The sequence below is a fragment of the Methanoculleus chikugoensis genome (genome assembly GCF_900095385.1).
Classification (GTDB): Archaea; Halobacteriota; Methanomicrobia; order Methanomicrobiales; family Methanoculleaceae; genus Methanoculleus; species Methanoculleus chikugoensis_A.
Window position 1 is genome coordinate 1 of record NZ_FMID01000045.1, and the last position, 42,508, is coordinate 42,508.

Genomic DNA, 42,508 nt, shown 5'->3' on the forward strand with positions numbered 1-42,508 from the left:
TAATGAGGTTCAAAAGACTCACGTGTATAAAATCGGTTTTGATAGTTGCTGTGTTTCAGGTTTAGCGAATTATACAGAAATACCTCCACTATTTTTTGAAGGGTGCGACGCCGGGCGATTCTCAATGTTCATCTCTGAGGATTTACAGGCATACCCCTGTTCATTTATGATTCAAACCCATCAGGGATATGACTTGAAAACTGGCACGGTGTTAGATGCTTGGAAAAATGGTCCAGAATTTAGAAAGATCCGAAATAGAGAATGGAACATTAAATGTAATAGTTGTTCAAAGAGAGACATTTGCTTGGGTGGATGTCCATGCTGGGAAGATATAAACCTTTGTTAGGGCGGCCTCACGTGACTAACACCTGCAAGACACCCCAAAAAGGAGAGACCAACTCCCGCCAGCACGACAACGACATTCCCCTACCCCGACGTAATGCCCGACGCCATAAACCTGACCATAAGAAGGGGAACGCCGTGCAACGGACAAAGTTGTGCCTAGACCTAAACAAAACTTAAACTATCAAAACCCCTCTCCCTTCCTCAGTTTAACCAGAACCCCGCCCCCGCGCTCTAAAACGACAATCCTCTCCATGATCTCCTCCCGCAGCCCCCCCGGGAGCCTTGCCGCCTGCCACTCCCGCTCCGCAGCAACACCAGCCACGGCGTTCGCCGGGTCCGCCGCCGCGACGGCTTTAAGGGCATAGTACGCCGCCCCGTAGGCGTGCTGGGGGACGTGAGCGGTCGCCACCGCCTGGCCCGCGGCCCGGGCGGCAAACTGGGCCGCGCTCCCCCCATCTGCATCGCGGGCGGCGGCATGAGCACCGAGAGAGGCCCCCCGGATCTCGGCCATCCGGAATACGCCCGTCCGGACCCAGGTGCGACATACCTCGATGGCTCTGCGCGGCCGGTCGTCCTCCGGGCGGGCCTCCTCAAAGAGCGGGAGGACCCGCTCGGCGCAGTCCGCGGCCCAGGTGGCCATTATTATCTGGTCATGTCTGCTGTATTTTTTCATGGTACATCAACCAGAGAAGGCCTCTCTCCCGGGGAGAGGCTGCACTATATCCGCGTGCCTTCCTCGATAATCCTGACGTAGTCCACAAACATATACTGTTTATATCGCTCTTTTCCGGTGATCTCTTCGAGGATACCGATACTCTCGAATCGCCCTACGAGTTTGGTTGCGGCCTGGCGGCTGATTCGTAACTCCTCCATCGCCTGCCCTATCGTGATGATGGGGCGATCAAAGAGCGTATCGATCAGTTTTACCGCATAAACGCCGCCGATATTGTTCTCCAGTAACTTCTCGATCAGTGTCTCCTTGAGCTGGATAATTCTCTTCGCCGTCTCGATGGAGTTGTTGGAGACAGATATGACACCCCGGAGGAAGAACTCAAACCACGCCTCCCAGTTCCCCTCGTATCGGATACCGTTGAGGAGTATATAATACTCCTCGCGATTCTTCTTCAGGTAATAACTGAGATAGAGCAGCGGCCTCGCCAGAACACCCCTGGAACAGAGATAAAACGTGATCATCAACCTGCCCATTCTTCCGTTGCCGTCCAGATACGGATGGATCGTCTCCAGTTGAGCGTGGATGAGAGCGGCCTTTATCAGTGTCGGCGTCTTATCGCTGCTCTGGATAAACCGTTCCAGATCCTGCATGAGCCCCGGAACCTGCTCCGGCGGCGGCGGGACAAACACCGCGTCCTGAATTGTCCCTCCCGGCAGACCGATCCAGTTCTGAACGTGCCGCAACCGGCCCGGAAGTGTATGCGAGCCTCGTATCCCCTGGATCAGAAAACGGTGAATCTCGTTCATCAGATCGAGAGAAAGTGGTGAAAAATCCAGTTTCTCTATGCCGTGGTGGAGTGCCTTTATGTAATTCAGCACTTCCTGTATCTCGTTGATGTCGTCTCTGGGCCGGATGTGCGCCTCGAACTCAAGAATACCCTGGAGAGAGGCCTGCGTGCCCTCGATCTGAGAACTCAGCAGGGCCTCTTTCCTGATATACATCGCTACGAAGAGATCCGGATTTGGAAGCACCTGAGTAACCCCGTCAAGGCGAGCCAGGGCGCTGTTGGCTTTCGATAACAGATACAGGAGCCCCTCATCGAGGAAGAGATCTTCCGGGGGTAAGGGATGCGGAATGAACGCATCGTATCCGCCTTCCTGACGCATGAAAACCCCTGCCCTATTATCGGGATACCGCTCCATACAGCATAATTCGATTTACGACAATATGAGTTGCCCTGTAAGTCAACTTATGTTGACTTACACGAGGTTGCCGTCTCTAAGTCAACCGGGCGGAACTTACCGATCACACGGGAGCGTAAGTCAACCTGTGTTGACATGGCGGCGGTGCCCTCCTTCTAAGTCAACTTTTGTTGACTTAGAGCGAACCCCGGATCCGGCATCTCCACCATACCGGCAAAAACCCTGACACAAACGATCGACGGCATGCACCGCCGTGAACCACCCCGCGCTCCCGGGCGGGGCCTTCCCTCTCCTCCCCACCCCGGAGGATTAAACTGCTTCCGGTGCTGTCCTCATCGGATTAATGCCTGGGGAGAGCCAACACCATACAGGGACAGGAGAGCATGAGCAAGACTATCATTACCGTCGTCGGGAAGGATACCGTCGGCATTATTGCGAAGGTCTGCACGTATCTTGCCGAGAACCAGGTCAACGTCGAGGATATCTCGCAGACGATCGTCCAGGGCTACTTCAATATGATGATGATCGTCGATACCGGCGGATCGACAAAACCGTATGCCGAGATGGTGACCGAACTCGATGAACTCGGCGAGGAGATCGGTGTCCGGATCCGGTGCCAGCGAGAGGACATCTTCACGAAGATGCACCGTATCTGAGGGATTCCATGATCAATATTCTCGAGGTGAACGAGACCAACAAGATGATCGAGCAGGAGAAGCTCGACGTGCGGACCATCACGCTCGGCATCAGCCTTCTCGACTGCTGCGACGCCGATCTCGACACCCTGAACCGGAACATCTACGAAAAGATCACGGGGCTCGCAAAAGACCTCGTCTCGACCGGGAGGGAGATCGAGCTCGAGTACGGGATCCCGATCGTGAACAAGCGAATTGCCGTGACCCCCATCGCGCTGGTTGCCGGGCGGGCCTGCAGATCCCTGGAGGATTTTGTAGAGGTTGCAAAGACGCTTGACCGGGCCGCACGGGATACGGGGGTCAACTTCATCGGGGGATATTCAGCCATCGTCTCAAAGGGGATGACCCCGAACGAAGAAGCCCTCATCCGCTCGATCCCGGCGGCTCTCGCCGCGACCGAGAGGGTCTGCAGCTCGGTGAACGTCGGCTCGACGAAGACCGGGATCAACATGGATGCCGTCAAACTGATGGGTGAGATCGTGCGAGAGACGGCCGAGGCGACGAAGGAGAAAAACTCCATCGGCTGTACGAAACTCGTCGTCCTCTGCAACGCCCCCGACGACAACCCGTTCATGGCCGGGGCGTTCCACGGCGTCTCCGAGGCGGACGCGGTCATCAACGTGGGCGTGAGCGGCCCGGGGGTCATCAAGCACGCGCTCGAGGGAGTCCGGGGAGCAAACTTCGAGGTCCTCTGCGAGACGGTCAAGCGGACGGCCTTCAAGGTCACCCGTGCAGGGCAGCTTGTCGCCCAGGAGGCCTCGGAGAGACTCGGAATCCCGTTCGGGATCGTCGACCTCTCTCTCGCGCCCACGCCCTCCGTCGGGGACAGCGTCGCCGGGATCCTGGAGGAGATGGGGCTCGAGTCGGTCGGTGCGCCGGGGACGACGGCCGCACTCGCCCTCCTAAACGACCAGGTGAAGAAAGGCGGGATCATGGCGAGTTCGTTTGTCGGCGGGCTCTCGGGCGCATTCATCCCCGTCAGCGAGGACCAGGGGATGATCGATGCGGTGAACCGCGGCGCCCTTACCATCGAGAAACTCGAGGCGATGACCTGCGTATGCTCGGTCGGGCTCGATATGATCGCGATCCCGGGCGACACCCCCGCGTCGACGATATCGGGTATCATCGCGGACGAGGCCGCGATCGGGATGATCAACCACAAAACGACCGCCGTTCGGCTGATCCCGGTGATAGGAAAGGATGTCGGCGAGACCGTCGAGTTCGGCGGCCTCCTGGGCCACGCACCGGTTCAGAGCATAAACCGGTTCGGCTGCGCCGACTTCATCAACCGCGGCGGCCGGATCCCCGCACCGATCCACAGTTTCAAGAACTGAGCCGGCGGGGAGTTCGTCTTTTTTTTGATCCCGGCGGTCTGGGGTTCCCCTCAGGTCCCGGAGAGCGCCGCCGCAAGGTCCCGGTCGCACCGGTACGCCTGCTCGAGCACCTCCCTCTTCTTCCCGACGATCCCCGGCTCGAGACAGTTGAGGACCGGGAGCCGGGCAACCACCTCATAGCCGAGCGGCCGGAGAGGCAGGGAGAGCGCCTCCAGCGCGACGCCGAGGTCGGCGGGGTCCGCCTGCTCGCCCACCGCAAAGACCACGGCCTTGCGCTCCCGATCCGCAAGGCGACTGGAGTAGCCCCGGGGACGCTCGTCGGTGAAGTCGTAGAAGGCGTAGAGCCGGTCGATGAAGGCCTTCATCTGGCTGGTGACGTTGTAGTGGTAGACGGGCGAGCCGAGAACGAGTGCATCCGCGTCCACGATCCGGGGATAAAGCAGTGTCATGCCGTCGTTGAACCGGGTGCAGGTCTGGTCGCGCCTGCACCGCTCGCAGCCGACGCAGCCTGCAATAACATACTCGGAGAGACTGACCGCGCTCGCCTCGCCGCCCGCATCGGAGACTCCGCGGAGAACCTCCGCGAGGAGCCGGGCGGTGTTCCCCCGCGCCCTCGGACTCCCGCTGATCCCGAGCACCTTCATGATCGTATCTCTTTTGGGCGGGTGAATAAGGGTTCCGGATACGGTTCAGCAGGTATACCCGCTCCCACCACCAGAAGGATTCATATGCATCCCGCCGTATCATGGGCGCCATGACCCGGGATTACCCGCGCCCCCGCCTCGTCGTCAGCCGCTGCATCGAGTTCGACCCGTGCCGCTACGACGGCTCGAAGATACCCTCCCCCACGGTGGCACGCCTGCGGGAGTATGCCGACTGCATCCCGGTCTGCCCGGAAGTCGAGATCGGGCTCGGGATCCCCCGCTCAACCGTCAGGATCGTCCGGACAGGCGGCTCGGATCGCCTCGTGCAGCCGGCCACCGCGCGGGATGTTACAGAGGAGATGTCTGCCTTCGCAGCCGCGTTCCTCGACGCACTCCCCGCTGTCGACGGGTTTATCCTCAAAGGAGGCTCGCCCACCTCCGGAACCCGGAACGTGCGGGTGTACCCGTCGACGGAGAAGTCCGCGGCGATAGCAAAGACCGCGGGCTTCTTCGCCCGCGAGGTGCTGAAGCGGTACCCGGAACTCCCCGTGGAAGACGAACTGCGCCTGAACAATCAACGGATCCGCGACCACTTCCTCTCCGCGGTCTTTACCCTGGCGGCGTTCCGGGGCGTCGAGGAGACCCGGAACCCCCATGCCCTCGTGCAGTTCCACGCGGAGAACAAACTCCTTCTGCTCGCCTGCAGCCAGAAAGTGTTGCAGGAGATGGGCCGTCTTGTCGCAAACCGGGCAGCGGTTGAGCCGGGAGCGCTGTATGAACAATACCGCCGGATGCTCTCTATCGCGCTCGCACGGGCTCCCCGGTATACCGGCAACGTCAACGTCCTCCAGCACGCCCTGGGATACTTCAGCGACCGCATCTCAGACGAGGAGAAGGCATACGGCATCGGACTGATCGAGCGCTACAGGCACGGCCGCGCCACGCTGGCCGAACCCCGCGGCCTGCTCCGGTCGTGGGCGATCCGGTTCCGGGAGCCGTACCTGATGGACCAGTCGTTCTTCGCCCCGTACCCCGTCGAACTCGTGGATCTGCCGGGAGACGCCACCGATCGCGGACGGGATCTCTGGGATGCCGGAGAAGACCCGCCACCGTAACCGCATCCCCGCTGCCGCGAGCGAGCGCTTATAATATTCCGGGCGAGAGGAACAGTTATGCATCGGATCATCGACTGGAACGAGCTCTGGAAGGCGATATACGCAAGTTCTCCCGAACGCGTCGAGAAAGGCCACGATCCAGCCGCTCACTGGAACAAACGCGCCGCCGCCTACCGCCGGGCCACCCGTGACGAGAAACGGGCGACCGAGCAGGAACTCGCGATCCTGGATGTGCGGCCGGGCGAGACCGTGCTCGATGTAGGTGCCGGAACGGGGAGGCTGGCCGTGCCGATTGCCCGGACCGCCGCCCACGTCACCGCCCTCGACCCCTCGGAGGGCATGCTCGCCGTCCTCCGGGAGCAGATGGCCGCCACGGGGCGCACGAACTACTCCACGGTTACGATGCGCTGGGAAGACACGGTGATCGGCAGAGATGTTGAACCCCATGACGTCGTCGTCGCGGCGTTCTCGCTCGGGTTCTACGACCTCGCCGCCGCCCTCGAAAAACTCGACGCCGCGGCCCGCCGGGCGGTCTACCTCTTCTGGCACGTGGGCGAGTGGCGGGATCCCGACGAGATGGCGCTCTACCGGGCGGTATTCGGGGAAGAAGCGACCATGCGGAAGGGCTACCCGGACTACATCTACCCCGTCAACATCCTCCACGACGCCGGGATCTACCCGAACGTCCGGATCTATCACGCCGCCTGGGACGCGGTCTACGACTCCGTCGAAGAGGCCGCCCGGGCCTGGGCGGCGATGCACAACCCCGGGATGGAGGATCTCTCACCGGTCAGGGACTACTTCGCCCGGGTGCTCCGCGCGACCGGGTCCGGGAAGTACGTCGAGACGACGGTGCGGCCGACCGCAGCGGTCTGGTGGGAGAAGACGGACGGTTAGGGGTACAACCCCTCCACCGCAGCCGCACGGCAGGCGCCTCTCAAGAAAAACAATACCCCTATTGTGATTATGGAGTTCCCTGTACCTGACGTCGAGAACCAATATACCCCATGGTAATCTCGTTCATACCATGACAGGAAAGAGTCTGTCTGGTACGACCACGGTTGCCGTCGCCGGCATCCTCGTGGTTCTTCTAATGATGGCAGGGTGTCTCGGCAACGATCAAACGGCCGCACCGGAGCGGATCACGGTAACGGGGTCGACCACCGTCCTGCCCATCGCCGAACAGGCGAGAGAAGCGTTCGAGGCAAAAGAAGCCTCCGCGGAGATCATGGTGAGCGGAGGAGGCTCGAGCGTCGGGGTCAAGGCCGCCGGCGAGGGCACTGCAGATATCGGCATGTCCTCACGGGACCTCAAACCCGAAGAGACCGCAGGTTACCCGGACCTCGTCAAGCACCACATTGCCGATGACGCGATCCTCCTCATCGTCAACCCGGAAAACAGTGTCGAGAGCCTCACGCTTGATGAGGTGCGGGGCATCTACAACGGCACCTACACGAACTGGAACCAGGTCGGCGGATCTGAGGCGCAGATCGTCGTTGTGGGAAGAGACAGTGCATCGGGGACACGGGAGTTCTTCTCCGAGTTCGTCATGGATGCGGAGGACTTCACCAGGACCCAGGAGGAGTTCAACTCGAACGGCGGGATCCAGCAGAAAGTCTCCCAGACTCCGGGCGCGTTCGGCTACGTCGGCCTCGGCTACACCGAAGGCGTGAAGCCGCTCGCGCTGGATGTCGGCGGGACCAGCGTTCGCCCCACGCTCCAGAACATCAAGGACGGGACGTATCCCATCAGCCGGCCGCTCTACATGCTGACGAACGGAGAGCCCGAGGGGCTTGCGCAGCGGTACATCGAGTTCATCCTGAGCGCCGAGGGGCAGGAGATCGTAGCGAGCGAGGATTACATCCCGGTGCGGGGATGAACGGGGCAGCGTCCCCATTTTTTTGAGTGCTACGGCGGAGTGCTGATGGCAAAAGGTTTCAGTATACGGGCCCGGTGCCGGAACTTCGGGTGGCCGCGAGATCGCGGAACGAGCGAGATCGGCAGGCCGGTCATTGGAGCGGAGAGGCGTTTTGTCGATAGGGCCGTCGGAAAACTGCTCTTTTGTGCCGCGCTGGCCGCGATCGTTGCAGTCTTCTTCATCATCGTCTTCTTGCTCCGCGACGGCTACCAGATCGTTCTCGAGACGGGTCTCTGGGACTTCCTCGCCGGTGCGGAATGGAACCCGACCGGCCGGAACCCGGCCTACGGGGTGTTTCCGCTCATCACCGGCACGCTCCAGGTGATGGCGCTCGCGATGGTCATCGCCGTCCCGCTCAGCATCGGGAGCGCCGTCTTCATCGCAGAGATCGCCTCTCCGGGGATGAAATCGATCATAAAACCCGCTATCGAGCTGCTGGCCGGCATTCCCTCCGTCGTCTACGGGTTCTTCGGCCTGATCCTTCTGACCGACTGGATACGCGTTGCATTCGACCAGCCGTCAGGGTCGAGCTGGCTTGCGGGCTCGATCCTCCTCGCGATCATGGCCATACCGACGATCACGAGCGTCGCCGAGGACGCCATCAGTTCGGTCCCGAGAGAGTTCAAAGAGGGCAGCCTTGCTCTCGGGGCAACACACTGGCAGACGATCCGGAGGGTGATCGTGCCCGGTGCGCTCTCCGGTATCAGCGCAGCGATCATCCTCGGGATGGGGCGCGCCATCGGCGAGACGATGGCGGTGCTCATGGTCACGGGGAACGCCGCCGTCATCCCGGACCCGATCTACGACGTCTTCTCCCCCGTGCGGACGCTGACCGGGACGCTGGGCATCGAGATGGGCGAGGTCGCGTTCGGAAGCACGCATTACCATGCGCTCTTCGGTGTTGCGGTGGTCCTGCTCTTCATCACGCTCGCGATCAACAGCGCGGCACGGGTCATCACCACCCGGATACAGGGAACACAGGGTACGGCACGGCCCATCCCGTCCGGGCGGGTGACGGCCGCGATCCGGCGCTCCACGCCATATCGGGCGCTTACCGCGGCGGCCTCACGCATAACCCACGCCGCATCGGCGCCGTTCGGAAGGCTTCTCCCCCCGAGGACCTCGCAGCGATGCGCGTTCCTCCTGATATCGCTCTCGGTCGCGATCGTGATCGCGGCTCTCGGGGTGATCCTCTTCGAGATCGTCGTCAACGGGGCCGGAGCGATCTCCTGGGAGTTCCTGACCGGGTCGCCGAGAGATCTCGGGAGAGCGGGGGGGATATTCCCCGCGATCGTCGGGACGTTCTACCTCGTGGGAGGAGCCCTCGCCGTCGCCCTTCCGCTCGGGATCGCGACGGCCGTCTATCTCGTCGAGTACACGGCCGAGACCCCGCTGACGCGGAGCATCCGGGCCGCGGTGGACCTGCTGAACGGAACGCCGTCCATCGTCTTCGGGCTCTTCGGGTTCGCGTTCCTGGTGCTCTTCATGGGTTTCGGGGTCTCGCTGATCGCCGGACAGATCACCCTCGGCCTGATGATTCTTCCCACGATCATCCGGACGACCGAAGAGGCGCTCCGGTCGATCCCCGGCTCCCTCCGGGAGGGAAGTTACGCTCTCGGAGCGACGAAGTGGCAGACGATCTCGCGGGTGGTCCTGCCCCCGGCACTCCCCGGGATCCTCACCGGAGCGATCCTCTCCATCGGGCGCGCTGCAGGCGAGACGGCACCCATCATGTTCACGGCAGCGATCTTCAGCAGCAGATTCCTGCCGTCGTCGCTCACAGAACCGGTGATGGCGCTTCCATACCACCTCTTCGTCCTCACCACGACCGTTCCGGGGGCGGCCACGCAGAGTTACGGGACCGCGTTCGTGCTCCTGCTGCTGGTCCTCACGATCTATCTCGCCGCGATCCTCGTTCGGCGGCGATACCGTCGGGAAACGGTGATGTAAATGACTGGATCCACGATCCTCGAGACAACGAACCTCAACCTCTGGTACGGGCAGAAGCAGGCCCTCATCGATATCTCGCTCCATGTCCCGAAGAACAGGGTCACGGCGCTGATCGGGCCGTCGGGATGCGGGAAATCGACCCTGCTCCGGTGCTTCAACCGGATGAACGACCTCATCGACTCCTCCAGGATCACCGGAGAGATCCTCTTCAACGGGAGCGATATCCACGACCCCCGTGCGGACGTATATGCGATCCGCGAGAAGATCGGCATGGTTTTCCAGAAGCCCAACCCGTTCCCGAAGAGCATCTACGAGAACGTCGCTTACGGCTCCCGCATTCATGGGGTGGGCGATAAGAAGGAACTCGACCGCATCGTCGAGGAGAGCCTGAAAGGGGCCGCGCTCTGGGACGAAGTGAAGGACCGCCTCCACGAACCCGCGCACTCCCTCTCGGGCGGGCAGCAGCAGAGACTCTGCATCGCGCGATCCCTTGCGGTCGGGCCGGAGGTGATCCTGATGGACGAGCCCTGCTCCGCCCTCGACCCCATCGCCACGGCGAAGATCGAGGACCTCATCATCCGGCTTGCCCGGGACTACACCGTCGTCATCGTCACGCACAACATGCAGCAGGCGGCGCGGGCCAGCGACTACACCGGGTTCATGTACCTGGGAAGACTGGTGGAGTTCGACAAAACCACGAAGATCTTCGAAGATCCCGGTGAAGAACTGACGGAGAACTACATCACCGGGCGGTTCGGGTAGGGAGAGCCAATGGTAACGAAATTTCATACAGAAATTGCGTCCCTGAAAGGGGACGTCCTCGCGATGGGCCGCCTCGCACAGGGTATGCTCCGGCAGTCGATGGTAGCGTTAAAGGCGCAGGACGTGACGCTCGCCGAGACGATCGGCGAGGAGAAGCAGAAACTCGCGGATTACGATGATGAGATCGAGCAGAAATGCCTGCGACTCATCGCCCTCAACCAGCCGATGGCAAAAGACCTCCGGACGATCGCAGCCTCGATGAAGGTGATCGCGAACCTCTACCGCATCGGCCGCTACGGGAAAGACATCACCATCGTTGTACCCGATCTCGCCGGGGCGCCGCACGTGGGAAACCTCGTCAGCCTCCCCCACATGGGAGAGGTCGTCGACGGGATGATAACGGATGTGATGGTCGCGTTCGAGCGTGAAGACCTCAGTGTGATAGCCGATATCCAGAGCCGGGAGGAGGTCGTCGACGCCCTCAGGTACTCCATATTCCGCGAGTGCCTCACCTACATGATGGAGGACCCGAAGAACATCACGAGGTGCACGAACTACGTCATGATTGCCCGGTACCTCGAACGTTGCGGGGACCACGCGTGCAAGATCGCGGAGAAGGTGCACTACATGGTGACGGGCGACCGGATTGAGATCCGGTGATACGGCAACGTCCCCTTTACCCCCCGAGGATAGAGATGCAGCACGGGCGGGTGAACGACCGGTGACCGCCGGAGATTCCCAAGTGGTTTTATACCCGCAAACGAATCTCTCAGAGAGATGCAGAACGAGCAGCCCGTGAACCTGAAGGGCATCGCGTGGACGGCGATGCAGCAGTACGGCTTCATCCCGGCCTTCCGGCCGGCCGTCCTCCGGGAGGTCGACGCTCTCGCCGAAGGCGCCTTCCCGGATACCCCCGGCGACCCCCTTGATCTCCGGTCGCTCCTCTGGTCCTCGATAGACAACCACGACTCAGAGGATCTCGACCAGATCGAGGTCTGCGAAAAGGGATCGGACGGTGAGATCCGGGTCCGGGTCGCGATTGCGGACGTCGACTCCCGCGTCCCGAAAGGATCGGAGACCGACCGGCACGCCGCCCATAACGGGACATCGGTCTACACCGGTGTTGTGACCTTCCCGATGCTCCCCGACCGCCTCTCGGCGGGCATCACCTCGCTCCTGCCCGGCCGGGACCGGATGGCGATCGTCATCGAGTACACCGTTCGTCCGGACGGGAGCACGATACCCGGCGACATCTACCGGGCGACCGTCAGGAACCACGCGAAACTCGTCTACGAGGAGGTCGGCGACTGGCTGGAGGGGAGTGGCCCCGTCCCGGAGGCGGTCAGGGAGACGCCGGGGCTTGCAGAGCAGGTCCTCCTCCAGCACGAGGCCGCGATGCGCATGAAGAAGCGGCGGACGGAACAGGGAGCGCTCGCCCTCGAGACGATCGAGGCCGAACCGCTCGTTGAGGAGAACCGGGTCATGGCGCTCGTCGTCCAGGAGCAGAACTTCGCCCGGTGCCTCATCGAGGAGTTCATGGTCGCGGCGAACGGCAGCATAACGGCGTTTCTCGCCGCCGCCGATCTTCCCATGATCCACCGGGTCGTTCGCACCCCGAAGAACTGGGACGGGATCGTGAGAGAGGCCGCAGAGCGCGGTGAGACCCTGCCCGACCGGCCGGACGCAGAAGCGCTCACCCGGTTCCTTATCCGGCAGAAGGCGGCCGACCCCGACCGCTTCCCCGACCTCTCGCTCACGATCGTGAAACTGATGGGCGCGGGGGAGTACGTGGCGTTCCGGCCGGGAGACGAGCCGGTCGGCCACTTCGCCCTCGCGGTCACCGACTACACCCACGGCACCGCCCCGAACCGGCGCTACGTCGATATCGTCATCCAGCGGCTGATTAAATCGGTCATCGACGGGGATGAATGCCCGTATACCTGCGAAGAGCTCGACGACCTTGCCGCACGGCTCACCGACCGGGAGAAGGCGTCGCAGAAGGTTGAGCGCTACGTCCGGAAGGCCGCGGCCGCCGTCCTCCTCCGGGAGCGGATCGGCGAGACGTTTGAAGCGTTCGTCACCGGCGCCTCCGAGAAGGGAACCTACGTCCGGCTGATCGATCCGCCGGCCGAAGGAAGGGTCGTGCTGGGCGAGCAGGGGCTCCGGGTCGGCCAGCGGGTGCGCGTCCGCTTGCTCGCGACGGACCCTTACAAAGGTTTCGTCGATTTCGGGCGCACCCGGTGAGAGAGGAACGGAGACGGGTACCCACGAGAACGTACCGTCTCCGGTTCGTTGAAACCGGGAAATCCTCCTGGTTCATAGTGAAGATGCAAAGAACGTTAAGATCTTGAAAGAAGAAAAGAAGGGCGGCCTTGCGTTCATCCCGGGCTTTCAGCCGCGAGAATTCCCGCTCTGCCGCCTTCATCCCTGGGGTGGATCCTCAGAGAAGCCCCAGGATACCAATGACGATCGCGATGACACCGATGATCGTCTGGAAGCCGCCCAGCCACTTACCGAACTTCTCGAGATACACACCGAGACCCGGGACTACGTGGAACGCACCGGTCAGGAGGATGGCCCCCACCAGGAAGGCAACTATACCCTGCAGTGAGAAGATCCCCAGTAGTCCGAGGATCATCATGACGATCCCTATGATGACCTGGAAACCGCCCAGGAACTTGCCTGCCTTCTCAAGGAAGCCCCCGAGCACGGGCAGGGCCCCTATAATTCCTGCACATAATACCAATCCACCGATTATGTTCATTATCGCGGTTATTGCCACAATTTCACCTCCATTGCATTACGTTACAAAGTTGGATTATAAATATACCTCTGATACATTAAGTTAATTCAGTTAACATTTGGCATTAATTTAGAATATACCGCCGTTTCTGGACAGGATATGCCTGCTAACGTGTCAACTACCCCGCCCTTCAGGGCGGGGCTTGAGACTCTATCGTGTCGATAGTTCTCGTATGGGTGGTTGACTGCACCCCTGCACCTCCAGGGTATACCTGTAGGTGCGTGCTCTGGACTCGATGTTCCGAGCACCGATAAGATCAGCATGGAGGGAGTGCCCGCAGAAAACCGACATTGCACATGACTCCTCCCCCTTCGCACCGGGAGCATCCAGGGACATTTCAGCTCAGCTCTGCCATCTCGCGATGCAGGCCGGAGCGGACCAGATCCGAGAACATCCCGGCGACAGGCGGTCCTGTACCGGGAACACTTCGTCGATCTGTTTCCGGGAAGCAGGGAACGCCATATCCTCTGCCGGGCGGAAGGAGATCCCTAAACCCACGGGAAGATGCCTGTAGAGAGTCCCGCCGGAGCGGGAAAGCCCCGGATGCGAATCTGCAAAAAAATAGGAGAGATCTATTGGGCCCGGTCCAGGTGGACGTCCACCTGCGGGAAGGCTATCTCGATGCCGGCCTCTCTGAACGCCCGGACGACGTCGCGATTCAGGTCCCACTGCACGCCCCACATATCGGACGTCTTCGTCCACGCCCGGAGAGCGAGGTTCACCGAAGAGTCGGCGAGTTCGGTGACGACGACCACGGGTTCCGGCGACGGGAGCACGCCCTCGTGGGCCGCCATCAGGTCGGTGGCGACCCGGATTGCCTTATCAAGGTCGCTGTCGTAGGCGGCCCTGACCTTGACCTCGACACGGCGGGTCTCCATCCGGGTGGAGTTGATCACCGGGCTCCCCCAGACGAGGGAGTTCGGGATGGTGATGTAGGTGTTGTCGGGCTTCAGCAACTCGGTCGCCATGATGCCGACCGAAGTGACCGTCCCGGATATGCCGTTAACCTCAACGAGCTCGTCCTTGTCGATGGGGCGGAAGGCCGCCAGCCAGACTCCGGCGGCGAGGTTGGTGACGGTGTCCTGCAGGCCGAAACCGAGGATGAGCCCGATCACCGCCGAGAGCCCGAGCACCACGGAGGAGATGTCGAACCCGATCGTCGCGATGACGATGAGGGCGAGGATCACGTAGAGCAGGATCGAGAAAAATCTGATCAGGAACTCGACGACCAGGCCGGGCAGTTTCGAGGCCCGGGAGAGCATCTTTTTGAAGACGGACGTGAGAATTTTCACCACGATCCATCCGATGATCGCGACAAGCACGGCGAGAACGACGCTTTCGAGCGTGATGTCGGAGAGCGGAACGGTGACGTTGAGAATTTCTGCGATCTCCATGCATGAAGGTTGCACGGGAGTTCAGATATACCGGACCCCCGGATGGAGAAAAAGAAGGCGCCGAGCACCGTTGCAGCCGCGAGCGGACAGCTGGGGGAGAGGGAGGAATGCGATTGACCCGCATCCGAAAAAAAGATAACGGGCATAGGCCCGCCGTGGAGACACCGCTTCTCCTTTAGCAGCCGGGTTCAGTAACCGAGCGGCTGGCGGATCAGGACGAGGGTTACCCGTCCATCAGTGTCCTCTTTATCGAGGACCACGTGCTTGCCGATGTAACTCCCGACGCCGTAGGTGCGCTGTACACGCTGGTTCTCGAGGGGCAGGCAGTACTCCCGGCACCGCCGGAACCCCTCGTCGACGGTCGGCACGATCTTGTTCGTCCCGGAGACGAGGACGAGATGGGCCGCCGCGTGAGGCCACGCCCCCATCCGGCTCCCGGTCTTGTCGCACCCGACGATCTCGCCTGATTCGGCGATCGCCTGCACCCCGGAGAGGAAGTAATCCGCGGCGACGCTTTTGCGGCGGAGCGCGTGCCGCTTCTCGGTGTCGTTCTCGGCGGTGACGACCGCGTGATAGTCCCGCCATCCCTTCGGGTTCTCTTTGAGCACCCGGTCAAACCCCATCTCGACCAGAGTCGTCGAGTAGCCGTTCATGACCTCCGCCCCCTCGGGCAGCAGGTCGACAACGGCCCGGAGCGCGTCCTCCGCCGAGTCCACGAGGATTACCCTGACGTTCCGGGCCTCGATCGCCTCGACCGTTTTTCTGAGCGTCGCTTCATCCGGCGTTCGGTTCCACCGCTCCACATCGACTCCGGCATCAGCCATCAGGTTGGCCGCACTGTGCTCTGTGACCTTCTCCATCTGCTGGATAACATTCGCCATTCGATCACCTCACGGTCGGGGGGATGTGATCCCACATATACCTCTCGATGTCGGGGTCGCATCGCTTTCCCGGCGAAGAAGATTCCGGCATCTTTTTTCTATTCCAGCACACACGGGAGTGTGAAGAGAGTCTACCTCGCCTTTTTAGTCCCGATTCTGGTGTTCGGTGCCGGGTGCAGCGCCCCTGCCGGAACGGAGACCGCAGAAGAGAATATGATCCGCGCGGATCTTGCGGGCTTCGCCCGGGAGGCCGCCGCCTACGCAGAGACCGCCGGAGAAGACACAGCACTTGCCGAGTTCAACGACGAAGCGGGCAGGTTCACAGAGGGAGCCCTCTACGTCTACGCTTACGACTATAACGGGACGCTCCTCGCCCACCCCCACTTGCAGGACTCGATCGGGACGAGCCTGATCGAGCGGCAGGACCCGTACGCGATGAAGAACATCCGGGCGCTCTGTGATACTGCAGAGCCGGGAGGAGGATTCATCGTCTTCATCCGGCCGAACCCCGCCCAGGAGAACCATGACGAGCTCAAGATCGGCTACGTCGTCGACGACACCTGGTGGGTCGGGGGTCGACCTCTCGGAGATCACCGGGGAGAGTGGATCGCTCCCCTCCCCGGCACCCTGAAAGTCCGTTCTAACGGTCGAAACCGCCTGTAAAAAGGTCAGGGGGCCTGACCGGCCCCCACCTCCTCGCTATCCCATACGAGGGTGCTCTTCATCTCGGTCATGATCACCCTCGAACCCGGGGGAACCCGGATCGCGTCGCCGATGTCTTCAGGTGTTTGTGCCCAGACGACCTGGTGTTTGACATCCCCGTCGGGCAGCAGCACCACGACGCTGTAGGTGTTCATGCCCTCCTCGGGAGCGCCTTCCTCCTCTCCCGGGGTGACGCGGTAGCAGGTAAACGTGACCGGTCCCGCTCCTTCCGCCATCATCTCTTCTGCTTCGCCTCTCATACGCGTTCCTCATCACCCGGGTGAGCACCGGGAAACCCGCCCTCACGTCCGGGAGCCACCTCCTCTGGTGCCCTCCTGATAATAAGTTTGTCCCGTGCCGGGGCTCCGGGATGAGAGTGGCGGCCGGGTTAACGCCGCCGGTTGCCGAAAAAAGTATTCTTCTCTTCTCACGCGACGTGGATGTACCGGTCGACCAGTTCCCGGATCGCGTCGTTGTTGCCGTAGAGCCTCTCGCTCAGCCCCCGGTCGTCGAAGGCCTTCAGGGTAGAGATCCTGCTCTCGATCATCCCCGCCGGGAAGATCCCGTTCGACTCGAAGATCGCACGCTTCGCCTCGAGTGCCTCGGCAGACTCGACGCAGGAGGCGGGAAGCTGCTTGAACGTCGCGAGCCGCTCCCTGAACTCGGGGCGGAAGATGTTCCCGCTGACATAGAGTCTCTCGGCCGCCTCGAGCGCGCCGGGCATCTCGATCCCGCGGAGCGCCGCCACGATGAGCCCGGCGACGATCAGGTAAGGATCGGCCGATCCGTCGGCGACCCGGTACTCGAACGTCTGCTTTGAGGGGCGGTTCGGCCGATGACCGTTCTCGCCGGGGTTCGCGTCGCGGGTCATGCCGTCCGCACCGACCCAGCCGAGAGGCACCCGGACGACGACCGAGCGGTTGCGGTCGCCCCAGCAGACCGTCGTCGGCGCCTCCTGGTGGGGGACGAGACGGAGGTAGGAGGTCGGGATGGTGTTCCCGAAGGCCGTCAGGGCGTCGGAGGCGTCGAGGATGCCGGCGATCATCTTCCGGGCGAGCGGGCTCAGTCTGCCCTCCTCGACCAGCACATTTCTGCCGTCCTTCTCGACGAGCATGTGGAAGTGCATTCCGCTCCCGGCCTTGCCGACGGTGATCTTCGGGGCGAAACTGATCTCGACGCCGTACTGGTTGCCGAGCATCCGCAAGACCCACTTCGCGACGATCAACTGCTCGACCGCCTGCTCCACCGGCATCGGTAGGAACTCGATCTCGTGCTGCTCGTAGTAAGTGTCGTCGTTGTAGAAGCATCCCACCTCGGAGTGACCATACTTGATCCTGCCTCCGGCGCGGGCGATCAGCCGCATCGCCTCATCCCGGAGATCCGCGAACTTGACGAAGGGTTCGGCCGAGTGGTAGCCCTTCTGGTCGCGGCCGGGGTAGAGGTCGTCCCGTGGGCTGACGACGTAGTACTCGAGTTCTCCAAGGGTCTTGAAGGTGTATCCGGTCCGGCGGGTGAACTCCTCGTCCGCCTTTCGGAGCACGTATTCGGGCGCGCTCTCAAGCGGTTTCCCGTCGCTGTCGTAGAACGAGCAGAGGAACTCGAGTGTCGGCACCTCGGCGAACGGGCTCACGAACGCCGTGCGATACCGGGGGATGACATAGAGATCGCTGCTCCCCGCCTCGATGAACGAGAAGAGGTTGCTGCCGTCGACGCGTTCGCCGTCCGAGAGGATGGTATCGAGGTGCTCCTTTGAAGAGATGACAAAATTGAGAGTCTTGAGTTTGCCGTCCTCGGCGGCGTAACGGAAGTTGATCATCTCAATCCCGTTCGTCTCGCAAAACCGCATTATGTCCTCTTTCGTAAAATTCGCCGGATCCTTCTTGAGAAAACGTACCAGCTCGTTGGGGTTCATCAGGATCTCAGAATCATTCATATTTTTTAAACGTTGGCTTTGACCGTATAAAAATGAGTCTTCGCCTCTCCGCATCCGGTTCGGCGAGGACACCGTGCATCCGGATATACGCTGGATAAAGAGCCGGATCGAGGATGACAGCAGCCTCGCAGGGGTTGAAAACAGCAGCACAATCAGCTCACACCACCCGCGCGACGGATAACGGCTCCGTTCCGATCGCTAGCCCGCTCCGTCCAGCCTTCCTGAGAGATCCCACACCACCCGCGGGGCCTCCGGAATGGCGTTGCCGGCACCCTCTCCCCGGAACCCCGCCACCTCCGCGAGCACCGCAAGACCGAGCCGGGCGTTCCTCTTCGCGTAGTCAAACGATACCCGGTCGACGGTGTCGTCCGGGGTATGGGCCGGGCCGTGCCCCTCGCAGTGGGTTGTCACGGCCGGGTAACCCCGGTCACGGAAGGATACGTGATCCGAGGTGCAGGAATGGACGTTCTCGGTCAGGGTGAAGTTCGTGGAGTAGAGGGTGTTATAGTCCGCCATGAGTGCCGCGATATCCTCGGAACGCTCGTCGTAGGCGATATCGAGCACGGAGCGGTCAAGGGGATCGTAGCAGGACGAGTCGTAGTTGAGATAGAGCACGATCGGGGACGCCGCACCGGCGGCGTACTCGATGCTGCCGAGACGGCCGACCTCTTCTCCGTTCCAGAACGCGAACTGCACCGTCCGGTCGAACGAGTGCCCGCTCATAATCCGGGCGAGTTCCAGGACGATCGCGACGCCGCAACCGTTGTCGGTGGCCCCGGGCGCGCGGGCGGGGTCGAACGACTTGCTGTCGTAGTGCGCCCCCACCACCACGACTTCGTCGGAGGCGTCGCCCCCGGGGAGCGTGGCGACGATGGTATTGTGTTCGCCGTCTCCGGACTCCACCTCGAGCCCGGGGATGGCCGCAAGCCTCGCGGAGAGGTACTCACCCGCCTCCCGGTTTCCCTCGGTACCGTATACCCGGGTCGAGAAGTTCTGCAGGTCGTAGGTCGTGTTCCGGAGTTCGGATTCGTCGACCTCTGCGAGCATCGCGGCGATCCCCGGGTCGTACTCTCCCCCGGGCATCCCGGTGGCGGCTGCAAGGTGAACTGCCATGCCGGTGAGGAGGAGAACGCAGAACGGTACCACGGGGAAGCGGGCATGCCGTCGGGTATGCTTTCCGTGCACTGAATCCAGTTCCATGCATGATCACGTAGAACATGCCGAAAGGAGAGCGAGAGATATATACTTTCTCCCGGGTAGACGGGGAATTGCAATCGGAGAACAGGGTCACCCCAGACAGGAATTGCCGGAATACGCCCCGGATACCCTTCATGGGAGACGCGGTTTCCGGGGCCAGGTATATATCGCATGGCAAAGAGAGGGTTTTCTCACAGACCCGGAGACGGATCGCGATAGGTGCATTCATGCCCGACCGACCATCAGCAAGCGACGAGTCGACCCTCTTACGATGGATGCGGCTTGAGATCGGCAGGATCAACGACGGGATCGTCTCGGAGCGAAAGCGCCTCTCCCGGCTCCTCGCGGAAGAGCACCCGTCGTCCGTCACGAAGGGCGGGAGCCGCTACGACTTTGACCGGGACGTCCTTCTTCACCTCGAGCGGGCACTCCCGGGCGAGTTGCAGAGACGGCTCCGGCTCCCGATCCTCTTCTACTTCGACTCGACGGTTCCGGACAGTTTCTTCCTCGCGGACGAGGCCGCGGTGCAGGCGCTCCAGCACCTCGGGGAGATCAGTACCCTTAGGAGGATGCAGGGCGGGAGGCTCTGGATCGCAAAACCCCTCGTCTACGCCGTCATGAACCGGTACCCGACGGTCATGCAGGTTGTGATGGGGTAGGGGAACCGTCCCCCACGGAAAAGAGGATGAACGTCTCCCCGGCACCCGACAGGATACCCGCTGCCTGGTGGCCGACGATCGGATACGCGGCCGCTGAGACGCCCGGCGGCAGATCACCGGCATACCGGGCCTCGGTGATCGGCGGGACCCCGGGAGACGACCGATCCTGTGTTCCAACGACGATACAGGCTATCAACCCGCCGACAACCAGTGCCTGAATGACGACGGTCAATATTGTGGCCATCTGTTGCTGGGAGATTCTATCACCCCGCGTGCCGGAAGTGGGGATTCTATTTAAATCTTGGTATTTTTATGGCACCAGATAGTATATATTGCTAAATATATGTTGTATGGTAGCGAAGGAGCGGCAACCGGGCATTCGGTGACCCGGGCGGTACACGCACGGTGTCAGCCGGAACGGCCCGGAGACTTGCCGGAATCGCCCTTCTTCGCGACCGTCCTCCGGAACCGATCGAACACCGGGCGGGTGACCTCGTCCATCTGCCGGTCGAAGTAGTCCACCCATTCCGCGACGAGGGCAAGCTGCTCCTGCTGCGCGGAGAGGCGGCCTTCAAGGTCGTCGACGGCCTTCCGGAACCGCTCGCCCTCCTCGGCCCTCAGTTCGCGCTCCTGCTCGAGTTCCTCGACCAGACGGGCGATCCGCCGCTCCTGCCGGGCCAGCGTATCCCGCATCACCCCGAACTCGATCACCACCTCGGACGGGAGCGGGGCGGCTGTCCGGCCGATCTCTTCCGCGGGTTCTTCAGGTGGGGCCCGATCTTTTCCCGATCTAACCTCGTCGGCTATCTCCTCAGGCGAAAGCCCTCGCCCGGAGAGGTCCGCGAGTTCCCGGACGATCGCCACAGCCTTCTGCGGGAAGAGCCGGGCCCGCCCGATCGTCCGATAGGTAAAAAGGCTGTCGTAGGTCCGGATGAGCGCCCGGACATCCTGCTCCGAAATCCCGGTGAGGTGCGCGATATCACCGATCTTCAGTTCCTTCTCGTGCATGCTGCCATCCTCCGCGCCCGCCTGCATCCCGGGACGGGAGCCCTACGTAATTCTTTGTCGTCATCAGGTATAGGTACATGCCGGATCACGTTTTTTCCCGCCGGCGCCCCAGTACTGGTATCATGAACCGGGGAGAGAGGGAGAGCGGCGCGGGCAGAGCGACCATTGTTCTGAAGGCGGTACGATCCGCCCACCTCCAGGTGCGGCCGGACGGAACCCTGCGCGTGGTCGCCCCCCCGTCGTTCGACGTCGAGGGGTTCCTGCAGCGCAACGCGGCCTGGATAGAGAAGCGGCGGCGGGAACTCGACCGGCTGGCCGCCGAAGGACGCGGGCGGGAAGACCTGCTCCTCCTGCACGGGCGGTTCTGCCGCGTGGTTCCGGGCGCGCGGTTCGCAGTCGACGAGGCCGCGGGAACCGTCGCCTCCCCGTCCGTTCCCGCTCTCCGGCGAGGACTCTCCCGGATGCTGAAGAAGGAGGTGCTCGACCGGCTGGAGGCCTGCCCGGACCTTGCCGGCCGGCGGCAGGGGCGGATCGCAGTGAAGATGCAGAAGACGCGGTGGGGGAGCTGCTCGGCGCTCGGCAACGTAAACGTCAACCTGCGCGTCGTAGCCCTCCCGGCGACGCTACGGGAGTACGTCGTCGTCCACGAGGCCGCCCACCTCCGCGAGCAGAACCATTCGAAACGGTTCTGGCGTCTCGTCGGCGAGCATTACCCCGATTATCGGGCGGCGGAAGCCGAACTCCGTCGCTACTGGATCATCCTCGAGCGGAACAGGGTATGGGGGACGCTCGGGGAGACGCGGTGAAAAGGTCTCAGGAGTACTTCCGCCAGAACGTGGAGAGTCTCCTCGACTCGCCCCATCGTTCGTCGAGCTGGTCGATGATCCCGTTGATCCGCTGCACCTGCAACCGGATCTTCTCCCTCGTCTCGATATCGTCGAGCAGTTCGGCACGCCCCATGATCGCCTGGAGCGGGTTCCTTATATGATCGGCCAGCAGGGCGAACTGTTCCATGTTCCGCTCGATCTGAGCGTAGGCTTTTGATTTCAGGTCTTCTACCTCTCTCTGGGCGGTGACGTCTCTCGCGACGGTGACGACCCTCGCGACCTCGCCGTGATCGAAGATCGGGATCCGCATCTCCCGCAGAACCATGGCCCGGTCGCCCGACCTGATAGACCGCTCCGACGTCAGCGGCCGGCCGGTCCGGATGACCCGGTCGTAGAGCTGCCGCGTCGCGGGGGGGAAGAACGGCACGACGGTGAAGAGATCCTTCCCGACGACGTCTGTTTCAAGTCCGAGGTCTTCGCACCAGGTGATGAAAGCGTCGTTTGCGAGAAGAACGGTGAGCTGGGTATCGACGACGGTAACGGTGTCGGTGATGGCGTCGAGGACGATCTGGTAGAGGCCCTCCGACTCCCGGAAGATATACTCGGACTGCTTCCGGTCGAGCGTTCCCGCGATGATATGGACGGCTGCAGAAAGAAGCGCCACATCCTCGTCCGAAAAACAGGCACCGTCGGCATCCAGGTCATACCCGACGAAGCCGACGACCGCTCCGTTCAGCCGCAGAGGGATCATCAGGGCCGCCGTAGCGCCGTGCCGCTCCAGGAGCTCGCGCTCTACCCTATCCGGCCGCCCGTCCACGGAGATCCCGTTCACGATCACGGTCTCGCCTTTGAGAACCCGGACGGCCCACCGGGGCGGATCGTCCTTGAGGAGGGTGCGCGACTCGCCCCGCAGCGGAACCTGCCCCGGGCGGCACCACTCGTGCGTCGCGCCGAGATGCGTCCTCGGATCGTTGAAGAGAGCGAGATAGACCCTGCAAGCCCCGCACGCGCGGCCGAGATCCTCGAACGAGTCGTCGATCGCCGGATCGATCGCCGCCGGGTCTATGAACCGGGCGGGCATCGCCGCGACGGCCCGCTCAAGGCTGCGGCAGTGGCCGGGTGCGTCTTCGGCCCCGCGTTTTGCGCCGGTTTCGATGCAGGAGAGGAGGAGCCAGACATCGGCGGTCCCGGGATCGCGGACGGTGCTGACCGATATCCGGGAGGAAAACGAGGAGGCGTCCCTCCGCCGGGCGGCAACCGTCCCGGTCCACCGTCCGGAGGAGAGCACGCGGTCGATGCAGTCCCGCGCCTCTTCGGGGGAGAACCAGAGCCGGGTCACCGGTTTTCCAACCACCTCAGAGAGGTCGTACCCCCACATGGCGAGGAGCGAAGCGTTGGCAAAAGCGATGCACCCCTCCTGATCGACGATGCAGATCCCGGAGAGCGAGGTCTCGATCACCCGTTGCAGCATCGCAGCGGTGATGCCGGGCGCCGTGTGGTGGGTCTCGCCGGCCTCCAGGCGACTCGTCGTATTCAAATCCATACTCAGACCGTCCGGGGCGACCGACAAAAGCCGCCCTCTGGCCGTTCCGGGGGGTGGCGGCATGCGACCCCTCCGGATAGCCTGGATGATTAATCCCCGAGCCCGGTATTATATCTTTTCGTTTGCGCTGCGCTGGCTCCCACCCCATAACCCGCCGGGATCAGGCGCCCGCTTCAGGCCTTCGCGAATAACTCCGGTAGGCCACGAGAAGGGCGATGCCGATCAGGAGGAGGAGGGCAAGCGAGACCCAGAGCCCGGCTCCCGGTGGGATGAGGTGCACGACGTAGTCGATGCCGAGAGCGATGGCAAAACTGCCGATGATGCCGCCGGTGGTGATGCAGGCGAGGACCTCCGTCTTCGTCATCCCGAGCATCCTTCCGACGATAGAGCCGACGATGCTTCCCGAACCGTCAAAGGGGAGAGCCACGAAGGCGATGAGACCAACGAAGTAAAGCCGCTCAAGCCACGGCCGCCGGTCGAGGAAGGTCCGGCCTGCCGCCGTGAACCGGCTGACCCAGGGGCCGATGTAGGGGATGCGCAGGACCAGCGGAAAGTTCCAGGCCATAAAGAGCCCGCCGGCGAAGTCAAGGAACGCCAGGGTGAACGCGGCCAGCCACCACGGAATCCCCCAGAGGATGCAGACCGGGATGATCGTCTCCCGGCCGAGCGGCGGGACGATGTAGGCGACCATCATCCCGAAGAGCAGAAACCACTGCTCCGCCGGGAGGAAGAACCATACGACGGCAAGAAAGAGCCCGCAGAGCAGGAACGGAACCGAGACCTTCAGCCCGCTTGTCGCATCGTCGTTATCGTCCCGGATACCGATCTGCCGCATGAATCGCCGTCACCTGAGGGTGGTTTCCCCGCGTTCCGGGGCTGGAGTCACTCCTCGCCGGGAGAGCCGGCGGGACCCGGAGGAGTCCGGGTATTCAGGATGCGCTCGATGATCTTCGACGAACTGGCAAGCGAGCCGGGATACCCCGGTATCCTGACGACCTCCGCATCGAGCCCGCGTTCCCGGAGTCTCTGCCGGAGATGCTCCTCGTCGAAGTGCTGGTTAAACCCGAGCGTGATGATCTCGGGCCGGATCTCCGCTATCGGCCGGAACATATCGTGGAGGTCGCCGAGGAGCGCATGGTCGACCGGCTTTAATGCCCGGACCATCCGGAGCCGCTGGTCTTCGGGGAGGATCGGCCGCGGCTTATGCTTCACGTTCGCGTCCCGCGCCACGATCACAGAGAGCTCGTCGCCGAGGTTCCGCGACTCCTCAAGGTAGTAGAGGTGTCCGGGGTGGAGGATGTCGAACGTCCCCGTTGCGACCACGCGGATCACTCGACCACCTCGAGGCGTGTCGCGCTGCCGTCCGCCCGGTAGCACCGCCAGTCCCGCTTCCCGTAGGGGTAGCCGACGATGATGTGATACCGGCCCACCGTGGGGAAGAACCTGAGATCCGCCGCCGACGGAGAGAGGACGCCGTTCGGGTGGCTGTGGGCGCTGCCGGCCTGGTGGGTGTCCAGCGGGAGCATATCGATGAAGAACGAGGCGCTCTCTTCCCCGACGACGGTGCCGGGAACCAGGTCGAGATCCCGGATAACGCCGTCTCGTTCCCGCAGCACGGCAACGAATTCGTTCGGGTGGTGTTCCCGCCCGAGTTCAAAGAGCATCGAAAGCAGATCCCTGCTGATCCCGCATATGGCCATTCTTCTGAATGGTTGGAGAGGAGGGGACATAAGCCCTCGCGTTGGATATCAGGGAGTGGGGGGCATGTCCAATACCAATAAAGAAGTTTGAACAATAACAAACGTAGCAGCTGGCAGACAGGGCGCAAGGGCACTGAGCACAGCGATGCGTTCGGCACCTTTCGGGGGCATAATTAATTCACCAGTTCACGGAGGTAACTGAATGAGCCGGGATAATTTAGTGACTATCAACAAACTTCGTGAAGATATAAAAGCCATGAAATTATTGAGTTTATTCTTAAAACCCGAGCTGCTGAAGAAATTGGAAGAAATGGAGCAACAAATAGACAACATGTCAGAACAAGCAACTCTATTTAATTCAAGGTTTTCCGACTACGGATGGTGCGCTTATGACAGTATGAGCGTTTCCCTAATGGAAGACGCAAATAAAACATTTGAAGAACATGGCATCGAAGCAGCGGAGCAAGTATTGATAAGATATTACAAAACAGATGTCAAAAAGATCGTTCACTGGATAAGAAGTAGCTCAAAATCATTTGCTGTCCGCTACGACCAGATCGGCCAGTTTTTTGAGGATCATTTTGCTGAAAGATATTACGCAAGTGTTCCTTTGGCCCTAATCATAATAGATGGGGCTGTCAACGATTTTACAAAGAGTAAAGGATTTTTTGCCGAAGGGACATCAGTGGATGCATGGGACTGCCTTGTTGGATGTAGTGAGGGCTTGGCGAAGCTGAAAGATATTTTCTATCAAAAGCGGACAAAGACCAATAGCGCGATCATTACAGCACCCTACAGGAACGGCATTTTACATGGCAGGGACATTAACTATGCCAACGAGCATGTTTCCTGCAAATGTGTCGCACTCATGTTCGCTATTGCGGATTGGATGAAAATGAAAGATAGTGAGGAGGAAAGGAGGACAAAATTTGAGAAAGCCGCCAACCCTCCACCAATAATGGATTCTTTGGCTCGATTACAGGAAAATAAACAAACACGTAGAGAAATTGCCGAATGGAAGCCCAGGGATGTTATTTTAGAGAGAGATATTCCAGCTACTGGAACTGTTGAGGATTACGATGGATACCCTTACGTTGTTGCCGTAGTAGAGATGTTCGATGCATGGAAAGAGAAAAACTACGGGAAACTATCCAACGGTTTAAGAAAGATGTTTCCGTCTACTGATTCCTTAGGTAAGCGAGCAGGTGAATGCCGTGAATTGTTTCAACATAAAGAGTTTTCTTCTTTTGAAATAATTGAGGTCGAAGAGCGAGGTTGTGCACTGTCAAAGGTGCAAGTTAAAGTTTCTTGGCTCTCCAATGGAGATATCCACAAAGAAACGCTAGCTTTCGGCTGCATTTATGAAAGTACAACTGATTCTGTAGGACTGCCGTGGAAATGTAATGGCGAATGGGTACTTGCACCGTGGGATATACGCGGGTTAACAAGTTAGACTATTTACCATTGTCACGCAATTAGAAGTCGTTTTGTACTTCCGATGGTAAAGATATCTCGACTCAGTTGAGATCTCACTATTTGTTCCAGATGACCGCAACCGAGGATACTCTAGGGCACGGCTTTCCACCGAATATCGCCATGACTGCCCCCGCCCTTGGGGCGGGGGAGGAGGCCGGAGGCCGGGCGGGGTGGGGTTGTAGGCTGATCCCTATATGGTGGAAACAGGGGAGGGGGAGACCCCCTCCCCGTCAGCCCCACCCCAATGGCGATAGCCACCACGGTCCACTGCATGAGGACATGCCCACGAAGAAGGCCGTCCCCAGGGACAAAACCAGATCCGGCACAAACCATATCTGGATAAGGATAAAGACCAGAATAGGGTTTCAACAGATCTCGACCCTCCGTTTTTATCGTGTCTGAAAATTGCATGGCTACAGCGTTTTTCATCCAAGATATGTTGCCCAACGTTCCCCAGAAGACACACTCGGCTACGACCAGATCATTTAACTAAAAGAAATAGTTAGACGGTATTCCCAAGAAGAGATACCGTCTTGAAATCAAAGATTCACTACCTCATGGGGGTCACTTCAGGGGATGACCCTTCCTTCCGGCAGGGCCTCCAGGGTTACGTTCTCAACAGAGGTCACGTTCTCCGTCGGCGTCACATTTCCCGCCGGAGTCACGTTCTCCACCGGGGTTATGTTCTCCGTTGGCGTCGGGGTCACGTTCTCTGCCGGGATGAGACCCTCCGGAACGAGAACCATATCGATGACGTGGACGATGCCGTTCTCGGCGGCAACGTCGGCAGTGACGATTGTAGCGTTCTCTACGGTGAGGTTGCCGTCGACCGCAGTGACGTTGATCGTGTTCCCGGCAAGCGTATCAAGAGTCGTCATGTTCCCGGTGGCGTTTGCTGCCGCCATCAGGTCTTCTACGGTATAGTTCCCCTCCACTACATGATGCATCAGCAGGGCGTCAAGCATCTCCGTATCGTTGAAGATTGCCATAAGAGTCTCGTTGCCGAGAGCCTCAAATGCGGCGTCGTCCGGGGCAAAGACCGTGTACGGGCCGCCGCTGGTAAGCACCATCTTCGCGACGCTTGCTCTATCCAGGGCATCCGCAAAGGTGGTCAGGTTCGCCTCGCCGGCGATCAGGTCGACCAGCGTCATGTTCAACGGCTCCTCGCCCGGGGTCAGGTTCCCGGTCGGCGTCGGGGTTACGTTCTCACCCGGCTCGACCATCATCCCCTCCGGGACGACGATCACGACCCCCTGCATGGGTGTCCGCCGCGTCGAGGCGTTGAGCGTACAGCCGTACGGATAGGTTCCCGTATCGGCAAACGTGTAGTTGAATGTCTGATTCTGCTCTATCCGCCCGGAATCGAAGAGCCCGCCCGTGCTGGTAACGGTATGGCTCACCTCATCGTAGTTTGTCCAGGTTACCGTTGTATTGCCCTCGACCGTGAGCGAGGCGGGGATGTACTCCCCGCCGCGTATATCGACGTCGGCGGTCGCCGCGAGAACCGGCAGGGCAACGAGCCCGACGGCCAGGATGGCTGCGATCCCGAGGATGATTGAATTCATTCTCATGCAGTCTCACCACAGTTACGTGTCCTGGCAGGGAGAACAGCCGGGATCATCCCGGAAGAGAACCGGGATGGTTCGGCACCGCTCGCCGCTGCCACGGGAGGGGAAATAATCGCGCAATTATATAAGTATTGCCATAAAAATTCGGGACCGACATCCCCGGCCGTCCTCGCACTCCGGGCACGAGGAACTCCGGGAACAGGCCGCTCAGAACGGCCCGTCCTGTTCGAAGCTCCTCCTCATACGGATGGCGAGTTCCGCCTTGAAGAGTTCTTTTCCGAGGTAGGCGGCGTGGTCGAGCCGGGAGAGGCTTGCGTTTGCAAGAAGCGTGTAAAAGACGTCTTCCCACCGCTTCCCCCGCACGGCACGGCCCTTATGGACGGCGACGATCGAGTCCCCCTCGATACCGATCCGGATGCAACCCAGGGGATCGTAGACGATCTCGTCCGGCATGGGACGCGCATCCTCGATGCTCCCGTATTCCAGCGGCGGTTCGCGCCGCCGCCGTTTTTCCTTCAGGATCAGGAGATCGAGCCCCAGGTCCTTGGGGTACGGGCGATCCGTCGTGAGGGCCATCATCTCGGTTGCCCGCCGCATCTCCGCGACCGAACCCCGGGTCTTGTCGCTGTGTTCGCTCGTAAAGACGACGGCGGCCCCGACCTCGTGCGCCATCCCCGCAAGCAGGGCATTTGCCCCCGGAGAGTCGGCGTCCAGCAGCTCCACGACGTTGCCCGCCCCGAAGAAGAGCGGACGACGAGCGTCGGCGAACCCGGCGAGCGATTCGGTGAGCCCGGAACCCGCCGGCTGAAGGAGGGGATCGGCGATCAGGCAGCGGATCCCGGCCTCCTCTGCGGCCGCAAGGTTCTCTTCAAGCGTTCGTTCACGCGGCACCACGACCGCTGCCGCCCCGGCATCCGCGACCGCCCGACCGACGGCGGGGATATTCCCCTCGTGCAGGGAGAGCACCAGGTCGGCGCGGAAGAGCGCCGCCGCGATGAGATCGGGGTCCTGGGTATCGACGGCGAGCGGCCCTTCAACCCCCGCGAGGGAGGAGAAACACCGCGCGACATCGCCGGGGGTCGCGTCGAACCCGAATCCCAGGTCGACGATATCCGCCCCGTCGGCAAAGAACCGCCGGACGTCGGCGAGGAGATCGTCGCGCCTGTGCGCATCCATGATCTCCGCGAGCACCTTCATCCGGGAACCCCCGCCGACTTTCATGCCGCGGACGATGAACTCCGGCTCCGCTTCCGCTTCCCGGAGCGCCACCCGCCGGCAGGCCTCCTCGCGCCGGGTCTCTGCGAGGAACTCGTCGGCGGGGACGGTCTTTGAGAGGGGGGCGGTCTCCAGCACCGAGAGGACCGGCACAAGATCGGCTGCATGCCGCGGGCCCCGGTAGACCGGGACGCCGGTCTCGCGCTCGACGTCGACAAACGACGCGGTGCACATCCCGGAGACGATCGCCATATCGTAGTTACTGCCGGCAAGCAGCCTCCGGAGTTCTCCGGGGGCAAGAAACGACGCAATTTCGCCGGTGACCACCACATCGATCTCATAGCGGTCCCTGAACCTTTCAGCCGCCGACTTCACGATACCGACCGTTGCCGATCCGGTCGGGAGGAGAATGTGCATACACTTCACTTATTATTCAGGGGATGACAAATAATCTGATCTCATGCTGCGGTGCGATCTGCATGTCCACACCAGGTTCTCCAAGGACGGAGAGAGCAGTGTGGAGGAAATTCTCCGGCGAGCGGAGGTGGTCGGCCTCGACGCCATCGCGATCACCGATCACGATACGGTGGAAGGTGCCCTCTACGCCCTCGAGTGCGACACCTCCGTGACCGTGATCCCGGGCACCGAGGTCTCGACGAAGCAGGGCCATCTCCTCGCGCTCGGCGTCACGGAACCCCTCCCGGACGGGCTCGACTTCTTCGAGACCGTTACCGTCGCGCGTGTTCGGGGCGCTCTCCTCATCCTCCCGCACCCCTACCACCGCTGGCGCCACGGCGTCGGGAGGAGACTCGCAGCCGGTATCAGCGCGGTGGACGCGGTGGAGGTCTTCAACAGCCGCTACATCACCGGATCGGCGAACCGGAAAGCCGCAGTCATAGCAAAGAGGTTCGGGAAGCCCGGCGTTGCCGGGAGCGACGCCCACAACGCCCGTTACGTCGGGTTCGGGGTCACCTACGTCACGGCCGAGCCCGATGCGGCCTCCATCCTCTCCGCGATCCGGGAAGGCCGGACGATGGCGGGCGGGAGGATGACCCCGCTCCGCACTTACACCCGCCAGTCCCTCAAGGGCGCTCTCCGGAGAATCCGGCGGACGGTACATCGATGAACCTGGCGTTCCGCTTCTCGTACTTCGGCGACCGGTTCTTCGGTTCGCAGATGCAGCCCGATCTCCGCACCGTGGAGGGCGAGTTCATCGAGGCCTGCAGGATTCTACGGCTCTTCGGCGACTGGAGGGAGGCGGGCTTCGCCACCGCCGGCCGCACCGACCGCGGGGTGCACGCCCGGTGCCAGGTCTGTTCGTTTTTGACCGATAAGCCGGAGCTGGCGATCGAAGCACTGAACCGGGTGCTCCCACGAGACATCTGGTGCACGGGATGGGCCGAGGCCCCGGAGGGGTTCCACCCCCGGTACAGTGCCGTATCGCGGACATACCGCTACTACTTCTCCGCCCCTGGCGACGTCGCCGCCATGCACGAAGCGGCACAGGAGTTTCTCGGGCGGCACGACTTCTCGGCATTCGCCCGTGCCGGCGACCGGAACCCCAAGCGGAGGATCCTTGCGTCCCGGGTCTTTACAGACGGGCGGTTCGCCGTGTTCGAGGTGACGGGCGAGAGTTTCCTCTGGAACATGGTCAGGTGCATGGCGACAATGCTCGGAGAGGTGGGAAGGGGGGAGGCCGAAGCCGGGGATGTCGCACGGCTCCTCGCCGGACCGGCGGAGCGGAGAGTCGCTGCGGCGCCCCCCGAGGGGCTGATCCTCTGGGATATCGATCACAGGATCTCCTTTACGCCGCTTCCTATCGACCCAAAGAGCAGCCGGCATCTGACCGACCGCCGCCGCTACCACGCCCTCATGGCGGAGGTCTCCGCACACCTCGCACCGGGTCTCCGGCAGCCGGACACACCCGGGATATAATACTTCCCAATGAAGCACAATGCTTCAGAGGGGATCGGGAAACCGACCCACCTTATTATCGCTGTTTTGAAAGGATCAGGCCACAGGCGATGGATCTTCCGAAAGCGGTGCGGCAGGGGAAAAGAACCCCTCCGCCCATCATCCAGGACTGCTTCACTTAATCCTTCCGAAACGTGGCACTCGATAAGACCGGAGATCGCCGGAATCACGCCGTAGGAGTTCCCCCCCGCTCCCGGCGGAAGGCGGCGACCATTCTCGCCCGGGCCGAAACGTTTAACCAGTCGGGTACGATTTAGGGGCACGCAGGTAAACAATATTGCATTTACTTTTTACATATGTTTAGTACTTTTGATTAATAATAACCTATTAATATATGCCAGAACAGTCCGGTTTCAGTACGTCAAGAGGGGAAAGTGGATGTACGACAAGGATCCGGTTCGGGCGAGGCAACCCGCTCACCTCGAGGGGTGGTTCGCCGAAGAAACAACTGTGCCGTTGCCGCAGTATCTAGATGCAGAGAGAGACAGATGGATCGACCGCCATATCCCCCGGAGCATCGGGCAGGAGAGCGTGATAGACGTCCCGGCCCTCCGCTGTGAGGTCCAGGAGCAGGTCAATCCCCTGAGGACGCCCGCGGCTCCGGGGAACCGGCGGGTGGTGAGCGAGACCACCGAAGGTTCCGCCGTTGTGTCCCGGCGGGCGAGCAGGATGCGGACGCTTGCGGCGGTCCCCTGCTTCGACGAAGAGGTCGCGATCGGCTCCGTCGTCCTGCGGGCCCGGCAGCACGTCGACGAGGTCCTGGTGATAGACGACGGGTGCACGGACAACACCGCGAAGGTTGCCCGGGATGCAGGGGCGACCGTCATCTCGCACGGGACTCAGAAGGGGAAAGGACAGGGGATCAAGAGCGCTCTTAAGTATGCGGTCGATCACGACTACGACTGCCTGGTCTTCATGGACGGCGACGGCCAGCACGACCCCGGGGAGATACCTCTTCTGGTCGAGCAGATCCGCGCCGATGCCGCCGATCTCGTCATCGGATTTCGAACCTTCGACCAGATGCCGCTTTACCGGCGGTTCGGCCGGGCGGTGCTCGACATCGTCTCCAGCAACGGAAGTGCGATAACCGACTCGCAGTGCGGCTTTCGGGCGCTGAACAGAAAGACCATGGAATCGATGATCGGAACGCTCAGGATGGACGATTTCTCGACCGAATCGGAGATGCTCCAGATCGCCCAGGAGAGGCGCCTGCGCATCGGGGAGACGCCGATAAACTGCAGGTACGGTGATTTCGATACATCCACAAAGAACCCGCTTTCTCATGGAGTGGAGGTGCTCGGATCGATATTCTGGCTTGCCGTGGAGAGAAAACCACTTCTCCACATCGGCCTGCCCGGGATTGTCGCGATGTTTGCCGGGATTTACTTCTTCCTTCAGTTCCTCCGGGGATTCAGCGAGACCGGCCTCGTCCCGATCGAACAGGGCATGCTTGCATCGCTCTTCCTGATTCCGGGGACCGTCGCACTCATGCTGGGCCTGGCGCTTGCCCTCGTTGCAAGGATGCGGAAGTGAGCGGAGTGAAGAACACGATGCAGAGGAGACGTGAAGAATGATTGGAGTGGTACTCGGCACGCGGCCGGAGATCATCAAGATGTCCCCCGTCATCAGGGAATGCGAACGCAGGGGTATCGACTATTTCATCCTCCATACCGGGCAGCACTACTCCTACGAGATGGACAGGCTCTTTTTCGAGGAACTTGAACTCCCCGACCCGGATTACAGCCTCGACGTGGGTTCCGGCACCCATGCCGGCCAGACGGCGAAGATCATGACCGGCGTCGAGGACGTCCTCGTAAAGGAGTCGCCCGACGTCGTCCTGGTGCAGGGAGACACGAACACCGTCATGGCCGGGGCTCTCGCGGCGTCGAAACTGCATATGCGGGTGGGGCATATCGAAGCGGGGCTCCGGAGTTTCAACCGCTGGATGCCGGAAGAGATCAACCGGGTGCTCACCGACCATATCTCGGATTACCTCTTCGCCCCGACGGAGAGCGCGAGAGGGAACCTCCTCCATGAGGGGATCGCCGAGCAGAAGATCTGCGTGACCGGCAACACCGTCGTCGATGCGGTATACCAGAACCTCGGCATAGCGCAGAAGAAGAGCAACGTGTTGAAAGAACTCGACCTCGAACCCCGTGGATACTTCCTCGTCACCGCCCACCGGCAGGAGAACGTGGACAACCGGACCCGGCTCAAAGAGATCTTAAAAGGGCTCGAAGGGGTGCAGAAGGAGTTCTCCCTCCCGGTCGTCTTCCCCGTCCACCCGCGGACCGAGAAGCGGATCAAGGAACTCGGCATCGGCGTCGACGGGCTGAACCTCACCAAACCTTTCGGGTTCCTGGAGTTCCTGCAGCTGGAGTCGCAGGCGAAACTCGTGCTGACCGATTCCGGCGGCGTCCAGGAAGAGACCTGTGTTCTCGGCGTCCCCTGTGCCACGATGCGGTACGACACGGAGCGGCCCGAGACGCTGGACGTCGGATCGAACGTCCTGGTCGGTGCCGACTCAAGAAAGATACTCGAAGCGGTTCGTTCCATAGAATCCTGGAAATGCGGGTGGAAGAACCCCTACGGCGATGGAATCGCCGGAAAAATGATTGTCATGGTCTGTGCAGCCGCACGGTCCCAATGACTGCCCGAGGAGAATGCACATGAAGATCTGTGTACTGGGATTAGGATACATAGGACTGCCGACTGCACTGTTGTTTGCGGCTCACGGGGCGGATGTTGTAGGCGTCGACGTGAAGCAGAGCGTGGTGGATTGCCTGAACCGCGGGAGCCTGCCGTTTGCAGAACCGGGGCTCGACGACCTGTACCGCGAGGCTCAAAGCCGGTTCCTCGTCAGAACCGAACCGGAGGCCGCGGACGTCTTCCTGATTGCCGTGCCGACACCCCTGGATCCGGCAACGAAAGTCTCCAACCTCGCCTACGTCAAGAGCGCCGCCGACATGATCGCTCCCCATCTTCGCAGAGGGAATCTGGTCGTTCTCGAATCGACCGTCCCCCCCGGAACCAGCGAACGGGTCATCATCCCGAGACTCGAGAAGAGCGGCGTTGCCGCCGGAGACTTCCTCTACGCCCACTGCCCCGAGCGGGCGATACCGGGGCGGACCCTCTCCGAGATGACGGGCAACAACCGCATCATCGGCGGCTACGACCGGGACTCCACCGACCGGGCGACCGCGATCTACCGGACCTTCGTCCGCGGGCAGATATACCAGACCGATGCGAGGACGGCGGAGTTCGTCAAGTTGATGGAGAACACCTGCCGCGACGTGAACATCGCGCTCGCAAACGAGTTCGCCCAGCTCGCGGAAGAGTGCGGAATCAACGTCTGGGAGGCCATCACCCTCGCAAACAAACATCCCCGGGTCACCGTCCTCAACCCCGGCCCGGGTGTCGGAGGGCACTGCATCGCCGTCGACCCCTGGTTCCTGACCGAGAACTCGACCCGGTGCAGGATGGTCTCGACCGCACGGGAGATCAACGACTCCATGCCGAACTACGTGCTGCATATCGCACGCGGCCTGCTCGCCGGCATCCGGGACCCGACGATCAGCATCCTCGGCGTCGCCTACAAGGGCAACGTCGGCGATACCCGGGAGAGCCCGGCGTTCAAGTTTCTCCAGCTCGCCGAGAACGAAGGATATGCCGTCCGGTGCCACGACCCGTATGCGGCGGAGTTCGCGCATCCTCTCATGGATCTCCCGGAAGCGACTGCAGGGAGCGACTGTATCGTCATTCTCACCGATCACGACTGCTTCCGGAGACTCGATCCGGCAACGCTCCAGGTGAGGACGAAACTCGTCATAGATGCCCGGAATATCCTCGACCACGAGAAGTGGACCGACCGGGGCTTTGCCGTGCGCGTGCTCGGCGACGGCTCATCGGTGCAGCAGACGGTTCCGGGTGAGATCGCGGTCCCGACAGGGCTGTACCCTGCAAGCGCTGCGCGACCGATTGCACCGCCATCGCCGCCGTCCATATCCCTGCTCTCTCCGAACGGGCGGGAGGGCTTCCTTTAGTCCTCCCGTTCAGGTTTCGCAGGGCAGGGTTCGCCACCATCCCCCACGACCCATTCAGATACTACGAGGAGTTGCATGAAACAGGTATGCATCGTATCGCAACACTTTCCGCCGGAGAAATCGGGAAACGCGTCACGCATCTACGACACCGCCGCGCACCTTGCAAAACTGGGTATCGGCGTGACCGTGCTTGCGCCGCACCCCACGTTCCCCACCGGCTCGTTCCCCCGTACGTGGAAGCGCTCTGACGTGCAGGAGGTCGACGGGATCCGGGTCGTCCGCCTCTGGACCTGGCAGCCGGGTTCCGGGGATCCGGGGTTTGCAAGCAGGATGGCCTACTACCTCTCCTTTCCGGTCCACGCCGCACTCTGGCTCCTCTTCACCCGGAGCCGGTTCGACGCAATCATGACGTCGGCGCCGCCGCTCTTCACCGGGATCCCGGGGTACGTCCTGAAACGGGCGTCACGGGTGAAGTGGATCCTCGATATCCGCGACCTCTGGATCGATGCATCGATAGGCCTCGGGTTCCTCAGGGAAGGAAGCCTCTACGAGAGGCTGAGCCGGAGGTTCGAACAGGCGTGTCTTGACCGGGCGGATCTCGTCGGGGTCACGACGGAGGAACTCGGGCGGAGGATCTCGTCGCGCTACCGGGTTACCGCTCCCATAGAACTGCTGCCGAACGGCGTCAATACCGAGTTCTTCCGCCCCACAGACGGCGAAAAGAAGCGGCAGATCATCTACGCCGGCAACGTCGGGCACGCCCAGGATCTCGACAAGGTGGCTCTCGCCGTCAAGTCGATGAACGGCACCTACAACCTGAAGTTCGTCATCGTCGGGGACGGCGACACGCGGAAGAGCCTCGAAGGGCTGGTGAAGGCGGAGAGCCTGACCGACTCCGTCATCTTCACGGGCATCCTTCCGCGCGAGGAGATCCCGCGGCTGCTCTCCGAATCGCTTGTGGGGGTGGCGCCCTTAAAGAGGCTCGCGAACCTCGAATACGCGGCTCCCACCAAGGCCTACGAGTACATGGCCTGCGGGATACCCTTCGTCGGCTGCGGAAACGGCGAGATCGCCCATCTCGCGAAGGAGTCGGGTGCGGGGGTCATCGCCGAGAACACGCCCGAGGCGATCGCCGCGACGCTCTCGAAACTCCTCGACGACCCCGAGAAGATGGAGGAGATGGGACGCCGGGGCCGGGAGTACGTCGCAAAGCACTACGACCGGCGATCGGTCGCCCTGAAACTGAAGCACTATATCGAGAGGATGGCATGGACGGGCGCGTAAGATCGCTTCTCTCCCGGGTTGCCGAAGAGGTCCGGGCGCTTGCCGTCGTCGACGGCGAGACCGCATACATCCGCGATCCGGTCTTTCCGGTCATCCGCAACCGCGTTCACGCCGAAGTCGCAAAAACGATGCTCCGTCTGGGGGGCGACCCACTCGTGGGCCCGATCCTGAACTATGCCGTAAGGTGTCAGAACCCGGACGGGTCCTGGAACGAGGTTCACGTCAACTACAACAAGCCTTCGGCCTTGATCACGGCGTTCATCGGCGACGCGCTCCTGGAGGCGGCGGATCGGTACCCGCACGAAGAAGAACTCCGAAAAGCCCGGGACTACGTCCTCGCCGCCGAGAGGAGCCCGGGGTGTTTCCTGAAGTCCCGGGGCTACACCGCCGACCACCTGAACGTCGACGCCTCCTGCGGGGCGTTCCTCGCCCGGTACGCGGAGCGCTACGACGATGAGGAAGCCCGTGCGGCTGCGTTGCGGGCGGCGGAGAACGTCGTCCGCCACCAGCGCCCCGACGGCGTCTACCCCTACGCGGTCGATAAGGGAACCTATCCTTTCATCTTCAACCTCCCCTGCGTGCACTACCAGGGGGTGACAGCCTACTACCTCGCAAAGGCAAACGACGTCCTGTGCGACGAGCGTATCGACGAGAGTATCGGAAATGGTGTCCGGTGGCTCGCGGCCGCCCAGCGCCCCGACGGGCGGTTCGACTGGTCGAAGAGCGGCCTCTCCTTCGCCTACTGCCTCTCCGGGGCGTATGCATTTGGCCTGGCCTCGTTCGTCTACGCCTCGCGGACTGACGGGCGGTACCGGGAGCACGCCGACCGCTGCCTCGAACGGCTCGAACGGCTCGAACGGGACGTACAGGGGCTCGCCCCCCGGTGGGAGCCCGGCTCCTGGCCCGGTCTCGTCCCGTCCTTCGCCACGGCAGCGAAGGCGGCGTCGCTCGGGGACTACCCGTTGCGGCACCGGGCGTTCCGGTTCGGCTACGGCGTGTACCGCGAGATCGCCCGGCGGCGATACGGCAGAACCGCGGAGACGCGGTCGTTCGAGGCACTCTGCCGGCTCCTCCGGATCCGGTCGTCGACCGTGGAACCGTCGAATAACTTCCCCGATCTCTTCATGACCTCGGAGGTGCTCGACTGTCTCAGCCAGTCGGGCGTATGGGAGAACCACGCATGAAACAGGTATTGCTCGACCTGCAGTCAGGGTCCATCCAGGTGGAGAACGTTCCCGTTCCCGCCGTCACGAGGGGGGTCGTCGTCGAGAACGCCTACTCCCTCATCAGCGCCGGCACCGAGTCGTCGCTGATCAATCTCGCACAGCAGTCGCTCGTGGGGAAGGCGAAGGCACGCCCCGACGACGTGAAGAAAGTCATCCAGAAGATCGGGACGGACGGCCCCCTCCCGGCCTACCGGCAGGCGATGAGCCGTCTTGCAAAACCCGAACCGCTCGGCTACAGCTCTGCGGGGACGGTGGTGACGACGGCGTCCGACGAGTTCGAGGTCGGCGACCGCGTCGCCTGCGCCGGAGCCGGGTATGCGGTGCATGCGGAATACGTCTCGGTTCCAAAGAATCTCTGCGTCAGGATCCCCGACGGCGTCGAGTTCCGGGAGGCGGCGTTCACGACCGTGGGAGCGATCGCGATGCACGGGGTCAGGAACGCGAACGTCACGGTGGGCGAGAACGTCGCGGTGATCGGGCTCGGGCTGATCGGGCTTCTCACCGTCCAGATCCTCAAAGCCGCGGGGTGCCGGGTGATCGGGATCGACATCGACCCCGAGAAACTCGCGCTCGCGGCGGATCTCGGCGCTGACGTCGTCTCGAGCTACGACGGCCTCTTCGAGAGGGTGCGGGCGTTCTCGCCGTTCGGTGCGGACGCGGTCGTCATCACCGCGGCCACCCGGTCAAGCGCACCCATCGAGGCTGCCGGCCGCCTAGTCCGGAGCCAGGGCAGGGTCGTGGTCGTCGGGAACGTCGGCATGGACGTGCCCCGGGACGTCTTCTACGAGAAAGAGGCGGAGGTCGTCGTCTCCCGCTCATACGGCCCCGGCCGCTACGACAGGAACTACGAGGAGCGGGGGATCGACTACCCGATCTACGTCCGGTGGACGGAGAAGAGGAACATGGAGGCGTTCCTCGAACTGGTGCGGCAGAAGAAGATCGACCTCGACCGCCTGATCACCCACACCTTCCCGCTCGACGAGGCGCCGGGGGCCTACGACCTCATCAACTCCGGAAAGGAACGGTTCATCGGTGTTCTCCTGCAGTACAGCCCGAACGGTTCGGGCGCCTCCGGCACCGTCGTCCGCTTCCCACAACCCGGCGCACGGAGGCGCAAGGCTCCGGCCGCAGCCCGGACGCTCGGGTGTATCGGTGCCGGAGTTCACGCCCAGAGCGCCCTCTACCCGCACCTCTCCGCCCTCCCGGTGAACCTCGGGGGGCTCGCGACCGCTACGGGACTCTCGGCGCAGACGGTCGCGAAGAAGTACGGCTTTTCCTACTGCACCACCGACTACCGGAGGATCCTCGACGACCCCGACATCGACGCAGTGATGATCGCGACGAGGAACGATCTCCACGCGCCGATGGCAATCGAGGCGCTGCGTGCCGGAAAAGACGTCTTCGTCGAGAAGCCGCTCGCGACCGATATCGAGAGCCTCCGCCGCATCGTCGAGGCCAGAAACGAGTCCGGGCAGCGGCTGATGGTCGGGTTCAACCGCCGCCACTCCCCGCTTGCGGTGAGGATGAAGGGGTTCTTCGCAAACCGTCCAACCCCCGCCGTCCTGCACTACCGGGTCAACGCCGGGCAGATCCCGCCCGAGCACTGGGTGCACGACGACGAGCAGGGCGGCGGGATGCTGATCTCGGAGTGCTGCCACTTCATCGACTTCATGCAGTACATCACCGGGGCGCGGCCGGTTCAGGTCGTCGCCCGGGCGATCGAGCCGACCGGGACGCTCCGGAAGTACGACAACTTCCAGGCGACCCTGACGTTCGACGACGGGTCGCTCGGCACCGTCACCTACACGACGCTCGGCGACCGCTCCTACCCCAAAGAGACGGTCGAGGTCTTCGCCGGCAACGCCGTCGGGAGGATCACCGACTTCCGCGACCTCGAACTCCGGCGCGAGGGGAGGGCATCGCGGGAGAAGCGGTGGCTCACCCAGGAGAAGGGGTTTGCCGAGGAACTCCTGGCGTTCGTGAAGGGCGAGGAGCCGGACTTCGCCGGAAGCGTCGCGACGACGCTGGCAACATTTGCGGCATGGGAGTCGATCGACACCGGGGCGGCGCGGGAGATTGATATCGGACGGGTCGGGTTGTGATGCGATTTTAGTGGCGAGAGCGGGTTTTTGCACCCGCCACAGCGAGAGCAGTGCGTGGTGATATCGCCATCGCGGGGCGGGGGAAGTATCCGCCCTCCCCTGTCTCTACCGTGTAAGACTTTCCTGTAGCCCCCACCCCGCCCGGCCTTCGGCCTCCTCCCCCGCCCGTGGGGGGCGGGGGCAGTGCGTGGCGATACTCAGTGGGAAGCCGTATCCCGGGAGTTACCTGGAAGTCAGTTCTTCATCGGGGCCTTCCCATGCAGTGGACCGTGGGGGTATCGCCACGGGGGAGGGGCCGACGGGGAGGGGGCCTGCCCCCTCCCCTGTCTCTACCTGATTCAAGGACACCGCTAAACCCCACCCCGCCCCGGCAACGGGCGGTGGAAAGCCGGGACGCCGTTCTTCTCCAGAGTCTCCCCATACCCGCAGGTGGTGAAATCCCGGCACAACGCTCCACGAACGGTTTCTCATGCTCCGCTCCTTCGGAGCGTCACCCCATAGAAAAACGCCCGGGGAGAGCCCGGGCATCGGACGGTGGGCTCGTAACCAATACAAAAAAAACGCTTACAGAGACGAAATCCGGGTTTTTCTGAGAAACGCCAGATGCTCGCTGATTCGCTCCGGGATCGTGCGGAGGTCTTCTGCCATAACAGCCTCATGCCACTCCTCCCGGCACGAGCAGTCCAGGCCGTCGAACTCCGCCGTGTCGAAACGGGAGTTGTAGCGCTGGATAGCTTCGGTGATCCCGGCATCGCACTCCCCGCAGTTCCGGGCCCAGTCGAGCGACTCGACCGAGTAGTTCCAGGGGCTGACGTAGACGTGGGCACGGTCCCCGAACCGCTCCCGGCACTGCTGCAGGAGTTCGACGATCGTCCAGAGCCACGGCGGGCGGTAGAGGTCGTTCTTCCAGAGTTCGTGGACGACGGTGTTCTTCTCGACCGTCGTCACCTCGAGGTCGAGGTAGTCGATCCCGCGGGAGATGCAGTAGGAGATGGTCCGCAGGATGTCGTCTATCGCTTCCCCTTCGGTGAGGAACGGTGGTTTTACCAGGAGGAGCGGTTTTGTCAGCACGCCCATTCCCCGCATCCTCGAATGGAAGAGATCGAAGTTGTTGGCCGAGAACCCCTTGTTGATGCAGAGGTTCATCACCTGGGCGCTTGCAGACTCGAACCCGAACGCCACCTCGAGCTGCCGCCCGTTTAAGGCTTTCTTCATCTTTGCCACGTGCTCGTCGGGGGAATAATCGATCCTCGACTCGACGACCACCTTCTTGATGGTTCGATAGCCGTCGATATACGAGCAGATCTTCTCGATGGCGGCAACCGGCATCTCGCGTTCGTTAAAGATATTGCCGTCGTTGTAGATCGAGACGATCGGGTAATCACCGAGATCGACGGCATCCATCACGTGTTCGAACTGCGCAATGTATTCGTCAGCCGATACCTCCCTGCCCCGGGAGGTTGCACAGTAAAAACCGCACATGGTGCACCCCCCCGTCTTCTCGACCCACTCGCACCCCGTTGACCGGAGGAAGATGATCAGCCGCCGGATGGGCTGATCGTCGAGATGTCCAATCCGCTCCTCCCATCCGATGGGAACCGTAAAATCGAGGTCTTGCGGAGCGTTTCCATTCCGTTTGCGCAGCCCGCCGGCCAGTGCCCGGATCTCGTTTAAAATATCATTCTCCGATGAGTGACCCGTGAAGGTCTCTGCACTGCTACTGCTATCAGGTACGGCCCTATCTAGAATAATTATCCCCCCTGTTCCGGGCATGCACCTTCAATACCGAAGGCGCACGTTCCCGGTGACTGTCGCCTTATCTTACCAAGACATACCCCTGATAGGCTTTCGCATATTTATAGTTTATCCAATTAGCCAGATTACCGGGTCATGTTTCCGAAAAGGTATTCTTTGACGGGAAATCCGGGAAATCAGGCAGTCTGTTGAGAAGAACCGGATCCGGACGCCCGTCGTATTTCCCCCGGATGGCGATCCGTTCGTCCATAGAACCCTGATCCCGAATGGGAGAGATGACAGCATACCAATTTTTATATACGTTGTTTGGGGGTATACTATCCCGATGCGCCGGTGGAGAGCCGTCCAGGCGGATCGCCCGGAGAACAGTCATAAAGAGCCCGGTGAAGACTGGAAAGCAGCGGGGAGAAGAGGCGGGACGACCGTGCGTTTTCGGTACATATGGCAGAAGAACGCATGAGATGGGGAACAACGAGTATGATTCGTCTGGGAGAGAGAATCTGCGGCAGGGAATCGTTCACTACAAAGGCTCTCGGGCTTCTCCCGGCCTACAGCGTCTATCGAAAGACCTACGCCTTAC

41 protein-coding genes are annotated in these 42,508 nt (G+C 61.8%); 23 read left to right on the forward strand and 18 right to left on the reverse strand.

Annotation, left to right across the window (positions count from 1 at the left end):
- Positions 1-346 (forward strand): SPASM domain-containing protein (locus L21_RS14305; protein ID WP_218600639.1); only part of this gene is annotated, 346 nt, incomplete at its 5' end.
- Positions 347-526: 180 nt separating this feature from the next.
- Here the strand turns inward: L21_RS14305 and L21_RS09245 are convergent.
- Positions 527-1,018: a putative immunity protein gene (locus L21_RS09245; protein WP_074370194.1), complete on the reverse strand. Its 492-nt coding sequence runs from the start codon at positions 1,016-1,018 to the stop codon at positions 527-529.
- 44 nt (positions 1,019-1,062) lie between these two features.
- Positions 1,063-2,220: a Fic family protein gene (locus tag L21_RS09250; RefSeq protein ID WP_074370195.1), complete on the reverse strand. Its 1,158-nt coding sequence runs from the start codon at positions 2,218-2,220 to the stop codon at positions 1,063-1,065.
- A 383-nt stretch (positions 2,221-2,603) separates the two neighbouring features.
- Between L21_RS09250 and L21_RS09255 the strand changes: the two genes are divergently transcribed.
- Positions 2,604-2,876: an ACT domain-containing protein gene (locus tag L21_RS09255; protein ID WP_074370196.1), complete on the forward strand. Its 273-nt coding sequence runs from the start codon at positions 2,604-2,606 to the stop codon at positions 2,874-2,876.
- Between the two features lie 8 nt (positions 2,877-2,884).
- Positions 2,885-4,249, forward strand: a complete 1,365-nt coding sequence (locus L21_RS09260; protein WP_074370197.1) for a PFL family protein — start codon at positions 2,885-2,887, stop codon at positions 4,247-4,249.
- Between the two features lie 50 nt (positions 4,250-4,299).
- Here the strand turns inward: L21_RS09260 and L21_RS09265 are convergent, their stop codons facing one another.
- Positions 4,300-4,893 carry a flavodoxin family protein gene (locus tag L21_RS09265; RefSeq protein WP_074370198.1) on the reverse strand — a complete coding sequence of 198 codons (594 nt, stop codon included), beginning with the start codon at positions 4,891-4,893 and terminating at the stop codon, positions 4,300-4,302.
- Positions 4,894-5,003: 110 nt separating this feature from the next.
- Between L21_RS09265 and L21_RS09270 the strand changes: the two genes are divergently transcribed.
- The 7 genes from L21_RS09270 to L21_RS09300 all read left to right on the forward strand — a co-directional run bounded on the left by L21_RS09270 (position 5,004) and on the right by L21_RS09300 (position 12,882).
- The gene (locus L21_RS09270; protein WP_074370199.1) at positions 5,004-6,008 is read left to right on the forward strand and encodes a YbgA family protein; all 1,005 of its coding nucleotides are present in this window, start codon (positions 5,004-5,006) and stop codon (positions 6,006-6,008) included.
- Positions 6,009-6,065: 57 nt separating this feature from the next.
- Complete coding sequence (locus L21_RS09275; protein WP_074370200.1) at positions 6,066-6,905, forward strand: class I SAM-dependent methyltransferase; 840 nt, start codon at positions 6,066-6,068, stop codon at positions 6,903-6,905.
- 130 nt (positions 6,906-7,035) lie between these two features.
- Positions 7,036-7,887 (forward strand): phosphate ABC transporter substrate-binding protein, encoded by an 852-nt coding sequence (locus L21_RS09280; protein ID WP_074370201.1) that lies wholly within the window; start codon positions 7,036-7,038, stop codon positions 7,885-7,887.
- A gap of 45 nt (positions 7,888-7,932) precedes the next feature.
- Complete coding sequence (gene pstA, locus L21_RS09285; RefSeq protein WP_074370202.1) at positions 7,933-9,876, forward strand: phosphate ABC transporter permease PstA; 1,944 nt, start codon at positions 7,933-7,935, stop codon at positions 9,874-9,876.
- Positions 9,877-10,638, forward strand: coding sequence for a phosphate ABC transporter ATP-binding protein PstB (gene pstB / locus L21_RS09290; protein WP_074370203.1), 762 nt, complete (start codon positions 9,877-9,879; stop codon positions 10,636-10,638).
- Between the two features lie 9 nt (positions 10,639-10,647).
- Entirely contained in the window at positions 10,648-11,298 is a 651-nt protein-coding gene (gene phoU / locus L21_RS09295) for a phosphate signaling complex protein PhoU (RefSeq protein ID WP_074370204.1), read from the forward strand.
- A 117-nt stretch (positions 11,299-11,415) separates the two neighbouring features.
- Positions 11,416-12,882, forward strand: coding sequence for an RNB domain-containing ribonuclease (locus L21_RS09300; RefSeq protein WP_074370205.1), 1,467 nt, complete (start codon positions 11,416-11,418; stop codon positions 12,880-12,882).
- Positions 12,883-13,078: 196 nt separating this feature from the next.
- Here L21_RS09300 and L21_RS09305 read toward each other — a convergent pair whose 3' ends face one another.
- From L21_RS09305 to L21_RS09315, 3 genes are all read right to left on the reverse strand, one after another.
- Positions 13,079-13,420: a hypothetical protein gene (locus tag L21_RS09305; RefSeq protein ID WP_256712903.1), complete on the reverse strand. Its 342-nt coding sequence runs from the start codon at positions 13,418-13,420 to the stop codon at positions 13,079-13,081.
- Between the two features lie 593 nt (positions 13,421-14,013).
- The gene (locus tag L21_RS09310; protein WP_074370206.1) at positions 14,014-14,835 is read right to left on the reverse strand and encodes a mechanosensitive ion channel family protein; all 822 of its coding nucleotides are present in this window, start codon (positions 14,833-14,835) and stop codon (positions 14,014-14,016) included.
- Between the two features lie 188 nt (positions 14,836-15,023).
- Positions 15,024-15,716 (reverse strand): lactate utilization protein, encoded by a 693-nt coding sequence (locus tag L21_RS09315; RefSeq protein ID WP_256712905.1) that lies wholly within the window; start codon positions 15,714-15,716, stop codon positions 15,024-15,026.
- A 120-nt stretch (positions 15,717-15,836) separates the two neighbouring features.
- Here L21_RS09315 and L21_RS09320 point away from each other — a divergent pair, with 120 nt between their 5' ends.
- Positions 15,837-16,379, forward strand: coding sequence for a cache domain-containing protein (locus tag L21_RS09320; protein WP_074370207.1), 543 nt, complete (start codon positions 15,837-15,839; stop codon positions 16,377-16,379).
- A 5-nt stretch (positions 16,380-16,384) separates the two neighbouring features.
- On the opposite strand, the gene L21_RS09325 is transcribed toward L21_RS09320, so the two are convergent.
- The 3 genes from L21_RS09325 to L21_RS09335 form a co-directional block, all read right to left on the reverse strand.
- Positions 16,385-16,678: a hypothetical protein gene (locus L21_RS09325; RefSeq protein WP_074370208.1), complete on the reverse strand. Its 294-nt coding sequence runs from the start codon at positions 16,676-16,678 to the stop codon at positions 16,385-16,387.
- Between the two features lie 167 nt (positions 16,679-16,845).
- Positions 16,846-18,351 carry a glutamine synthetase family protein gene (locus L21_RS09330; RefSeq protein ID WP_074370209.1) on the reverse strand — a complete coding sequence of 502 codons (1,506 nt, stop codon included), beginning with the start codon at positions 18,349-18,351 and terminating at the stop codon, positions 16,846-16,848.
- 198 nt (positions 18,352-18,549) lie between these two features.
- Positions 18,550-19,551 (reverse strand): M28 family metallopeptidase, encoded by a 1,002-nt coding sequence (locus L21_RS09335; RefSeq protein ID WP_074370210.1) that lies wholly within the window; start codon positions 19,549-19,551, stop codon positions 18,550-18,552.
- A gap of 224 nt (positions 19,552-19,775) precedes the next feature.
- Between L21_RS09335 and L21_RS09340 the strand changes: the two genes are divergently transcribed.
- The gene (locus L21_RS09340; protein ID WP_074370228.1) at positions 19,776-20,207 is read left to right on the forward strand and encodes a DUF61 family protein; all 432 of its coding nucleotides are present in this window, start codon (positions 19,776-19,778) and stop codon (positions 20,205-20,207) included.
- Here the strand turns inward: L21_RS09340 and L21_RS13890 are convergent.
- Positions 20,185-20,451, reverse strand: coding sequence for a hypothetical protein (locus L21_RS13890; RefSeq protein ID WP_143727263.1), 267 nt, complete (start codon positions 20,449-20,451; stop codon positions 20,185-20,187). The two genes, L21_RS09340 and L21_RS13890, sit on opposite strands and share 23 nt — an antisense overlap.
- A gap of 164 nt (positions 20,452-20,615) precedes the next feature.
- Entirely contained in the window at positions 20,616-21,215 is a 600-nt protein-coding gene (locus L21_RS09345; protein ID WP_256712908.1) for a MerR family transcriptional regulator, read from the reverse strand.
- Positions 21,216-21,337: 122 nt separating this feature from the next.
- On the opposite strand from L21_RS09345, the gene L21_RS09350 reads away from it, so the two are divergent.
- Positions 21,338-22,021: a M48 family metallopeptidase gene (locus L21_RS09350; protein ID WP_074370212.1), complete on the forward strand. Its 684-nt coding sequence runs from the start codon at positions 21,338-21,340 to the stop codon at positions 22,019-22,021.
- A 7-nt stretch (positions 22,022-22,028) separates the two neighbouring features.
- Here the strand turns inward: L21_RS09350 and L21_RS09355 are convergent, their stop codons facing one another.
- The 4 genes from L21_RS09355 to L21_RS09370 form a co-directional block, all read right to left on the reverse strand.
- Positions 22,029-23,585, reverse strand: a complete 1,557-nt coding sequence (locus L21_RS09355; RefSeq protein WP_074370213.1) for a PAS domain-containing protein — start codon at positions 23,583-23,585, stop codon at positions 22,029-22,031.
- Positions 23,586-23,745: 160 nt separating this feature from the next.
- A complete protein-coding gene (locus L21_RS09360) occupies positions 23,746-24,420 on the reverse strand; it encodes a small multi-drug export protein (protein ID WP_074370214.1) in 675 nt (224 codons plus the stop codon).
- 47 nt (positions 24,421-24,467) lie between these two features.
- Complete coding sequence (locus L21_RS09365; RefSeq protein ID WP_074370215.1) at positions 24,468-24,917, reverse strand: FAD synthase family protein; 450 nt, start codon at positions 24,915-24,917, stop codon at positions 24,468-24,470.
- The gene (locus L21_RS09370) at positions 24,914-25,285 is read right to left on the reverse strand and encodes a Mov34/MPN/PAD-1 family protein (protein WP_048182539.1); all 372 of its coding nucleotides are present in this window, start codon (positions 25,283-25,285) and stop codon (positions 24,914-24,916) included. The genes L21_RS09365 and L21_RS09370 overlap by 4 nt, the downstream gene beginning before the upstream one ends.
- Positions 25,286-25,487: 202 nt before the next feature.
- Between L21_RS09370 and L21_RS09375 the strand changes: the two genes are divergently transcribed.
- On the forward strand, positions 25,488-26,738 hold the full coding sequence (locus L21_RS09375) for a hypothetical protein (RefSeq protein WP_074370216.1): 1,251 nt from the start codon (positions 25,488-25,490) through the stop codon (positions 26,736-26,738).
- 592 nt (positions 26,739-27,330) lie between these two features.
- On the opposite strand, the gene L21_RS09385 is transcribed toward L21_RS09375, so the two are convergent.
- Complete coding sequence (locus L21_RS09385; protein WP_256712912.1) at positions 27,331-28,332, reverse strand: fasciclin domain-containing protein; 1,002 nt, start codon at positions 28,330-28,332, stop codon at positions 27,331-27,333.
- 204 nt (positions 28,333-28,536) lie between these two features.
- The gene (locus tag L21_RS09390; protein ID WP_074370218.1) at positions 28,537-29,961 is read right to left on the reverse strand and encodes a DUF4346 domain-containing protein; all 1,425 of its coding nucleotides are present in this window, start codon (positions 29,959-29,961) and stop codon (positions 28,537-28,539) included.
- 43 nt (positions 29,962-30,004) lie between these two features.
- Between L21_RS09390 and L21_RS09395 the strand changes: the two genes are divergently transcribed.
- From L21_RS09395 to L21_RS09430, 8 genes are all read left to right on the forward strand, one after another.
- Entirely contained in the window at positions 30,005-30,670 is a 666-nt protein-coding gene (locus tag L21_RS09395) for a CehA/McbA family metallohydrolase (RefSeq protein ID WP_074370219.1), read from the forward strand.
- A complete protein-coding gene (truA, locus tag L21_RS09400; protein ID WP_074370220.1) occupies positions 30,667-31,479 on the forward strand; it encodes a tRNA pseudouridine(38-40) synthase TruA in 813 nt (270 codons plus the stop codon). The genes L21_RS09395 and truA overlap by 4 nt, the downstream gene beginning before the upstream one ends.
- A 417-nt stretch (positions 31,480-31,896) precedes the next feature.
- Entirely contained in the window at positions 31,897-33,051 is a 1,155-nt protein-coding gene (locus tag L21_RS09405; RefSeq protein WP_256712915.1) for a glycosyltransferase family 2 protein, read from the forward strand.
- A gap of 37 nt (positions 33,052-33,088) precedes the next feature.
- Positions 33,089-34,168, forward strand: a complete 1,080-nt coding sequence (wecB, locus tag L21_RS09410; protein ID WP_074370221.1) for a non-hydrolyzing UDP-N-acetylglucosamine 2-epimerase — start codon at positions 33,089-33,091, stop codon at positions 34,166-34,168.
- Between the two features lie 19 nt (positions 34,169-34,187).
- Complete coding sequence (locus tag L21_RS09415) at positions 34,188-35,561, forward strand: nucleotide sugar dehydrogenase (RefSeq protein WP_074370222.1); 1,374 nt, start codon at positions 34,188-34,190, stop codon at positions 35,559-35,561.
- Positions 35,562-35,636: 75 nt separating this feature from the next.
- Entirely contained in the window at positions 35,637-36,845 is a 1,209-nt protein-coding gene (locus L21_RS09420) for a glycosyltransferase family 4 protein (protein WP_074370223.1), read from the forward strand.
- Positions 36,830-38,029: a prenyltransferase/squalene oxidase repeat-containing protein gene (locus L21_RS09425; RefSeq protein WP_074370224.1), complete on the forward strand. Its 1,200-nt coding sequence runs from the start codon at positions 36,830-36,832 to the stop codon at positions 38,027-38,029. The genes L21_RS09420 and L21_RS09425 overlap by 16 nt, the downstream gene beginning before the upstream one ends.
- Complete coding sequence (locus tag L21_RS09430; RefSeq protein ID WP_074370225.1) at positions 38,026-40,173, forward strand: bi-domain-containing oxidoreductase; 2,148 nt, start codon at positions 38,026-38,028, stop codon at positions 40,171-40,173. The genes L21_RS09425 and L21_RS09430 overlap by 4 nt, the downstream gene beginning before the upstream one ends.
- A 564-nt stretch (positions 40,174-40,737) precedes the next feature.
- Here the strand turns inward: L21_RS09430 and L21_RS09435 are convergent.
- Positions 40,738-41,946: an archaeosine biosynthesis radical SAM protein RaSEA gene (locus L21_RS09435; protein WP_143727264.1), complete on the reverse strand. Its 1,209-nt coding sequence runs from the start codon at positions 41,944-41,946 to the stop codon at positions 40,738-40,740.
- A 307-nt stretch (positions 41,947-42,253) separates the two neighbouring features.
- Between L21_RS09435 and L21_RS14435 the strand changes: the two genes are divergently transcribed.
- Positions 42,254-42,388, forward strand: coding sequence for a hypothetical protein (locus L21_RS14435; RefSeq protein WP_256712920.1), 135 nt, complete (start codon positions 42,254-42,256; stop codon positions 42,386-42,388).
- Positions 42,389-42,508 lie beyond the last annotated feature (120 nt).

What these genes read in the sequence shown, in the direction of transcription:
- L21_RS09435 (WP_143727264.1), bottom strand. Translation starts at nt 41,946, where the DNA reads ATGCCCGGAACAGGGGGGATAATTATTCTAGATAGGGCCGTACCTGAT.
- L21_RS14435 (WP_256712920.1), top strand. Translation starts at nt 42,254, where the DNA reads ATGCGCCGGTGGAGAGCCGTCCAGGCGGATCGCCCGGAGAACAGTCAT.
- L21_RS09350 (WP_074370212.1), top strand. Translation starts at nt 21,338, where the DNA reads ATGAACCGGGGAGAGAGGGAGAGCGGCGCGGGCAGAGCGACCATTGTT.
- L21_RS09260 (WP_074370197.1), top strand. Translation starts at nt 2,885, where the DNA reads ATGATCAATATTCTCGAGGTGAACGAGACCAACAAGATGATCGAGCAG.
- truA (WP_074370220.1), top strand. Translation starts at nt 30,667, where the DNA reads ATGAACCTGGCGTTCCGCTTCTCGTACTTCGGCGACCGGTTCTTCGGT.
- L21_RS09325 (WP_074370208.1), bottom strand. Translation starts at nt 16,678, where the DNA reads ATGAGAGGCGAAGCAGAAGAGATGATGGCGGAAGGAGCGGGACCGGTC.
- L21_RS09300 (WP_074370205.1), top strand. Translation starts at nt 11,416, where the DNA reads ATGCAGAACGAGCAGCCCGTGAACCTGAAGGGCATCGCGTGGACGGCG.
- L21_RS09390 (WP_074370218.1), bottom strand. Translation starts at nt 29,961, where the DNA reads ATGCACATTCTCCTCCCGACCGGATCGGCAACGGTCGGTATCGTGAAG.
- L21_RS09265 (WP_074370198.1), bottom strand. Translation starts at nt 4,893, where the DNA reads ATGAAGGTGCTCGGGATCAGCGGGAGTCCGAGGGCGCGGGGGAACACC.
- L21_RS09315 (WP_256712905.1), bottom strand. Translation starts at nt 15,716, where the DNA reads ATGGCGAATGTTATCCAGCAGATGGAGAAGGTCACAGAGCACAGTGCG.
- pstB (WP_074370203.1), top strand. Translation starts at nt 9,877, where the DNA reads ATGACTGGATCCACGATCCTCGAGACAACGAACCTCAACCTCTGGTAC.
- L21_RS09420 (WP_074370223.1), top strand. Translation starts at nt 35,637, where the DNA reads ATGAAACAGGTATGCATCGTATCGCAACACTTTCCGCCGGAGAAATCG.
- L21_RS09415 (WP_074370222.1), top strand. Translation starts at nt 34,188, where the DNA reads ATGAAGATCTGTGTACTGGGATTAGGATACATAGGACTGCCGACTGCA.
- L21_RS09270 (WP_074370199.1), top strand. Translation starts at nt 5,004, where the DNA reads ATGACCCGGGATTACCCGCGCCCCCGCCTCGTCGTCAGCCGCTGCATC.
- L21_RS09355 (WP_074370213.1), bottom strand. Translation starts at nt 23,585, where the DNA reads ATGGATTTGAATACGACGAGTCGCCTGGAGGCCGGCGAGACCCACCAC.
- L21_RS09340 (WP_074370228.1), top strand. Translation starts at nt 19,776, where the DNA reads ATGCCCGACCGACCATCAGCAAGCGACGAGTCGACCCTCTTACGATGG.
- L21_RS13890 (WP_143727263.1), bottom strand. Translation starts at nt 20,451, where the DNA reads ATGGCCACAATATTGACCGTCGTCATTCAGGCACTGGTTGTCGGCGGG.
- wecB (WP_074370221.1), top strand. Translation starts at nt 33,089, where the DNA reads ATGATTGGAGTGGTACTCGGCACGCGGCCGGAGATCATCAAGATGTCC.
- L21_RS09360 (WP_074370214.1), bottom strand. Translation starts at nt 24,420, where the DNA reads ATGCGGCAGATCGGTATCCGGGACGATAACGACGATGCGACAAGCGGG.
- L21_RS09330 (WP_074370209.1), bottom strand. Translation starts at nt 18,351, where the DNA reads ATGAATGATTCTGAGATCCTGATGAACCCCAACGAGCTGGTACGTTTT.
- L21_RS09310 (WP_074370206.1), bottom strand. Translation starts at nt 14,835, where the DNA reads ATGGAGATCGCAGAAATTCTCAACGTCACCGTTCCGCTCTCCGACATC.
- L21_RS09250 (WP_074370195.1), bottom strand. Translation starts at nt 2,220, where the DNA reads ATGGAGCGGTATCCCGATAATAGGGCAGGGGTTTTCATGCGTCAGGAA.
- L21_RS09375 (WP_074370216.1), top strand. Translation starts at nt 25,488, where the DNA reads ATGAGCCGGGATAATTTAGTGACTATCAACAAACTTCGTGAAGATATA.
- L21_RS09425 (WP_074370224.1), top strand. Translation starts at nt 36,830, where the DNA reads ATGGACGGGCGCGTAAGATCGCTTCTCTCCCGGGTTGCCGAAGAGGTC.
- L21_RS09335 (WP_074370210.1), bottom strand. Translation starts at nt 19,551, where the DNA reads ATGGAACTGGATTCAGTGCACGGAAAGCATACCCGACGGCATGCCCGC.
- L21_RS09430 (WP_074370225.1), top strand. Translation starts at nt 38,026, where the DNA reads ATGAAACAGGTATTGCTCGACCTGCAGTCAGGGTCCATCCAGGTGGAG.
- L21_RS09245 (WP_074370194.1), bottom strand. Translation starts at nt 1,018, where the DNA reads ATGAAAAAATACAGCAGACATGACCAGATAATAATGGCCACCTGGGCC.
- L21_RS09395 (WP_074370219.1), top strand. Translation starts at nt 30,005, where the DNA reads ATGCTGCGGTGCGATCTGCATGTCCACACCAGGTTCTCCAAGGACGGA.
- L21_RS09275 (WP_074370200.1), top strand. Translation starts at nt 6,066, where the DNA reads ATGCATCGGATCATCGACTGGAACGAGCTCTGGAAGGCGATATACGCA.
- L21_RS09280 (WP_074370201.1), top strand. Translation starts at nt 7,036, where the DNA reads ATGACAGGAAAGAGTCTGTCTGGTACGACCACGGTTGCCGTCGCCGGC.
- L21_RS09255 (WP_074370196.1), top strand. Translation starts at nt 2,604, where the DNA reads ATGAGCAAGACTATCATTACCGTCGTCGGGAAGGATACCGTCGGCATT.
- pstA (WP_074370202.1), top strand. Translation starts at nt 7,933, where the DNA reads ATGGCAAAAGGTTTCAGTATACGGGCCCGGTGCCGGAACTTCGGGTGG.
- L21_RS09345 (WP_256712908.1), bottom strand. Translation starts at nt 21,215, where the DNA reads ATGCACGAGAAGGAACTGAAGATCGGTGATATCGCGCACCTCACCGGG.
- L21_RS09405 (WP_256712915.1), top strand. Translation starts at nt 31,897, where the DNA reads ATGTACGACAAGGATCCGGTTCGGGCGAGGCAACCCGCTCACCTCGAG.
- phoU (WP_074370204.1), top strand. Translation starts at nt 10,648, where the DNA reads ATGGTAACGAAATTTCATACAGAAATTGCGTCCCTGAAAGGGGACGTC.
- L21_RS09370 (WP_048182539.1), bottom strand. Translation starts at nt 25,285, where the DNA reads ATGGCCATATGCGGGATCAGCAGGGATCTGCTTTCGATGCTCTTTGAA.
- L21_RS09385 (WP_256712912.1), bottom strand. Translation starts at nt 28,332, where the DNA reads ATGAGAATGAATTCAATCATCCTCGGGATCGCAGCCATCCTGGCCGTC.